The following is a 57,671-nucleotide window of genomic DNA, read 5'->3' as shown; positions in this document are numbered from 1 at the left end:
TAGGGTGTAATGCCGTCCGTGTGATGACGGCATCGGGGTCCTGCTTTTCGATCCCCTGCATCAAATGTTCTGCCGCCAGCGGGCATTCTGACGCGATATATCGCGCCTTGGAATTGAGCGCCGCCTTGGCAGCGGGCTTACCAACTTTAAGCGCTGTCTCATAGTTCCCCTTCATAATCCCCCAAGAGCCACCATGGCCCGAGCAGCGTTCGACCACCTTGATGTCGGCTTCAGGCAGCAGGCGAAGCATCTCGGCGGCTTTCGCTCCCATATTCTGGGCACGGGCATGACAGGCAAGATGGACGGCGACACTGTCGCCAAGCGGGGTCATCCCCTCGGCCATGCCTTCCTTCTTGGCAAATTCCATTACATATTCCGACACATCGAAGGTTGCCCGCGACAGCTTGTGGACTGCCTCATTATCGGGCGCCAGCAGGGGCCACTCGAATTTCAGCATCAGTGCGCAGGAGGAGACGAGGGCGATCACGTCATAGCCCTTGTCAACCCAGATACCAAGCTCGGCCGAGACGCTCGCAGCATTCTCGACTACGCCCTTCAGGTCGCCCTGCTCCATGAGGGGCATGCCGCAGCATCCGGGATAAACAACCTCGGTCTCGATTCCGTTCCGGGCCAGAACCCTGCGGGTTGCCTCGCCGGTTGCCGGGTTGTTAAAATTGCCGAAACAGGTGGCATAGATCACTGCCTTGCGGCCATAGGCGGGCGCGTCCTTGTTGAGTTCCAGCGGATCCTCGGCCGCGCGTTTTACCAGCGTTTTCGCTTGGTACTTCGGCAGAGCGGCGTTCCTGTCAATATCGAGGGTCTTCTCCATGATCCCGCGGGTCAGGCCATTGGATGTTTTCGACGCCCAATTGGCAATCGGGGCGACCGGCGCCATCAGTTTGCCGTTTCGATCGGTTTTCGCAAGTTCGCGCGGAACCAGCTTGTCCTTACCCTTATGTTTTTCGGTGGCACGATAACGCAGCATCAAATGGGGGAAATCGAGGTTAAACTCATGGGGCGGAACGTAAGGGCATTTGGTCATGAAACACATGTCACAGAGCGTACAGGCATCCACAACCGGCTTGAAATCTTCTGACGCGACGCTGTCGAGCTCCTCGGTTTCCGAGCCGTCAATCAGATCAAATAGCCTTGGAAATGAATCGCACAGGTTAAAACAGCGCCGACAGCCGTGACATATGTCGAAAACGCGGCGCAACTCGTCGTCCAGTTTTTCCTCATCGTAGAAATCAGGGTTGGTCCAGTCAATAATATGCCGGGTTGGAGCGTCGAGACTACCGTCGTGCATTACATGTTCCTGATAATCTGAAATATGTAGAAAAGGGAATGGCGGGCGAAATCCTGCCGCCACCCCGGAATTGTGACTGCTTAAACGTCCGGCGGATTAGTCGCCGAGTGAGTCAAATGCCTTCTGGAAACGACCCGCGTGGCTTTTTTCAGCTTTGGCGAGGGTTTCGAACCAATCAGCAATTTCGTCATGACCTTCGTCACGCGCCGTTTTTGCCATGCCAGGATACATGTCTGTATATTCGTGGGTTTCCCCGGCAATCGCGGCCTTCAGGTTATTGTCGGTGGCGCCGATGGGCAGGCCCGTTGCCGGATCACCAACTTCTTCGAGGAATTCCAGATGGCCGTGTGCATGACCGGTTTCGCCTTCCGCGGTTGAGCGGAAAACAGAAGCAACGTCGTTAAATCCTTCAACATCGGCTTTCTGCGCGAAATAAAGGTAACGGCGGTTGGCCTGGGATTCGCCGGCAAAGGCATCTTTCAGATTTTGTTCGGTTTTGCTTCCCGATAGAGACATAAAGTCCTCCTAGAATGAGTGAAATGTCTGTTCGTCATCAAACAGGCTTGCTTTATGAATATATGATTGTTGGGGGAGGCTGTCAATAGATTAGAATTCTTCTAAACAACTAATCCATGCCGTCGGCCGGGCTAGCGGGTCGTGTTCACCCGGACGATGACATCGACACTGCAAATCTCTGTTCCGGCAGGCAGCGCTGGTATATTTTCGACGGTAAGGGAGCTTTTCGGAATATCTTCCAGTGCACCGGTCTGCTCATGGAAAAAATGATGATGCGGTGTCATGTTCGTATCGAAATAGGACCTGCTGGAATCAACCACGACCTCCCGCAACAGCCCCGCCGTTGTGAACTGATGCAGGTTGTTATAGATTGTCGCCAGCGAGACCGCGACCCCAGACTCCATGGCTTCGCCGTGCAGCCGTTCGGCTGTCACATGCCGGTCGCCTTTGGTATAGAGCAGCTGTGCCAGCGCCAGACGTTGTTTGGTCGGCCGCAGCTTCGCATCTCTGATTTTCTTTTCCAGATCAATCGGGTGTAATTGCATAATTCAACAACACTTCTTCTAATTGGCCCACCATTATGGCCAGCCATACCCTTTATATATAGTATTTATTATAATAATTCAAATCCGCAATAAACTTGCGCGATTTATTGCCGTCTTATTTGCCGGTCATGATCTGGTCGACGAGCTGTTTTACCGTCGGGATGAAGCCGTTGTCGTAGAACGGATCACTCGCAAAACGGTAGGCCCCGTGGCCCGCGAACATCAGGTTATTATCAATATTGGAATCGGAATGGATCACGTCCTGCAGGGTTTTCTGGATGCAGAAGCTGCGCGGGTCTGCCTTGCGGCCCGTATTGCCCTTTTCGCCTTCTGCCCAGTTGGAGAACTTGCACTGTGACAGACAGCCCATGCAATCAATCTGGTCCTTGCGGATTTCCTGCATTTTCAACGGACTGACGAATATCAGGGTTGAATCCGGGGTTTTGAGGCCCTCGGTAAAACCGTCATTGATCCATCCCTCGGCACGATCCTTGTCCTCCGCCGTCAGGTAAACCTCACGCTTGCGGGCGCCGATGCCAAAGGCGGTATCGTGGGCGCCGATAGGCTCGTGCGAAAAGGCAACCTGGCGCTCGGACCGGGCTTTCAGTTCATCGAGAAAATCGTTGCGGACGGCCGACGACCAGAATCCAGTCGGGCTGAACTTGTTCAGGAAAACGTCGCCCTTTTTCAACGACCCCAGCCGTTTTTTCCAGGCGTCAGAGATCGGGCTTTCCTGGGTCAGCAATGGGCGGGTGCCGAACTGGAAGGAAATCGGGCCGATTTCCGGGTTGTCCAGCCAATGTTCCCATTCATCCACATGCCAGACACCGCCGGCCATGACGATGGGGACGTTGTTGAGGCCAATTTCATTCATCAATTTGCGCAAATCCGCGACCCGGGGGTAGGGGTCCTCCGGCTTTAACGGGTCCTCGACATTGCTGAGGCCATTATGCCCGCCAGCCAGCCACGGGTCTTCGTAAACCACGCCGCCGAGCCAGTCTGAAAATTTATGATAGGCCCGTTTCCACAGGGCGCGAAACGCGCGCGCGGAAGAAATGATCGGATAGTAGTGGATTTTGTAATCTGAGGCGATCTGGGCAATGCGGTAGGGCATGCCAGCGCCACAGGTAATACCGTGGATGAGGCCCTTGGTGCTTTCCAGAACCCCGTGAAGGATCCGTTCAGCGCCGCCCATTTCCCACAGCACGTTCATGTGTATACGACCTTCGCCGCCGGAAAGCTCATGGGCAAGCCTTGCCTGCGCGATCCCACCCTGAATGCCATAGGCCACGAGTTCCTCATGGCGGTCCCGGCGGGTACGGCCATAATAAACTTGCGGAATAATATTCCCGTCTGCATCGAAGCTATCGGCATTTACGCCGGAAAAAGTCGCAACACCTCCCGCCGCCGCCCAGGCGCCCGAGCTCTGCCCTGACGACACAGCAATGCCTTTTCCGCCCTCAACTAGGGGCAACACTTCCTTGCCGGACAACATGATCGGATTTAGCGGTTTCACGGGCACCCCAACTGTTCATTAACCAACGTCACCTAACACTTAATGTACTCAGGCTAAAGCATCAAGTGACAACTACGAACGAGGGCGGACAGATCATTCAAATCTTCCCCGCCCCCGGTCTCATTTAACCAATGACAATTGGCAGTTTAGCTTGATTCAGCCGTCTTGGCTTCTTCTTTTTCGACAGCTTTCATGGACAGCCGTACTTTACCGCGGCCATCGATCTCGAGCACTTTCACTTTAACCTCGTCGCCTTCATTGACGACATCGGTTACCTTGCCGACCCGCTGGGCGGCCAGTTCGGAAATATGAACGAGACCGTCGCGGTTGCCGAAGAAATTAACGAAGGCACCAAAATCAACGACTTTCACGACTTTACCGGTATAGATCACCCCGACTTCAGGATCATCAACGATTGACTTGATCCAGTTAATCGCAGCATCGGCGCTTTCCGTGGTGGTTGCCGCTACCTTGACGGTACCGTCATCCTCGATATCGATCTTGGCGCCAGTGACTTCGCAGATTTCGCGAATGACCTTGCCGCCGGTTCCGATAATGTCGCGGATCTTGTCTTTCTGGATCTGCAACTGAGTGATGCGCGGTGCGCCATCACGAACACCGTCCCGCGCGCCGTCGATTGCCTTGCCCATTTCATCGAGAATATGCAGGCGGCCTTCGGTGGCCTGGGCCAGCGCGATGCGCATGATTTCCTCGGTGATGCCGGATATCTTGATATCCATCTGCAACGAGGTGATGCCATCACTTGTTCCGGCGACCTTGAAGTCCATGTCCCCGAGATGATCTTCATCCCCGAGGATGTCAGACAGGACCGCAAATTTGCCGTCTTCTTCCAAGATCAGGCCCATGGCGATACCGGCCACCGGCCGCTTCAGCGGGACGCCCGCGTCCATCAGGGCGAGGGAGGCACCACAAACCGTTGCCATGGAGGACGACCCGTTTGATTCGGTAACCTCCGAGACGATCCGCAATGTGTAGGGAAACTGGTCCTTGGAGGGGAGCAGCGGATGAACCGCGCGCCAGGCAAGCTTGCCATGGCCGACTTCGCGGCGTCCGGTGAAGCCCATGCGACCGACTTCACCGACCGAATAGGGCGGGAAGTTGTAATGAAGCATGAAATTCTCGCGATATTCACCACCGAGCGCATCAACGATCTGCTCGTCCTGACCCGTGCCGAGCGTGGCAACGACGAGAGCCTGGGTTTCACCGCGGGTAAACAGGGCGGAGCCATGACTGCGGGGAAGAGCCCCGACTTCCGCGACGATCGGGCGGACGGTCTTGGTGTCACGGCCATCGATGCGGGTACCGGTTTCAATGATGTTGCCGCGAACGATCTGTTTCTCGATTTTCTTGAGAATGTTGCCAGCGGCTTCCATCTCATCATCGGCCAGACCTTCAACGGCGGCCTTCTTGGCGGCGGAAACCTTTTCCGTGCGGGTTTGCTTCACCTGCTCTTTATAGGCATCCCGCAAGGCCGCTTCGGCACTTCCTTTCAGTTTCGCGGAGAGGTCCTTGTCGAGTTCCTGGGGCGCAAAGTCCCAGGGTTCTTTCGCACATTCCTCAGCCAGGCTGATGATGGCATCAAGCACGGTCTGCATTTCGCGGTGACCAAACATCACGGCGCCGAGCATTTGTTCTTCGCTCAGCTCATGTGCTTCGGACTCAATCATCAGGACCGCTTCCGATGTCCCGGCGATGACAAGGTCAAGTGCCGTTTCCGGCATCTGCGACGCTGTCGGGTTGAGAACATAATTTCCGTCGATATAGGCGACGCGGGCGGCGCCTACCGGGCCCAGGAACGGGATGCCGGAAATCGTCAAGGCTGCCGAGGCGCCGATAAGGGCGACCACATCGGGGTCATTCTCCATATCATGGGCGAGAACAGTACAGACAACCTGGGTTTCATTTTTGAACCCGGAGACAAAGGACGGGCGCAATGGCCGGTCGATCAGGCGCGAGGTCAGCGTTTCCTTCTCGGACGGGCGACCTTCGCGTTTAAAGAAGCCACCCGGGATCTTGCCGGCGGCAAACGCTTTTTCCTGGTAATTGACGGTCAGCGGGAAGAAATCCATTCCCGGCTTCAGTGATCTGGCCGCAACCGCCGTGCAGAGAACCTGTGTTCCCCCGTAGGTGATCATGACTGCGCCGTCAGCCTGACGGGCGATTTTTCCAGTTTCCAATATGAGCGGACGTCCGCCCCACATCACTTCCTTGCGATGTACTTCAAACATTTTATTTCCTTCCAACGCAGGAACAGCCCCATGCCGTCCTGCCAATATCCGGGACCCTATGCCCCGGTCTTATATAACGTAATGTCTTCTTCTTTTGCATCGTCGACGGCAAATGGCCAACTAGATGCGGCAAACGCCGATGTGCAGTGGGCCAAGCCCAAGGCAGTCACCGGCGTTTGAAGGGATCGAGATCTTGTACAGATCCATAAATCTCATTATTATTTACGTATTCCAAGACGCTTGATTGTCGTCTGGTAACGTGCTTCTTCGACCTTTTTAAGGTAGTCGAGCAAACGGCGGCGACGGCTAACCATTTTCAAGAGACCACGGCGCGAATGAACGTCGCCTTTATGTTCCTTGAAATGATCTGTCAGATTGACAATCCGTTCCGTTAAAATAGCAATCTGCACTTCCGGTGACCCTGTGTCCCCTTCGGTGGTTGCATATTCCTTGATCAAATCTGCTTTTCTTTCTGCAGTGATCGACATCGGTATCTCCTAAAGTTTAAATATTAAAAATCCGAACGGGAAACAGCCTTTCGTCTTTGATTTTAGCTATTCCGATAGGGGTTTTCCCGGCCATTGCGCAGACTATTCCGTCTGCTTGATCTGGGGCTGCCACGTCATTGCCGTGCCGAAGGCGATTTGCCTCAGGTTCCGTCATGGCCAGTGCCGGGATGTCGTCCAGCGCGGTCGTTATCGGAAGCAGGTCCTCAAATTCTGCGGGACACTGCCACAGCTTCTCCAACTTATCCAGCGAAATCGCATACTTTTGCAAAAAAGGGCCAACACGCGTGCGCCGGAGGGCGGTTAAATGGGCCACTGTCCCGAGTTTGATCGCCATATCACGGGCGAGCGACCGGATATAGGTCCCCTTTCCGCAGGTAACGTCAAAAACGCTATGGTCCTCATCAATATGATGAACCAACTCTAATGCTACTATATGGACATTTCGTTCCGGCATATCAAGTTCAGCCCCGGCCCGGGCCAGTTTATAGGCGCGTTCCCCCTTGATCTTGATGGCGGAAAATGCCGGGGGGCACTGGCTTATGGTACCGGTAAAGTCAGGAAGGATCGCCAGGATATCGTTATCTGTTGGCCGTTTCGGTGATGTCGCGGTAATCTCGCCCTCGATATCATCGGTGTTGCGCGCCTCACCCCAGCGGGCAGTGAACCGGTATTCCTTGGTGTCATCGACGATGTAGCCAGCGGTTTTTGTGGCCTCCCCCAGGGCGATCGGCAACACGCCCGTCGCGAACGGGTCCAGCGTTCCGGCATGACCGGCCTTCTGGGCGTTCATGATCCGCTTGACGGCACCGACGACTTGCGCGGATGTCCTGCCGACAGGTTTATCGATATTCAGCCATCCATGTATGGGATTGCCCCGCCGGGTGCGTGCCATCGGCGGTTATTCGGCTCCGTCCGGATGCTTGTTCTTGCGGATAAGATCGTCGATATGACGGGCGTAATCGAAGGAATCGTCCTTTTTAAACATCAGCTTCGGCGTGAATTTCATCGTCAGCTGACGCCCCATTTCCGCCTGTATAACACCGGCCGTCCGGTTCAGGCCCGCAATCACCGCTTCTTCATTGGCACCGCCGAGCGGGGTGACATAGACAGTCGCATTGCGCATGTCCGGGCTTGGCTTGACTTCGGTAATCGTGACCGACGCCCCGGCCACGTCCGGGTCATGAATGATGTCCTTTGTCAGCACCGCTGCAATGATATGACGAAGCTCCTCGCCGACGCGGAGCTGTCGCTTGCTGGCGGTCTTGTGACCTCGTTTTGCACTTGCCATGAGAGTTCTCCGCGATTTCCATCAACGCCCTGAAAGACGCCGTTAAAGTTGGCGGGCCACTTCCTCGACTTCAAAACATTCGATAACATCGCCGACCTGCAGGTCGTGATAATTCTCGAACGCCATACCGCATTCCATGCCGGATTTCACTTCCTTGACTTCATCCTTGAACCGTTTGAGGGTCGAGAGTGTGCCTTCATGGATAACGACATTGTCACGCAGCAACCGGACTTTGGCGCCCCGCTTCACATTGCCTTCGGTGACCATGCAACCGCCGATCTTGCCGACCTTGGTAATATTGAAAACTTCGCGGATTTCGGCGTAGCCAAGGAAATTCTCGCGCAATGTCGGCGCCAGCATGCCAGACAGCATCGCCCGCATATCGTCGATGACGTTATAGATCACCGAGTAATACTGAATGTCGATGCCTTCCTGTTCGGCGTCTTCCCGTGCCTGTTTGTTCGCGCGTGTGTTGAAGGCAATGACGATTGCCCGCGAGGCCGCAGCCAGCGAAATATCGGATTCCGTAATGCCGCCCACACCGGAGAACAGGATTTTTACCGCGACTTCGTCGGTGCCCATATTCTCGAGGGCATTGGAGATTGCCTCGGCCGAGCCCTGAACGTCCGCCTTGATGACGACGGGAAGTTCGCTCGCGGAGCCTTCCTTGATGGCGGTGAACATCTGTTCGATTGTCCCGCGCGCAGAGGCTGTGACCTTCTTGGTCTTGTCGACCCGCTGACGATAGGTTGCAATTTCCCGTGCCTGGCTCTCATTCTCGGTGACGACAAAATCATCGCCAGCTTCCGGTGCGCCCTGAATACCCAGGATTTCCACAGGGACCGACGGTCCCGCTTCCTCGACATTGCGGCCGCGATAATCAAGGAGTGCCCGGACTTTACCCATGGCGGACCCCATCACAAAGTAATCGCCAACACGCAGGGTTCCGCGGTTCACGAGAACCGTTGCGACCATGCCGCGTCCGGTTTCGATTTTTGCCTCAACCACCGTGCCATGGGCGGAGCGGTCGGGATTAGCCCGAAGCTCAAGCAGTTCCGCCTGCAACAGGATCGCTTCCTGCAGCTTGTCGAGTCCGGTGCCTTTAAGCGCGGAAACCTCAACGTCGAGAACGTCGCCCCCCATATTTTCAACAAAGATTTCATGCTGCAGGAGTTCCTGACGCACCTTGTCCGGGTCTGCCGACGGCTTGTCGATCTTGTTGATGGCAACGATAATGGGGACGTTCGCCGCCTTCGCATGCTTGATCGCCTCAATGGTTTGCGGCATGACGCTATCATCGGCGGCAACCACAAGAATGACGATGTCCGTCACCTGCGCCCCGCGCATCCGCATTGCCGTAAAGGCTTCATGGCCCGGAGTATCGAGGAAGGTAATCACATCGCCCGAGGCGAGTGAGACCTGATAAGCGCCGATATGCTGGGTGATGCCGCCGGCCTCGCCGGAGACAACATCGGTTTTGCGTAATGCATCCAGCAACGACGTTTTACCGTGGTCAACATGGCCCATGACCGCGACCACAGGCGCCCGCGGAAGCATCTGCTCGGGCAGGTCCTCGACTTCGCCGCCAAGGCCAATCTCGACATCGGATTCGGCAATACGCCGGGACGTATGTCCAAGCTCTTCAACGACAAGTTCGGCCGTATCCGCGTCAATGGTCTGTCCGGCGGTTGACATGATGCCAAGTTTCATCAGCGCCTTGATGACGTCAACAGAGCGCTCGGACATACGGTTGGCGAGTTCCTGCACGGAAATAACTTCCGGAATGGTAACCTCGCGGAAAATCTTCTGCGGCGGCTCTGATGATTGCTGCTGCTTTTTGCGGGCCCGGCGAAGGGAGGCGAGGGACCGTTGTTTCGGTCCGCGGTCATCCAATGCCTCGCCGATGGTCAGGCGACCGGCACGGCGGCGCGGCTCGTCCGTTTTACGGGTCGGCGTGGGCCGGTCGTCGCTGGGCGCGCCACGGCCCGATTTTGTCAGTTTCTTCCGCCCGGAACCGGCATCGTCATTGGTGTCGGGCTCATCGCCACCACTGCGGGGGGTCCGCGTCGCGGCTGTACGGCCTTCCTGACGGGGCTCTTCCTTGATGGCTGACTTGTTCTTTTCGCGGTGAACGGCCACTTGCGCATTCTTGGTGGCATCCGCCTCTTCCGTCAGACGGCGGGCTTCCTCCTCCTCGGCACGGCGGCGTTCTTCGGGCGAGCGGCGCTTCGTGACCTTGGGGGCTTCTTCGGCTTCCACCGCAGCTTCTTCCGCCGGTACATCTTCCGGAGCGCTTTCCGCCCGCAGTTTTTCTTCTTCGATCCGCGCCTGTTCCTCTATGGTCCGGCGTTCAGCATCCTTGATGGACTGTTCACGGGCACCGGCAAGTGCGGCGGCCCGGGCGGCCTTTTCATCGGTGGTCAGGATAAGCGACGGATTGCCGCCGCCAGATCTGCGCGCGGCCGGTGCCGGGCTCTTGCCCAGCGGCGATTTGCCAGCCTGAAGAGTTTTCTTGGGGGCATCGGAGGCAGCCGGAGGGGTTGCCGCCGGTTTCGCCGCGCCGGGGCCTAAAGTGCTGCGTTTTTTGCGCACTTCCACCTGCACGGTCTTGGAGCGACCATGAGTAAAGCTCTGCCGGACCTGACTCTTGCCGCCAGCAGATTTTTTCGCTTCCAACGGTTTGTTCAGGCTAAGCGACTTGCGCCCATCCTTGTCATTTGTCTCAGTCATTCTTACTCCGACACTTCGGTTTCTTTAGGTTCATTGAGCGGGTTTCTAAACTTCGATAGTTGAGAAACCGCCTTCAGAATTCTTGTTGCCAGCCGCCCGGACCCCATGCTTGCGTGAACAAGATTTTCCTTGCCCAGGGCCTGACTTAATTCAGCACCGCTGAAAATGTCAATCACGGGCAGGTCGCCTGCAATTCGTTTCAACTTCTGCCGCCCGTCCTCCGCGCCATCGCTGGCCGCGATCAGAAAGGCCGCCTTTCCTGACTTCAAGGCCCGCTCGACCTTGGCGAAGCCAACCGTCAATAACCCACCTTTACGACCCAGCCCCAGAAGGGCCAGGCATTGCTGCGACAGGGATCTGTCAATCAGGGCCGACAAATCCGCCGGGACCGTGACCGCCTGCTTCGCGGATTTTGCAAACAGTCGCTTTTTCAGCGCCAGTTCAACTGCCTCCCGGCGACAGCTTATCCAGATGCCGCGCCCCGGCAGGTTTTTCTGGATATCATGTACCAGATGGCCCTCCGGGGATACGGCAAAGCGAAGAAGGTCTTCCTTTTCCCGTATCTGTCCAGTGGCTATACACCGCCGCTGCGGATCACTCAAGTCTAGTTCTCCAGTTCCAGCCTAGCTTGCCGGAATTTCTTCATCAGTTGCATCGGTCGTATCGTCATTTTCGGACGTCTCAGCGGCAGCGGCTTCGTCGCCTTCGAACCAATGTGCCCGCGCGGCCATGATGACCTGATTTGCCTCTTCAAGGTTTAAATCGAAGCTCCGCAGGATACCGTCCTCGGCATTGACTAGTTCATCACCTGCGAGATCGGCAAGATCATCAAGTTCCTTGATCCCCGCTTCGCCAAGAGCAACGATCATGGCAAGGGTCAGGACCTGCAGGTTGACGATGTCATCGCTGACACCCAGAGCCTGGCGTTTCTCTTCCAGTTCTGCATTCGTCTTCTCGACAAATTCCTGGGCACGGCGGCTGAGTTCCTCGGCAATCTCTTCGTCGAACCCTTCGATTTCCGCGATCTCGGCGACGTCCACATACATGACATCCTCGATCGAGGTAAACCCTTCCGCTGCTAATAGTTGGGCAATGGTCTCGTCCACGTCAAGGGCCGCGATGAAGCTTTGCGTGCGCTCCGTAAACTCGGCCTGACGGCGGTTGCTTTCCTCTTCCTCGGTCAGGATATCAATGTCCCAGCCGGAAAGCTGCGAGGCAAGCCGCACATTCTGGCCGCGGCGGCCAATGGCCAGCGACAACTGGTCATCGGGAACGACAACCTCGATGCGGTTAGCGTCCTCATCGAGGACCACCTTGGCCACCTCGGCCGGGGCGAGGGCATTAACGATAAAGCTCGCCTGATCCGGAGACCATTGAATGATATCAATTTTTTCGCCCTGTAATTCGTTGACCACGGCCTGCACGCGTGAGCCACGCATGCCGACGCAGGCGCCGACAGGGTCAATACTCGAATCATTGGACAGGACCGCAATCTTCGCCCGGCTTCCGGGATCGCGGGCCACGGCTTTCACCTCGATGATGCCGTCATAAATCTCAGGCACTTCCTGACCAAACAGCTTGGCCATGAACTGAGGGTGGCTGCGCGACAGGAAAATCTGCGGGCCGCGCTGTTCCTGCCGGACATCGTAGATATAGGCGCGAATGCGATCACCCTGGCGGAAACTTTCGCGCGGCAGCATCTCGTCGCGCCGGACAACGGCGTCCGCCTTGCCAAGATCGACGGTGACATTGCCATACTCAACGCGCTTGACAATGCCGTTGACGACTTCGCCGACGCGGTCCTTATATTCGTGGAATTGCCGTTCGCGCTCGGCCTCGCGGACCTTCTGGACAATAACCTGCTTTGCCGTCTGCGCGGCGATACGGCCAAAATCAATCGGCGGCAAGGGGTCAACCAGCAAGTCGCCAACGACGGCGCCTTCCTTTTCGGCCTGCGCGTTGGCGGCGGTTATCTGCGTTGAGTCATTCTCGACTTCCTCCACAACCTCGCGGATGCGGGCCAGCCGGATTTCGCCCGTTCCGCGATCAATATTGGCGCGGATATCATTTTCATTGCCATATTTTGCCCGCGCCGCCTTCTGGATGGCTTCTTCCATCGCCTCAAGGACGATATCGCGGTCGATCACTTTTTCTCGGGCAACCGCATCGGCGACTTGCAACAATTCCAGGCGGTTTAAACTAGCAGCGTTTTCCATGATTAAATTTCCATCCAAAAATCTTTTTCAAGACTTAAGTACCGCGTGTACTTGCGGCGATTAATTCATCGGTCAAAATTAACTTCGCCTTTCTCACATCAGAGAAAGGCAGTTCCAGTCGGGTGCCATCGTCACTTAGAAGCTGGATCATCTCCGCTTCCAGGCCCAACAACTTCCCTCTATACCGGCGCTGGCCGTCAACGGCCTGCTCCAGCTCTACTTTTACCTCGAACCCCGACCAGCGTTCAAAGTCCTTCTGCCGGGTCAGCGGACGGTCGATCCCCGGCGACGATACCTCAAGGTCATAGGCACCCGCAATCGGGTCTTCAACATCCAGCAACGCGGATACCATCCGGCTTACTTCCGTGCACCCTTCAATCGTCATCGTTCCGTCGGGTTTTTCCGCCATGATCTGGAGGATCTTCTTCTCACTGCCTGTCAGGGTAATGCGGACGAGTTCGTACCCCATATCCGCAAGGGACGGCGTGATCATTTCGGCAATGTGTTCTATCGGGTTCAGGGTTCGACTCGCATTCCAAACAAAAAACATAAAAAAACAGCGGACCAGAGGCCCACCGTTCAAAAGCTCATCCTGACGGTGAGCGAACAGTATGTATACTCTTTATAATAGCCGAGATACCCATAAAGCCAAGTATTTTTTCGCGAAACTCGATCTGCCAGGGTGCCTAGCATCGGCGAAACCGGTAATAGACCGGATGAAGCCCCTTATCAACGGCTTTCCCCTCGTAACGTGTGGGCGGCCAGTCGGTGCTTCGGAGGCGCCAGTCGTCGGCGGTTTCCGCCTTCCATTCGAAGTCCGGCGCGCGCAGCATATGCCAAAGGATCCAGGCGCCATAATCGGTATGATCGGTTGCGATACGAAGTTCGGCGCCGGGTTTCAGGATCCTCGCGAGTGCCGCGATATTGCTGAACGAGACGAATCGCCGCTTGTTATGTCCACTTTTCGGCCAGGGATCGGGAAACAGCAGGAAGGCGCGGTCGAGGCTGGCGGAGGGCAGCTTTTCCATCAAGAGTTCGGCTGCCTCATTGTGAAGGCGGACGTTGGCACTTCCGGTTTCCTGCAATTTCCCCAGCAGGGTGGCAACCCCGTTTAGAAATGGCTCACAGCCGAGGATGCCAGTGTCTGGATGGTGATCGGCCTGCCAGGCGAGATGCTCGCCGCTGCCAAAACCGATTTCAAGCCAGTAATCAGTGATTCCCGGACCGAAAAGCCCGCTCAGGTCAATTTCACCGCCATCGAGATCGACCGTGAGCTTCGGCAGTTCCTCAGCAACCAGTATTTTCTGGCCCTTGCGAAGTGGCTTTCCGCGCCGACGGCCATAGAGAATCCGTTTTGCGCCGATGTCGTCTTCCGTCATCGCGACCGGCTTACGACAGGGCGGTTTTCAGGCTGTCCGCGAGGTCGGTTTTTTCCCAGGAAAATCCACCGTCGGCATCCGGGGCCGGGCCAAAATGACCATAGGCTGCGGTGCGCGCATAAATCGGCTTGTTAAGCTGTAGATGCTCGCGAATGCCGCGCGGGCTCAAATCCATCATTTCCATAAGGGTTTTTGCCAGCTTCTCTTCAGAGACATTCCCGGTGCCGTACAGGTCAACATAAAGCGACAACGGCTTCGAGACGCCGATGGCATAGGAAACCTGGATGCAGCAGCGATCGGCAAGCCCAGCCGCAACCACATTCTTGGCCAGATATCGCGATGCATAGGCCGCGGACCGATCAACCTTGGTCGGATCCTTGCCGGAGAAGGCGCCGCCGCCGTGGGGCGCTGCGCCGCCATAGGTATCGACAATAATCTTGCGCCCCGTCAGGCCCGCATCGCCGTCAGGTCCGCCAATCACAAATTTCCCCGTGGGATTGACGTAAAAATCCTCCTCCGGGCACATCCAGCCATCGGGTAGAACCTGCGTCACATATTTGCGGACGATTTCGCGAACGGCATCGGTATCAAGGTCCGCGTCATGCTGGGTCGAGACGACGACCGAGGTGGCCCGCACCGGCTTGCCATTTTCATAGGCGAGTGTGACCTGGCTTTTCGAATCCGGGCCGAGGCCTTTTTCGGCGCCGCTGTGGCGCACCCGGGCCAGTTCCTTCAGGATGCCGTGGGAATAATAGATCGGTGCCGGCATCAGAACGTCGGTTTCATTGACGGCGTAGCCGAACATGATGCCCTGGTCTCCGGCGCCTTCATCCTTGTTGCCGGCCGCATCGACGCCTTGCGCAATATCGGCGGACTGGGCGTGCAGGAAAACATCCACGGCCGCATTCTGCCAGTGAAATCCGTCCTGCTCATAGCCAATGTCGCGGACGGCGGCGCGCGCTGTCTCTTCAATCAGCGCCTTGGTGATCGAGGCGGGCCCGCGAACTTCCCCGGCGAGCACGATGCGATTGGTTGTCGTCAATGTCTCGCAGGCAACGCGGGCGTAGGGGTCATGCGAGAGGTAGAGATCGACGATACTGTCGGAAATCCTGTCACAGACCTTGTCCGGATGTCCTTCCGAAACGGATTCACTCGTAAACAGATAATTCTTGCTCGGCACTCAAATATCCTCTTGTTTTAATAGACGGTACCGGCATGAACACCCGTGACGACCGTGCTGTATCCAATGTCAAAAAGCTGGCCGCACTCTACCAAAATCGAACCGGGGGTCAAGAAATGTCTTCCGTGGCCCACCGGGCCGGGTCGGAAGTTTTATTTTTCGTATTCTGCGGCAATGGATTTAATGACCTCAAAAACCCGCTTTCGGACGTCGAGATTGGTAATCTTGTAGTAGGCGCGGAGCAGTTCCAGGGTTTCGCGCTTGTCCAGATGCTGATGCTCAAAACTCTCGCCGGGCTCGGCAAATCCGGCGCTGGATTTCGATACCTCGCTCGGCATGCCTTCAAAAAAGAAGGACGGCGCCACATCGAGAAATTTACTTATGTCAAAAAGACGGCTGGCCCCAATCCGGTTGGCCCCCCGTTCGTATTTTTGAACCTGCTGGAAAGTCAGTCCGAGCTTGTCTCCCAGTTTCTGCTGGCTTAACCCCAGCAACGTCCGGCGCATACGGACGCGACTCCCCACATGCACATCTACCGGATGATTTGGCATCACAACTTCCCTATATATGTCTGGCAATTGGCATACGTCTAAATCTGTCACGTATAACAAGTGACATTCTCCCCGCGCCACTCGGGCAGTATCGGTTTAAAAAAAATCCTAGTCAAGATGAGACACGCGTGAATTTGCGGTTTCGCCGTTTTGAGGCCACCCCTATTCCGATGAACAGGACGATGACCCCCATCGGAATATATTCACCGTAATGCCCATAGGGCGTCCGCCCGGCGATCGGTTTTGGAAGGGCGCCATCGATGATCCCCGTATCGTTCAGATCGAGACGCTCCAGCACCCGGCCATAGGGGTCAATGATTGCGGATATACCGGTATTGGCTGCGCGCACGACCGCAACGCCCTGCTCGACGGCGCGGCTTCGGGCCATGGCGAAATGCTGGTAGGGGCCGTTGGTATTGCCGAACCAGCCGTCATTGGTGATATTCACGATCCAGGAAAAATCCTCCCCCGGCGCCACCTCCCAGGGAAAGGCAATTTCATAGCAGATCATGGCGCGCGCCGGCGGCAGGCCATCCATGCGGATCACTTTCGGCTCGTTCTTGTCGGAGTCGGCGAAATCAGACATCTCATCAAGGGCAGGGATCACTTTGGTCAGGCCAGTAGCCGTCATCAGCCAGCGCATCGGCATATATTCGCCATAGGGCACCAGATGCTGTTTGTCGTAAACTGCGCGAATTTCCCCTTTTTCATCGAGAACCTGCAGGCTGTTCCAGTAGCGGTCATCGCCGCGGTCATGGCGCGGCGCCCCGGTAATGATCGCCCCGCCCTTGGGCACGAACTCGGCGAGTTGCGCTTTCAGGTCATCCATCGTCGTCAGATAGTAAGGCACCGCCGTTTCCGGCCAGACAAGAAAGGTGGGCGCGGTGCCGGTTTTCGTCTGGCTCAGGCGGATCAGCTTGCGCAAATGCTCAAGGCGCAAATGCGCCGCCCATTTATCTTCTTGCGGGATGTTCGGCTGGACGAGCCGTAAATTTACCTGGTCATACAGGCCGCTCGATTGCGTGGCCAGTCTTGCCGCTCCGAAGGCGGTGAGGGCTATGAGTACGCCGATAACGGAGACCAGAGAGATAACCGCGGTCTTCCGCGAGGTCTCTGCGTCGACGAACAGGGCCGGCACCGTGCTTGCGAACACGGTCAGAAGGGTCAGGCCGAAAATGCCGATATAGGCGGCCGATTGCAGCATGGGCAGGAAAAAGGCCCAGCTGTAGCCGAGAGCATTCCAGGGAAATCCGGTGAAGATCGTGCCGCGGACATATTCAAGCGCCATCCAGCAGCCGGCGAAGAAAAACAGGCGGGGAAGCGATTTCACTTTCAGCATATGGGTGGCGAGCGCGGTCAGTCCCGGAAAGATCGCCAGCACCGCGGGCAGGCCAAGAACCGGCAGGGGGATTAACAGCGCATGGGTCTGGGCATCGACAAGAAAGGCAACGCCGATCCAGTACAGCCCGACAATGAACTGGCCCCAGCCGAACCACCAGCCAATGAAAAAGGCTTGCCACCGGGTTTGCGCCCCGCTCAATAACCAGATTACGCCGGTGAAACTGACGGGAAGCAGGAAAATCAGGTACGTCGGGGCCAGCGCGCCCGCCACGGCAATCCCGAGAACAAAGGACAGAAACGCTTTTTTGGCAAACGTCAGCCCCTGGATCCAGGCGTGTATAGCGCTCATTCTCTGTCCAATGCTCAGTTTTCGTCCAAAGGTTAAGGCTGGCGTCGCCGGATGCGGACTTTTTTCACCTTGCGCGGATCGGCATCAATGATTTCAAAGTCGAGCCCGCTGGAATGAGAAATGATCTCGCCGCGGGCCGGAATCTTCCCGGCAAGCTGGAAGACCAGTCCGCCAACGCTGTCCACTTCCTCATCCTCATCTTCGGGAAGCAGGTCGATTTCCACCAACGCTTCCAACTCCTCGATTGAGGCCCGGCCATCCGCTTCCATCATGCCATTGGCGGCAACGATAATCAGGGGGCCTTCCTGTTCGTCATGCTCGTCCTCAATATCCCCGACAATTTCCTCGACCAGATCCTCGATCGTCACCAGTCCGTCAATGCCGCCATATTCATCGACCACCGCGGCCATGTGAATATGGGTCGCCCGCATTTTCAGGAGCAGATCCGGAACCGACATCGATGGCGGTACAAACAGGATCTCACGGCGGAAATTCTGCCATGTCTCGGCATCCGGCTGGCCCCAGAAATTGATGAGGTCTTTGATATGAAACATGCCGGTTACATTATCCAGTCCCTCATCATAGACCGGCAGGCGGGAATGGCTTGTCTCCTTGAACCGTTCGACCACCTGATCGAGCGTGAGGTTGCTGTCGATTGCCTCGATATCGGCGCGAGGGATCATCACGTCGCTGATGCTAAGTTCGCTGAAACTCAGGATATTGGTGAGCATCATCTTCTCAGAGGCATTTATCGATTGTTCGGGGTCGTTATGCTCTTCGATGAGTTCTTCGAGCGTTGACCGCACGCTTCCCTCTAATTGTTGCCCGACACCCAATACACGTTTCAGGACATGCCAGACGCTATTGGGAGGACGTTGTGGCTTCTGGGTTTCATCGGGGTTGGGATAATTTCCGGTTGACGCGTCTTCGGTCATTTTTTGTCGGGGATCTCCTGTTGATTATCGGATGGTTCATAGGGATTGCGTATTTTCAAGTCGTGCAGGACGGCGATCTCAAGCCGTTCCATAATCTGGGCCTCATTGTCGTCGATATGGTCATAGCCGACAAGATGTAAAACACCATGAACGAGGAGATGGGCCATATGGTCGGCAAGGCTCTTGCCCTGCGCCGCTGCCTCCCTTTGCAGGGTTTCCCGCGCCATGACGATATCGCCGAGCATTAACGGCTCCGTCATCGCGGCGGCGGCGGCAAGCTCAGCGGCGTCGAGACTTGTATCAGGAAAGGATAAAACATTCGTCGGTTTATCCGTGTCGCGATACTCGCGATTGAGGTCCTGAATGCCCGCATCATCGGTGAGCACGAGGCTGATTTCGACAACTGGCAGTTCTTTTGCCGGGGCCTCTGCCGCGCCGGGCAGGTCGGGGAGCGTCCGAAGCGCGCGCGCGATAATTTCCTCGCAGCGTGCTTCAACCGACGGTATCAGGGACTTCCAGCCGTCATCCTGAAAGGTGATGGCAACATCAAGGGTAAAGGGCAGGGGCGTCATTTGACCGTCCAGCACAACAAATTTACATCCAACATATGTCACTGTTCGGCTTGCGCAGCCTGTTCCCTAGTTCTTTCTGGCTTTCAGGGCGAGTTGTTTCTCCCGGTCATGCTCGCCATAAGCACGCACGATGCGGGTGACAAGCGGATGGCGAACCACATCGCCTTCGCCGAAATTGATAAAATCGACACCCTTTACGCCCTGAAGGATATCGACCGCCTCATGCAGTCCGGACCGCATGCCAAGGGGCAGGTCGACCTGACTGAGGTCGCCGGTGACAGCCATGCGGGAATTCTCCCCCATGCGGGTCAGCAGCATTTTCATCTGCACCGGCGTTGTATTCTGTGCCTCGTCGAGAATAATCGCGGCGTTGGACAGGGTCCGACCACGCATGAAGGCAAGGGCGGCAACCTCAATCTCACCATTTTCCAGACGTTTCACGACTTCTTCCGCGGGCAGCATGTCATAGAGCGCATCATAGAGCGGCCGGAGATAGGGGTCGATCTTGTCGCGCATATCCCCGGGCAGGAAGCCGAGCTTTTCACCGGCCTCCACCGCCGGGCGGGCCAGAATGAGCCGGTCGACCTTGTTTTCAATCAGCATGGCGACGGCATTGGCGACGGCGAGATAGGTCTTGCCGGTACCGGCCGGGCCGAGACCGAAGACCAGTTCATGGGTGCGGAGCGAATTGACATAGGCCGCCTGATTGGTCGAACGCGGCGTGATGCGGCGCCGTTTGGTCACGATCATGCTGCTGTCCTCGGAGACTGAGGCGCGACTGCCGTCCTTTGCCGGGGCGTCCCCGGCCATGCGGATGGCGCCGTCGACTTCCCCCTCGGTTACATCCATCCCTTTTTCAAGACGTTTGTAGAGGTCCTGCAGCACGCCTTTTGTTTGCGCCTGCGCCTGCTTGGTGCCGGAAATCGCCATTTTGTTCCCGCGTGAGGCGACCGAGACGTTCAGGCCTTCTTCAATGCGGGCAAGATACCGGTCATGCTCACCTACCAGCTGGGCGAGCAGATGATTATTTTCAAATTCAAGAATAGTTGTGTCGTTCGTTGGGCTGGTTTTTGGTGTTTTGGTGTTTGTTTGATTTTTAGACACGTTTGTTCCTAGGCCGCATCAGCGACGCTACCGGGTTTCAGTTCGCCACGTAGAGAGTTGGCATTCCCCTCTTGCACGATGACAGTTGCAATACGCCCGATCCGGTGTGCCGGCGACGGGACGAAGACCGATTGCATGTACGGGCTGCGACCGACGAGTTGCCCGTCGCGCTTCCCCTCGCGTTCGAGCAGGACATCAATCTCCCGGCCGACAAATTCGCGATTATAGGCAATCTGTTGCTCATTAAGAAGGGCCTGCAGGCGGGCCAGCCGTTCTGATTTTACCGGCTCCGGTACCATCTCGCTTGCCAGACCGGCGGCGGGAGTTCCGGGGCGCGGGCTGTATTTGAAGCTGTAGGCCTGAGAATATCCGACATCGCGGACAAGTTGCAGGGTTGCCTCAAAATCGGCGTCTGTTTCCCCGGGGAACCCGACGATAAAATCTCCGGACAGGGCGAGGTCCGGTCGGTACTTCCGTAATTTCTCGATGATGTGACGATAGTCGCTCGCCGTATGGCGGCGGTTCATTGCAGCAAGGATCCGGTCTGATCCGGCCTGAACGGGCAGATGCAGATAGGGCATCAGGATATCGACATCCCGATGGGCTTGGCACAACTCTTCGGTCATCTCCAGCGGATGAGACGTGGTGTAGCGCAGGCGGTCGAGCCCGTCCAGCTCCGCGAGATCCTTGATCAGGCGGGCGAGGGATACCGGCTCTCCATCCGCGTCCGCGCCGTGGTAGGCATTGACGTTCTGGCCGAGCAGGGTGATTTCGCGGGTGCCGCCCGCGATCATACGTTTTGCCTCGTCGGTAATCGCGCGGGCAGGGCGGGAGAACTCGGCACCCCGGGTATAGGGCACGACGCAGAAAGCGCAGAATTTATCGCAGCCCTCCTGAACCGTGAGGAAGGCGCTCAGATTGGTGTCGATTGCCGTATCGGGCAGATGATCGAATTTGGGCTCGACCGGGAAATCGGTCTCCAGGATACGACCAACGCCGCGATTAGCCTCGGCCACCATTTGCGGCAGCAGGTGATAGGATTGCGGGCCGAAAACCATATTCACATAGGGCGCGCGTTTCATGATCTCGTCGCCTTCGGCCTGGGCAACGCATCCGGCGACGGCAATAATCATGTCGCTGTCGTCCCGGGACTGGCGGGCGCTTCTGAATTTGCGCAAGCGTCCAAGTTCGGAGAAGGTCTTCTCCGACGCCTTCTCGCGGATATGACAGGTATTGAGAATGGCCATGTCGGCATCGGCGGGCTCCTCCGTGAGGGAATAGCCGAGCGGGGCCATGATGTCTGCCATCCGGGCGGAATCATACACGTTCATCTGGCAGCCATAGGTCGAAATGTAAAGCTTTTTAGTCAATCTTCCTCGCGAATTTCACTGGGTGTTAGCGGGTCTGTCACTGTTCCTGAACCTGATTTAGGTATCATGATTAAATTACCAGTTATATGACAAATATAGAAGGAGTTGATGGAATTGCCGGAAAAAAAGGGATAACGGCGTAAATTTCGTTATTTTTCCGTGATTTCCTCGGGCCGATCCGTCAATGCGCGGCTCAGGCTCTTCGCAATCGTCAATTGGCAGTCGCTGGCCATGGTTTTTCGAGAATCATAGTCGTCAATCGTGACCGGCGGGTGAAAGCGCAGTTCCGCCGTGATCGTGCCGCGCTTCAGATACTCCCAGATATGACCCATCAATTCCTCATCCCCGACCCAGGCGACAATCCCCATGGTGCCGCGCGTCAGGGAAATATTGTTCAACCGGCTATAGGCGATGGTAACCGGTTGGACGACCAGAGGGTGGCCGTTTATTTCCCGCTCGGCGAGGGAGAAATACGAGCTTTTGAAATCGCGGAGGACAATGCCGTTGGACGAGGTGCCCTCGGGGAATAGGAACAGGTTGTCGCCGTTTTCAAGATGACCCTGCATCTCCCCCTTGTGCCCCATGATCGAGGGGCGGGTGCGTTCGATAAAGATGGTCTGTTGCAGCTTCGAGATCGCGCCGACCAGCGGGTATTTCTCAACTTCATTTTTGGCAACGAAGCTTCCCTTGATGGTCTTGCCGACCACCGGGATATCAAGCCAGGAAATATGATTGAGGATGAAAAGCGTCGGCTGGTCGGGGTTGATGGTTCCCGACATCACGACCTTGACCCGCAACAGCCGGCAGATACCGGCGTGGAAAATCTGCGGTAGCCAGTAACGATGCCGCGGAAACGCCGCCAGAATGATCAGTTGCACCGGGACCAGAAGGCCGGCCCAGAGGAGAACCGCCAGCAAAGTAAATATGGGTCTGATATTATTCATCACTCAACTAGGTAATATTACGATGGGGTCAGTCGTTCTTTTTATTATGGCTTGTATGCTTGATGTTGACGACGGATTCCTCCGGCGGCACCTGGGCGACACTGTCCGGCTTGAGCGGTTTTCCGTAAAGTTCCAGCCGGTGATCGATCAATTCGAATCCCAGTTCCTTGGCAATTTTTGTCTGCAGTTCCTCGATCTGGTCGCTGGTAAACTCGATGACCTGCCCCGTTTGCACATTGATCAGGTGATCGTGATGCTGGTCCGATACTTCCTCATAGCGGGCGCGGCCGTCGCCGAAATCATGGCGCTCCAAGATACCGTTTTCCTCGAACATGCGGACAGTCCGGTAGACCGTTGAGATACTGATGGTGTCATCAATATCGGAGGCCCGCTTGTATACAAGTTCGACATCCGGGTGATCTTGCGAATCCGACAGCACGCGGGCGATTACGCGGCGCTGGTCGGTCATGCGCAAGCCCTTGTCAATGCAGATTTGTTCGAGACGAGTAGGCATATGAACCTCGATTAATCAAAAGGCCGCTGACAAGTGTCAGCCGCCCCGATTTTATACAAATTATGGTTTTTGGGCCAGCGAAAGTAGAAATTACTTATCTCAGGCTTTCTTGCGGCTGGTTCCGAGCCCGATTTTCTTGGCCAGTTTGCGCCGCTGTTCCGCGTAATTGGGGGCCACCATGGGGTAGTCGGCGGGCAGTCCCCAGCGCAGACGATAATCATCCGGCGTCATGTCATAGGATGTTTTCAGGTGCCGTTTCAGCATCTTGAGCTTTTTACCGTCTTCGAGACAGATAATATAGTCTGGATGGATCGACTTGCGAATGGACACGACCGGCTCAGGCTTGTCGGGGTCCGCTGCCCCCTCGCCCACTGTCGATAATGTGCTGTAGACATCCCGTATTAACGCCGAAATCTCTTCCGAGCCAACGGAATTCCGCGACAAATGCGACGTCACGATGTCCGTTGTCAGCGCCAGAAGTTCCAGTTTATCGATTTTTTCAGACACGGTCACCATCCTTCATTAAGAAACAAGCTGTCTTATAATGTATCGGCAATATATGCGCAATATTACTACTGAAAAAAACATACCCTACAAAAATACTGTGACCAAAAGAGGGAGAAATAGATAATTTGTTGTAATTCTATTCTTATTAGAATAGGCAAACAGCGGAATTTTAAAGAACTCGTTTCATGGTGATTGCATCCTCAAGCCCCGCGCCATGGGTGTAATAGTCTTTCCGGCGGCCGATTTCGATAAACCCCCGCGACCGGTAAAGCTGTTGTGCCCAGAGATTTTCGACACCGACATCGAGAAACAGCAGGTGAACCGCACTGGCGACGAGGCGTTCGATGCCGTGATCCAGCAGTATTCCGGCATATCCACGATGCTGGTATTCCGGCAGGACGCCGAGCGACAGCAGTTCCGCCTCCCCGGACAGGCAGCGGTAGAGCGCGAACGCCACGGGTTCATCGCCAAGACTCATCAGCTGGAATACAGTCCCCGGAATTGTCATCGCCGACGCGCAGGAAGCCTCGTCCCAGGCAGGGGAAAAGCATTCCGCATGCATTTTGGCAGCAAGTGCGGCGCAGGCGATACCCTCCATAAAGTCTATATCAATGTCATTCAGTGCCATATGCACCCCCGATTACAGGAATTTGGCGTCTTTGCCGCCGGGGAGTTTGGCGTCGGGCGCCCGCAAGTAAAGCGGGGCGGGCGGTGCGGCATCGGCGTCGGGAACCGGGCGGTTTGCGGCAAGGCGGGCGACGATGACGGCATCCGGATCCTCGTCAAGATCCAGCAGACTGTATTTTGCGCCGTTAAAATAATCCTGCTGTGCGAGGAGCGGGCCGCCCGACCCGATGATGACGGCGCCCTCATCGGGCAGGCAGGTATGTGCCTCCTCCAGCGGGATGGCTAGCGGCGCGCTCAGAGGTTCTGGTAGGCCATTTGGGCGCCCTGGTGAAAACACCTGCAGGTAAATTTCGTTGCGCCGGGCGTCGGCGGTGGCGATCACCGGCCGGCCGGCCGCAAGCTGTTCCGGCACCGCGGCCGCGAGCGCCTCCAGCGTGGTGACACCGACAATCGGTTTATGTGCCGCAAGGGCGATGCCGCGGGCAGTGGCAAGGCCGATCCTGAGGCCGGTGAATGTGCCGGGGCCGATGGTGACCGCGATCAGGTCGAGATCGGCAAAGCGCAGACCAGTCTCCTTCATCAGGCTCTGGATCATCGGCATCAGGGTTTCCGCATGGCCACGGCGGCGCTTCTCATGAATATGGGCAATCGCCGCCTCTCCCTCCGTCACCGCGACCGAGCAGGCATTCAACGCCGTATCCAGGGCAAGTATCTTCATTTTATTGCGTTCCACATTCCAGCCATGTAGGGTCACCAACGATCGGCAGATTTATGTGTTACGCGTTACCCTCTGCAAATTCAAGTAAACAGGTTCGAGATGGCCCTTGCGGAAAGTTTAACAGAAATTACCCCGGCAACCTATGATGTCGAGCTGGAGCTTCGCTATGCAACGGCCGATAATTTCACTGGCGCGCCGGTATATCGGCGCAGCGCCTGCTTTCTCAACCTTGAGGCGGCGGAAAAGATGCAAAAGGCGATTGACCTTGCCGCCCCGCTTGGGCTCAGGTTCCGACTGTATGACGGCTTCCGTCCGAGCGAGGCGGTGCAAGCCCTGTGGGACCATACGCCAAACCCTGACTTCCTGTCGCCGCCATCCAGCGGCTCGCCGCATTCGCGCGGCGCGGCCATCGACCTCACCCTGATCGACGGCGCCGGGCAGAGGCTTGAGATGGGAACGGAGTTTGACGCCATGACCGCGTTGTCGCATCATGGCACGACGGATATTCCTGCCGAGGCCCAGAAGAACCGGGCGATCCTTCTCGGGCTGATGACTGCCGCCGGATGGGATTGTTACATGAATGAATGGTGGCATTACCAGTTATTTAAACCTCGCCGGTATCCTACCCTGTCTGACCGGGCGGCAGGCACCCGGTTGATGGAATGAAAACCCGGATAAGTGAGCAACGAACAAGCATGAAAAAGCGACAGACATCAGGGAAAGCAACTGCGGCGGTAATGGCGGCGGTGCTGTTATTGACGATGAGCCTCGGGGCCCCACTGGCGGCGGCCGCCGACTGGGCGAGTGTGATCATGTATCATCGCTTTGACGAGGATAACTATCCCCATACCAATATCAAGATAGAGCAGTTCAAGGAGCATATCGCCGAGCTTACCAACGGCGAGTATACGGTCCTGCCGCTCAATGAAATCGTCGATCGCCTGGAAAAAGGCGAGGTCCTGCCGGATAAAACCGTGGCGATCACCATTGATGATGCCTATCGGTCGGTGTTCGAGATTGCCTGGCCTCTCCTACGAGCGGCGAAGCTGCCGTTTACGGTGTTTGTGGCGCCGGAGGGGGTGGACAAGGCGTTTCCAGATTATATGACCTGGGATCAGCTGAGGATACTCCGCGACGGCGGGGTTCATATCGGCCATCATTCCTATTCCCACGGCCATCTGCCGTTGATGAACGCCGAGCAAATTCAGGCGGATATCGCCAAGGCAAACGGCCGGTTTGAGGCAGAACTCGGCTTTGTTCCCGCTATTTTTGCCTATCCTTACGGAGAGTATGGCAACGATGTGAAGGCCGTCATCCGCGCTGCGGGCTTCAAGGCCGCCTTTGGTCAGCAGTCCGGCGTTGCCTATTCCGGGCATGACCGGTTTGAGTTGCCGCGCTTTGCCATGAGTGAGAATTACGGCGGCATCGGCCGGTTCCGGCTTGCCGCCAATGCCCTGCCGCTGCGGGTGGCGGAGGTGACACCTTCCGACAATGTGCTGCGGCGTAATCCGCCCAATTTTGGCTTTACGGTGACCGAGGATTACGGCGGCCTCAACGGCCTGTCCTGTTTCTCGTCCAATCAGACCGGCGGTGCGGTTCCGATCGAGAAAATCGGCTCCTCGCGGGTGGAGGTCCGTCTGGCCTCCGCCTTCAAGCCGGGACAGGGGCGCATCAACTGCACCCTGCTCGGCCCGGATCGGCGCTGGCGCTGGTTCGGCTCGCTCTTCTATATTCCGTCGGACGGCAGCAATTAACAACTTTCAGGGATAGTTTAACGAGAGGGAAAAACCGATGTATTGCGAGAACAAGTTAAAAAAGAAACTGCAAGCTGGCGAAAAAACGACTGGCTGCTGGTTGTTTTCCAACTCCACGGATATGGCCGAGATTATCGCGGGCAGCGGGTTTGATGCTGTGATGATCGACCACGAGCATGGTGCGGGCGACCTCCGAAGTGCGATTGAACTACATCGGGCCGCGGCTTCGGTCAGTGACATCACCGTTTTGATGCGGGTGCCATGGAATGATAATGTGATGATCAAGCGGGCGCTTGATACCGGGGTGGAGGGGCTGATGGTTCCGTCGGTCAATACGGCGGAGGAGGCGAAAGCCGTGGTTCAGGCCTGCCGCTATCCCCCGGGCGGTATCCGCGGTTCCGGCCTCGGCGTGGCACGCGCCGGTGGCTATGGGCGTCATGCCGCCGATTATAAAAAGAACATTGATAAAGAGATGTTGATTATCTGTCAGATCGAGACAAAAGAGGCCGTCGGCAATATCGAGAGCATTGCTGCCGTTGAGGGTGTCGATATGCTGTTTATCGGGCCTAACGATCTTTCCGGCAGTATCAACAAGCTTGGCGAATTTGACGATCCCGAGGTCAAGGCGTTGTTTGCCGAAGCCCGGGACAAGATCAAGGCCAGCCCGGCCTTTCTCGGCTGTATCTCCAAGGGGGCCGAGGCGACGAACGCGCTATTCGCCGATGGCTTCGATTTTCTTATCTGCGCGGGCGATACGGGGTTGATGTTAACCGCCGCCAATGACCTGCTCGGCCGAGTGAAGAAATAGTGTGAGAGAGTGTGGGCGGAGTTAAATGCTCCGCCTTCGTTTCCCGCTGATTAAATCCACTCACGACAGGCGTCCCGCAGGCCCGCAGGCTTCACCGGCCTGTTGTATCGGCTTACTCAATCCCTTTCGCCCGCTCGTTCCCCCACTCAATCCGCGCTGGCGGCCATTTAAACAATTATAACGCTTATATATAACAATATTAGGTCGTACAGGTTATTCAAACTTGACGTCAAAGGCCGCAGCGGCCTCGATAATCTGCCGCCAGGTTTCGTCGTCGATCTCGATGCCACTGGATTTGCGGGCCACCCGTTGCGCGCGCTCGGGGTCCCCGGGAAGGATAACATTTTCCTCGCCTTTGCGTGGCGGGGAGGCGCGGACATAGTCGCACATCGCCTTCATCTCGCTGGCGATGAAATTCTGCTCGGTGAGCCGGGTGGGGTCAATGACGATGGAGAGCATGTTGTTGATGATGCGGGTATCGCGCACGTTCCCCGGCTGGAGGGTGCCGCCGCCGCCGATCGCGCCGCTCAACAGCTCGCACATCAGGGCAAGGCCGTAGCCCTTGTGCTCGCCGATGGTCAGCAGCGCGCCGACCTTCTCCTCCCACATGACGCCCGGGTCCGTCGTCGGGTCGCCGTTCTTGTCGATGAGGAGACCCTCCGCCATTTTCTTGCCGCTGTTATGGGCGACCCGGACCTTGCCCAGGGCGACCTTGCTGGTGGCAAAATCGAGAATGATGCGCGGCTCCAGTTCCGTATCCGGTAGCGCGATGCAAATCGGGTTCGTGCCGAAACGGGCATCCGACCCCCGGTGCGGTGCGACATAGGGAAGGTGGCCGGTGACATTAACGAAATGCAGCGACACCAGACCGGCGTCGGCGCATTGCTCCCCATAGGTGCCGACACGGCCGATATGATGGGCATTGCGAAGGGCGACGAGGGCGAGGCCTGTTTCACGTGAAACATTTATGGCCTCCGCCATAGCCTCGCGGGCGATGACCTGGCCGTATCCGGCGCGGCCATCGAACACCATGATGGAACCGTCGCGGCGGACCTCCTCGATATGCTGGTTCGGATGCAGCAGCCCAGCCTGGAGGTTGCGCGCGTAATGGGGAAGCATGCCGACGCCGTGGCTGTCATGGCCGGACAGATTGGCCAGCACCAGATGATCGGCGACAATGGCGGCCTCGCGTGCATCGCTGCCGGCGGCGATGAGCATGTCTTCGACGAACTTCTGTAATCGGGTGTGATTGATCAGCATGACAGAGCTCCGGGAATAGGGATGTTGAAAGGGGCGGGGTCAGATGGCGGTCATGCCGCCGTCGACGACCAGTTCGGCGCCGGTGATATGGCGCGCCTCATCGGAGGCAAGGAACAGGATACTGTTGGCGATATCGACGGGTTCGCTCACCTGTTTGAGGGGGACGCGATCGGGCACACGCTCCCATCCCTTTTTGACGTCGCCGCCATACATCGCCATAAGCTCGTCGCCCATATCGGTGCGCACCGGATCGGGATGGACGGAATTACAGCGAATGCCATAGCCTTTGCTGGCGCAATGAATGGCAACCGATTTCGTCAGTTGCCGCACGGCTGCCTTCGAGGCGCCATAGGCGATGAGATACGCGGTGCCGATCAACGCGGCCACGGAGGACAGATTGACGATCGCGCCGCCATGCCCCTGTCCCTTCATCATCCGGACCGCGGCCTGACAGCCGAGAAATACTCCCTCGACATTGACCGCCTGGATCGCGCGCCAATGGCCGAGGTCCGTATCCTCTATTGTCTGGCGGTCGCCAATCGACAGGATGCCCGCATTGTTGACAAGAATATCAAGGCGGCCGAAGCGAGACTCGATCTCCGTCATCACCGTCCGCCAGTCGGCTTCATGACGGACATCCTGCACTGTGAAATGTGCTGCCGCGCCGAGGCTGGAGGCTGCTGCCTCGCCGCCCTTGATATTTATGTCCGTGAGCAAGACCGTCGCCCCCTCGTCGATGAAGCGCTGGGCGGTGGCGCGGCCGATCCCTGTGGCGGCGCCGGTGATAAGCGCAATTTTATTGTCGAGCCGGCCCATGTTTCCCCCGAATTATTATCATTGGCGAACCCGGATGAGCCGGATCCGATGATGGTATGGCAATTATATTTTCACACCTTGGGGCAGATTGCGAGCGGGAATTCGTGGTCGCGACGGACACGGGTGGGGGCGACTGCGGTCATGAAACCGGCGAGCCGGTCAGAACCGGCTATCGGCGAATTGTTCGGGGGCGAGAATGGCGCTTTCAAAGTCGTCGAGCCTGTTGGCCTCGATCAGCGTGCGCAGATTCTCAATATAGTTACTCCCGCCTTCGGAATAGGGGGTCAGGGTTTCGGCGAGCCGCAGGCCATCAAGCCGCGCCCCCGGCTCCGCCCGCAATTCGGCGCGCTCTTTTCGAAAATCCGCATAGGCATCATGGACATTGAGATTATGGATGTAATCCTTGACCGAGTCGGCGAGGGTATTGAAGGCCTTGACTTCGTGGGTCTCCCCGTTGTCGCGTTCCTCGGGGATAATCCCTTCGCCGCTGTTGGCGTCACCGCTGGACCAGACCCGCTGCCCGAACAGGGCGTTGCCCTCAAGCGCAAAACGCGATGTGCCCCAGCCGGATTCCTCGACCGCCTGCGCCAGCGCCATGGAAACCGGAATGGCATCCACTTTCGCTAAAAGGGCGGGCAGATCCGTGGGGCTTTCCCGGTAATATTCGGCAACCCCGGCGAGCCATTTCTGATCAGCGGCGGACGGCGCCTTCCCGGATTTTTGCGCTGTGTTGAGGGCGACCAGATGATCGCGGCGCGCCTGTATTTTTTCGTTGCTGTTCAGAATCAGCGGCAGGACCAGTTTCAGAAAGGTCCGCTTGCGGTCGCCGACATCGGTGATATCGACAATACCGATCGGCATCTTCTCAACAAAAAAGCGGGGCACGGGCTGGCCGTCACGGATATTCTGGAGGCTGTAGTCGAGCTCGGACAGCGCCTGATGGAGGCTGCTGATATCGAGCCTGCCGGATTGGTCGATGGACGACTGGCGGACTGCCTTGCGGTCGGTGCCCAAATTGGCCTTGGCAAGGATCGCCTTGCCGATGCTGCCGGTAACCTTCTCGATCTTGGCGCCATGTTCCATAAAGGCGGGAAAGACATAGACGAAGGCAAGCAACACAGCCAGCAGCGTGACTAATCTATTGGATTTCGCCCAGGATTTCAGTATTTGCATCATATAAATTGTGCTTTATTTCGTGCCTGATACTGTGGCGTTGCAAGTAGTGGCCACAACATATGGTTAACGATTTTTAACCTCAATACAATATATAGTGCCGAGCCGAAATCTACGCTGGATCGGAGCCGGACTATGTGGCAACTAGGGAGCAAGATCAAGCGAAGTTTTGCCCGCGCAGATTTTCCCTGTGTTTTCAGATATTTACACCTGAAAAGCAGAGAAAATATATTGCAACGCAGTCATACATGGGGATAAAAGACGAATCGTCAACCATGAAGCGGATACTTTATTATTCTGTCCGCTCTCAGGTTACGGCATCCAACTGGCGCGTGGTCAGGTCTCCGGGCACGACGGTAATCGGGATGGCGAAGGTTCCCGACATTTCCCCGACCAGGCTTTTGACCAGCGGACCCGGCCCGCCGGACTCCGGTGAGGCCGCTAGTACCAGAATACGGATATCGGGGTCTTCCTCGATCAGGGCGAGGACCTCTTCCTTCTTGTAGCCATCGCGAATGACGAACTCGGGGACGATGGTTGTCTCTTTCTGGATTTCCTCGGCGAGATTCTGCAGCAGTTCTTCTGCCGCCTGACGGGCTTCCTCCCGCATCGCCTGCTCCACCCCCATCCAGTGCTGGAACTCCGGTGGTTCTATCACATACAGCAGGATGACTCCGCCGCCGACATGCCAGGCACGGCGGCTGGCAAAGCGGATTGCCGATTTACACTCGGGGGTCTCGTCGACGACGACAAGAAACTTGTTGCGCACGCCACCACTATTGATGTCACTCGACATAAATTCTCCGCTGATTATTCACTACAGAAATTTATCCTGACACTATCTCTCCGATTATTTCAAGAGAATGTTGCTGATTTCCTGAAGCTGGGTGCGGGCGCGGAGAACATAAAACCCCTGCGCGGCAAGATGGTTGGGTAGAATTTGCGAATCCGGCCCGCCGTTGACGACGATGAGGGGGTCAAGCTCGACCACGGATTTAAGGCTGGACAGCATCTGCGCCCAGGCATTGGTCAATTCCTTTTCCTTGATCAGGGATTCATAGTCCTGCCCCAGCGCCGTCATCAGCATATAATAGCCATAGGCCTGCCCCTTGATCCCGTAAAACAGGTCATCGCTCTCGAAATCGAGGAAACTGCTGATATTCTGCTCGATATGCCGGTCAATGGCTGCGGTGGAGGAGCCGAGATCGAGGGAAATGCGGTCCAATGTCGCAATGAGATTGTCCGCTCGCCTCTCAAACACGGCCTTGCCGTCGGCGAGCCGCCGGTTATAGTTGATAAGGGACTTGCGGGCTTTTTCATACTGCTGTTCCGAGGTGGCCGTCGGCATCAGCGAAATGGTCGGATCCCAGCTCCATTTGGTACCGGAATACTGGAGCAGCCCGGCGGCCTCCTGCAAATCGGGGTCGGTCTGGCTCGATCCTCTCGTCCGGCCGATCTGGTCCGTCAACTCGAAGCCGAAGCGCGCCAGTGCCGAGATAATGCCCTGTTGATAGTTCGGCATGTTATCAAGCGCGGCGGAGGGCATGAAAAACGGATCATTGGCGGTCCAGCGGTTTTGATTGATTTCCCGGTCGATCAGTCCGGCCATCATGTCAACGGCATGGCTGCCGCCGGGAACGCTATTCTCCTCGGTTGGCATGAAATTGACATCGTCCTCGATATTATTGACCATGAACATGCCGATCGGGTAATAGAGGACCAAAAACAGGATCAGCAGAAGCAGGAGAACTTTCCAGCTTTTCTTTGCCCTGTCCTTTATGGCCTGCCCTCGCGTTCCGATACGTTTGTTTTCCGAACCGCTACCGCCAATTTCACTCATGTTTTCCGCCTTGTAAAAACCCGCCTGCAGCGACTACTGCCGCTATCAAATGTAAGTATTTTCGCATCGACTTACAAGTTATGTGACGAAGCGACGTCTTTGGGCCGGCATCATCAGGGTGACAAAAACCCGACAACATCCTTCACCTCGGCAAGGATCGGCTGTGCCAACTCACGGGCCCGTTCAGCGCCTTTCTTTAGAATGGCATCGACATGGGCCGGATCTGCCATCAACCGTTTCATTTCCTCGCCAATGGGCCCAAACTTCTCAACCGCGAGGTCGGTGAGGACAGGCTTGAAGGTCGAGAACTGCGATCCGGCAAACTCGACCAGAACTTCCTTCTTGGTCATGTCCGCAAGCGCGGCATAGATCCCAACCAGGTTCGCGGCTTCCGGGCGGTCCTTCAGACCGGCCTCGGTTTCCGGCAGTGGTTCGGCGTCGGTGCGTGCCTTTCGCAGCTTTTTGGCAATGCTGTCACGATCATCGGTGAAGGTGATACGGGAATAATCGCTGGGATCGGATTTCGACATTTTCTTCGAGCCATCCCGGAGCGACATCACGCGGGTTGCCTCGCCGAAGATCAGCGGCTCGACGATCGGGAATGTCTCCGTGCCGTAGTCGTTGTTGAACTTCTGGGCGATATCGCGGGTTAGTTCCAGATGTTGCTTCTGGTCTTCGCCGACCGGTACATGGGTCGCCTTGTAGGCGAGAATATCCGCCGCCATCAGTGAGGGGTAGGCATAAAGGCCGAGCGAGGCATTCTCGCGGTTCTTGCCTGCCTTCTCCTTGAACTGGGTCATCCGGTTCAACCAGCCGAGGCGGGCGACACAATTGAATATCCAGGCAAGCTCGGCATGGGCGGGAACGGTGCTCTGGGCGAAGATGATGGAGCGTTCCGGATCGACCCCCGCGGCAAGGTAGGCGGCGGCAACCTCGCGGGTGTTACTGCGGAGGGCGGCCGGGTCCTGCCAGACCGTGATGGCATGCATGTCCACGGCGCAATAGATGCATTCGTAATCGGCCTGAAGACCGACGAAATTGCGGATCGCACCGAGATAATTGCCAAGATGGAGATTGCCGGATGGCTGAACGCCGGAAAAGATACGAGACATAAACGCTCCTCACGCTTTGGACACGAGCCCCGAATTTGCAAGCTGACCATCAGGGTGCCGGGGCTGGAAGTCGGGCATCGCCCTGTAGTTGATCTTGGGGTTATTGCAGCCGATCACAGCGCCGTCAATATATTAACGATCCGGCCGCCGTCTTAGCATGGATTTTATCTCGGCAAGGCTTGCGGCGCCGGTGAGGAACGCGGCGATCACGTACAGAACGCCGCCGCCGCCGATCAAGGCTACCAGCGCGGCGATCCGTGTGCCGAGATCCGCAGCGAACTCGGCATTGAGCGCGGTCTTCGCGTACCACAGGCCGATGGACATCAGGGCCGCGGCAGCGAGAATACCGGCGAGCCGCTTTACCAGTCGCCTGTCGGCGCGGTAATGGCCACGGCGGATGAGCAGGCCGAGCAGCAGCAGGATATTGAACCAGGAGGAGAGCGCGGTTGCCAGCGCGATACCGACATGGGCGAGCGGTCCGATCAGGGCGAGACTGAGGCCCACATTCAGGATCATCGACAGCACCCCGACGACAACCGGCGTCGTCGTATCCTCGCGCGCAAAAAAGCCGGGCGCGAGGATCTTGACCAACACGAAGGCGGGCAGGCCGCTGGCGAAGGCCAGCAGCGCCGCCGCGGTGGCCAGGCTCGCGGTCTCTGTGAATTCGCCATGCTGGAACAACACCGACGTAATTTCCCGGGGAATGATCATCAGGGCGGCGGCGGCGGGCAGGGTCAGCAGCATCGACAGCTCGATCGCCCGGTTCAGGCTGTAGAGGGCCGCAGTTTCCTCGCCGCCGCGGATTTGCCGCGACAGCAGCGGCAGCAAGGCGGTGCCGACGGCGATGCCGATAACCCCGAGTGGCAACTGATAGACCCGGTCGGCGTAATAGAGATAGGAGATCGATCCCGTCGCCAGGAAGGACGCAATGATGGTGCCAACGAGGATATTGATCTGCATGACGCCCGCGCCGAGGGCACCCGGTAGCATCAGCCGGAATAGACGGCGGACGTCAGGGGTGAGGACGGGCCGGGAAATCCTGATCCGGATATCCGCCCGCCGGCAGGCAATCACAAGATAGACAACCTGCGCAACCCCCGCCGCGGCGACGCCAACGCTCAGCAGGATACCGACAGTGCGGCCCGCTTCGTTGCCGATCAGCAGGAGGCAGGAAATCAGGATGATATTAAGCAGGATCGGCGCCGCCGCCATCGCCGCAAATTTATAAAACGCATTCAGGACCCCGCCCAGCAGTGCGACAATTGCCATGGCGGTGAGGTAGGGAAAGGTGATCCGGGTAAAGATGACGGCAAGGTCAAAGCGCGGGCCGGATGGCTCGAACCCGGGGGCGAGAAGTTGCATCATCACCGGCATGAAAATCATGAACAGGGCGGAGAAGACAAGCAGGAAACCGACCAGGATACTGAGGCTGTGGCCCGCGAATTCCAGCGCCGCTGGCTTGCCGTCCGCCTCCAGCTTGCGGGCAAACAACGGGATGAAGGCGGCAGAAAAGGCCCCTTCCGCGACCAGCCGGCGGAACATGTTGGGAATGCGGAAGGCGACGAAAAACGCGTCCGCGGCAGGTCCGGCGCCCAACACCGTTGCCATCAGGATATCCCGCAGAAAGCCCAGAACGCGGCTGACCATGGTAAAGCCGCCCACTGTGGCGACGGATTTAAACAAACTCATGCCTTAACTACCCCATGTCGCCCGGCGAACCGGACCGCCCCTCATGACCCGGCTACCACTTTCTTCACTGCGCAGCCACCTTCTTGACCACGCTGGTCTTCTTCTGCGTCGGCGCTCCTTCGGATAGCGCGGCGATCAGTCTCTTCTCGATATTCGCCAGCTTTATCTTGCTGGTGATCTTGAGGCCGAAACTGTCCTTCACGTAGAAAACGTCCACCGCACGCTCGCCGTAGGTCGCAATATGCGCCGACGAGATCGACAACGACAGCGTGAACAGCGCCCGGGTCAGGTCGGCGAGCAAGCCGGTGCGGTCGCGCCCGCTCACCTCAAGCACCGTATGGGTGTTGGAGGCCTTGTTATCGAGCAGGACCGAGGGCGGGACCTTGAACACCTGGGTCCGGCTGGGCAGGCTCGATTTCCGCCGGTCGACGATCTCGAGATGCGGCTTGCGCGAGCCCTGCAATGTGTCTTCAATCGCCGAGCGCAGCTTTTTCATGCGCCCGCCCTTGTCATACACGCCGCCCTGGGCATCCTGAATGTAAAAGGTATCCAGCGCCATGCCGTCGACGGTCGTATGGATCTTGGCATCGACGATGTTGGCGCCGCTGATCGACATGGCGCCGGTGACGCGGGCGAATAATCCGGGATGATCGGCGGTATAGACAATAACCTCGGTGATCGAGCGGAATGGGTCGCTCCGGGTTTCAAGGGTGAACAGGCTCCCCTCAACATCGGCGCGGCGCATCAGTTCCGCATGGATCTTGCGATCATTGCTTGCTGTCGCAATCCAGTAGGATTCGTAAAATCGATGAATATGACGGTCGATTTCCGCCTCCGGCCAGTCGTCCAGCAGACTGCGCAGGTCATCCTGATAATGCAGCGCCCGATCCGCCCGCCCTTCGGACAGATGGCCACCGGTCAGCGCGGTTTCGCTGACGTAGTAAAGCTCGCGCAGCAACTGCCCCTTCCAGCCGTTCCAGACATTCGGCCCGACCGCGCGGATATCGGCCACGGTCAGCACCAGCAACAGCCGCAGACGCTCCGGGCTCTGGACAATCTGCACGAAATCCTCAACGGTTTTCGGATCCGAAATATCCCGTTTGAAGGCAAAGGCGCTGAACAGCAGGTGATAGCGGACCAGCCAGGCGACCGTCTCCGTCTCCGACGGCGTGAGACCGAGCCGGGGGCAGAGCTTCATCGCCACTTCGGCCCCGAGGACGGAATGATCGCCGCCGCGGCCCTTGGCGATGTCATGAATCAGCACGGCGCAGTACAGGACATTGCGCGACAGGACCTTGGGCATGATCTTGTGGGACAGGGGATGTTCTTCGGCAAGTTCCCCGGCCTCGATCCGCGACAGGATACCGATGGCGCGGATGGTATGCTCATCGACGGTGTAGACATGATACATGTCATGCTGCATCTGGGCGACGACGCGCCCGAAATCGGGCACGAAACGGCCGAACACTCCGGCCTCATTCAGGCGGCGCAACGTCGTTTCCGGATCCTTGTGACTTGTCATCATGTCCAGAAACAGTTTGTTCGCGGTTGGATCATGGCGAACGCTGCGATTGATCCGTTTCAGATCCTGCCGGATCAGCCTGAGCGCATTTGGATGCACGTCCAGCTCCTTATCCTGTGCCAGATGGAACAATTCCAGCATCTTGATCGGCTCGTTCCTGAACATATCATCCCGCGGCGCGTTTATCCGTCCGCTTTCGACAATAAAACCATTCAGTTTGCGCCGCCCGAGCCCAAAGCGCGGGATCGGCAGGCGGTTCATTTTCTGCTCCTCGGCCTCCAGATTGGCGCAGAAAATACGCGTCAGGTCCCCGACATCCTTGGCGACCAGAAAATAATGCTTCATGAACCGCTCGACACCGAGGGTTCCGGCATGATCAGTGTAGCCGAGCCGACGCGCAAGTTCGGTTTGCACATCAAACGTGATCCGTTCTTCCGGCCGGTTTGTCAGATAGTGAAGATGACAGCGGATCGCCCGCAGGAAGTTGGAGGCCTTGGTGAAGCGCCGCCGTTCTTTTTCGGTGAACACGCCGAGCTTGACGAGTTTCGAGATCTCCGTCGTACCATGGAGAAATTTCGCAATCCAGAACAGGGTCTGTAAATCGCGGAGGCCGCCCTTGCCCTCCTTGATGTTCGGTTCCACTACATAGCGGGAATTGCCGAAGCGTTCATGCCGTTCTTTGCGCTCCTGCAGTTTGGCCTCGATAAATTCACGGCTATGTCCGGCAACGACTTCCTTCATGTATTTGCCATGCATCTCCAGAAACATGTCCTGGTCGCCCCACAGAAACCGCGCTTCCAGAAGGGCGGTCTGGATGGTGGCGTCCTTTTTGGCGAGGCGGATGCATTCATCGACATTGCGGGTCGAATGCCCGACCTTCAGCCCGAGGTCCCAGAGCATGTACAGCACGAACTCGATCACCTGATCGCACCAGGAGGTTTGCTTGTAGGGAAACAGGAACAACAGGTCGACGTCGGAATAGGGGGCGAGTTCGCCGCGTCCATACCCGCCGACGGCGATCAAGGACAATCTCTCCTCAGATGTCGGGTTGCTGAGCGAATAGACATGCTGGGTCGCCACGTCGTAAATCGTGCGGATAATCTGGTCGATGAGGAAACATTGGGCATACATCGTCGCCCGCCCCTTGTTGGTTTCCATGAACCGCTGCTCAACGCAGCTATTCCCGGCTTCCAATGCGGCCTTGAGTTCATCAAGAAGGGCCCGGCGAAATTCAAATCCGCCGGGGTTATTTTCCTTGGCAAGATCGGCGATGGTGGACACCAGCCGCTTGCGATCGATAATCTCTTTTCGGTTTGGAATTTTTTCCATTTATAAAACCAGCTTTCGGGCCAGACTTGTTAAAGGTCAGGCCCCCTTGTAAACTTGACGTTGCCCTTGTTTAGCAAAATTCGGGGCTAATTGCTCGAAAATACATATTTCGCGTCCTTTATAAAGAACGTGCCCGGTCAGGAGACAGCATAACATGGCACAGCATGAATTCGAGGATCTGGCCGTCGCGGCGGTGTTCAAATCTTATCCGGCGGATATGCGCGCCCGCCTGCTGGCGCTTCGGCAGCTTGTTTTTGACACAGCTGCCACAGTTATCGGCCCCGATTCCCTTGTGGAAACATTGAAATGGGGCACGCCAAGCTATCATACAAGGGCCAAAAGCGGGACCCCGATCCACCTCGGCCCGGCGCGGGAGGCAGGCGAGTACGGCCTGTTCGTGCATTGCCAGACCAGCCTGATCGATGAGTTCAGGGAAGAACGCCCGGCGGCATTCCGCTATTCCGGTACGCGCGCGCTTCTCTTTGGGCCCGATGACGTGCCCAAAAAGAAGCATATTAAAGACTTTATCACTGCCGCCCTAACCTATCATCAACGCAAAAACCGCGTCAGGTAATCGTCTGGCCACCGTCAATGACCAATGTCTGACCGGTGAGGAAAGTGCCCGCCGACGATGCCATGAAGACCGCCGCGCCAGCAATCTCATCCGGTTGGCCAATCCGTTGCAGTGGCGCGCGCGAGGTCGCCCGTTTCAGGATCTCGGGATCCTCCCACAGGGCGCGGGCGAAATTGGTCTGGATCAGGCCGGGGGCAATGGCGTTCACCCGGATATTGTCGGCGCCATGCTCCACCGCGAGATTGCGGACGAGCTGCATATCCGCCGCCTTCGAAATCGAATAGGCCCCGAGAACGGCGGAGCCGCGAATGCCGCCGATGGAGGAGACGATAATAATGGCCCCGTCTTTGCGGGCCTTCATTTCCGGCAGGACCATATTGCAAAGCCAGTGGTTGGATTTGATATTACTCGACATCACCTTGTCGAAGGCGTCATCAGGGCAGTCCGCAGAGGGCCCGAAATACGGGTTGAGCGCGGCGTTGCAGACGAGGATATGGATATCGCCAAACTTTTTGTGGGTTTCATCGACAAGATTCTGCAGCGATTCCTTGGAGTTTATATTGCACGGGATGGAGACCGCCTCGCCGCTGCTGCCCTTGGGCAGGCTGGCGTTGATGCTGGCGGCCACTTCCTCGCAGATATCGGCCTTCCGGCTGGAAATGGTAACCTTCGCACCGGCTTTCGCCATCTGTTCGGCAATCGACTTGCCGATGCCTTTACTCGATCCTGTGATAACGGCGGTTTTTCCAGTTAAATCAAACATGTCGCGTTCCTTTTTTTTGTTCATTTATGGCAGAGAACTGGCGGGCAACGTAATGATCAATGGCACGCTAGTCACCCGCTGGCTCAGGGTTTCGGTAATAATTCCTTTAACTCATACAGAAGGTTAAGCGCTTCCCGCGGGGACAGATCGTCAAGATTGGCCGAGGTCAGTCTTTCTTCGGTTAGGGAAGAAGTGCTTTCGTGGGCGCGTGCGGTCTCGCGGATAACCGCCGAAAACAGCGGCAGGTCATCCGTCAACCGTGTGGACGCCGAAGTCTGGTTCTTCTCTTCCAGTGCGTCAAGCACGGCCTCCGCCCGGGCGATGACGGCTTTTGGCAAGCCTGCGAGCTTCGCGACCTGAATGCCGTAGGAACGGTCGGCGGCGCCGTCGGTAACCTCATGCAGGAAGATCACGTCGCCTTTCCATTCGCGGACCCGCATACTGTGGTTGCGAAGCGCGGCCAACTTCGATCCCAGCGCGGTCAGTTCGTGATAATGGGTGGCGAAAAGGGCGCGGCATTTATTCACCTCATGCAGGTTTTCCACTGTCGCCCAGGCAATGGAAAGACCGTCGAACGTTGCGGTGCCGCGGCCGATCTCATCCAGTATGACAAGGGAGCGCGGACCCGCCTGATTGAGGATGGCGGCGGTCTCCACCATCTCGACCATGAAGGTCGAGCGACCGCGCGCAAGGTCATCGGCGGCGCCGACGCGGCTGAACAGGCGATCGACGACGCCGATATGGGCGGCGGTTGCCGGGACATAGGCACCGATCTGGGCAAGAATGGTAATCAGGGCATTCTGCCGCAAGAAGGTGCTTTTTCCGGCCATGTTCGGCCCGGTCAGCAGCCACAGCCGCTCGTCCTCGTTCAAACTGCAGTCATTGGTGATGAAATCCTGCTCGGCATTTGCCTTCAGCGCCGTCTCGACCACTGGATGACGCCCTCCCGTAATCTCGAAGCGACGACTGTCATCGACGACGGGGCGGGTATAGTCCTGTTCCTTTGCCAGTTCGGCGTGGCTGGCGGCGACATCGATACGGGCGATGGCGTCGGCGGCGGACAGGATGGCGGGGCCGAGGGCGGTCACTCTGGCAACCAACTCATCATAGAGCGACAACTCCAGCGCCAGCGCGCGGTCGGCGGCGCGGGAAATCTTGCCTTCCAGTTCGCCAAGGGCAACGGTGGTATAGCGGACCGCATTGGCCATGGTCTGGCGATGGATGAAATCCGCGGTCATCTTGTCGGCAAAGCGCGGCGTGATCTCGATAAAATAGCCGAGGACATTGTTATGCTTGATCTTCAGCGACGGGATAGTCACCTGCTCGGCATAACTCGCCTGCAGGTTAGCGATATGGCGGCGGCTTTCATCCCGCAAGATCTTAAGCTCGTCAAGGTCAGCGCGGTAGCCGCGGGCGATAAAACCGCCGTCGCGGGCAAGCAGCGGAACATCGGGCGCGAGCGCGAGGGTGAGAAGCTCGACAATCTCGGCATGAAACCCGAGGTCGTTGGCGGCCGTCTCCAGCCCCTCCGCCAGCGGGTCAAACTCGCTTTGTGTCAGCGTCGCGCGCAAGTATGCGGTCTCGGCAAGTCCGTCGCGGATAACTGCGAGGTCGCGCGGGCCGCCGCGACCGAGCGACAACCGCGACAGAGCCCGTTCGGTATCGGGGCAGCGCCTGAGGATGTCGCGCATGGCCTCGCGTCGCCCGTCGTTACGTTCAAAATAGTCGACCATGTCAAGGCGCCGGTGGATCGCTTTGGGCCGGGTCAGCGGGCTTGAAATATCCGCGGCAAGCTTGCGTCCGCCGGTGCCGGTGACCGTCCGGTCGATCACCGCAAGGAGGCTGCCGCCGCGCTCACCGGCCATGGTCCGGGTGAGTTCGAGATTGCGGCGGGTGGCGGCGTCAATGGACATGACATCGGTGGCGGCAACCGGCTGCGGCGGCTTGATCGACGGGAATTTGCCCTTCTGGGTCAGTTCCACATAATCGACCAGTGCCCCGGCGGCAGCAAGCTCGGCGCGCCCAAAGGCGCCGAAGGCATCGAGGGCGGATACCTTAAACAGGTCTTTCAGCCGCCGCTCCCCATTCTGGCTGTCGAACCGGACCGGTGGCAACGGGGTGAGGGCTTTTTGCCAGTCAGCAAACAGGTCGCGGAAGACCTCTTCTGCCAGCCAGCTATCCGCGACAAGAATCTCGCCTGGGTTAAGCCGCGATATCTGCGCCGCGATGTCCTCAATGCGCGTTGCCAAGGTATGAAACCCGCCGGTGGAGATATCAATCCAGGCTAATGCATAGTCTTTCCCCGCCCGCGCCAGCGCCAGCAGGTAATTATGGCTGCGGGTATCCAGCAACGCCTCCTCGGTTATCGTGCCGGGGGTGACCAGCCGGACGACCTCGCGGGCGACAACGGACTTATAGCCGCGCTTCTTCGCCTCCGCCGGGCTTTCCATCTGCTCGGCGACAGCGACACGGTGGCCCTTGCGGATCAGTTTCTGCAGATAGCCGTCGGCGGCATGCACCGGCACCCCGCACATGGGAATATCCTCGCCCTCATGTTTTCCGCGCTTGGTAAGCGCGATGTCGAGCGAGGCGGAGGCCAGTTCCGCGTCATGGAAAAACAGCTCGTAGAAATCCCCCATCCGGTAGAACAGCAGGCTGTCCGGATGCTCCCGCTTGATCGCCAGATACTGTTCCATCATCGGGGTTGCTGATTTATTCAGTTGCGACTTGGTTTTGACTAGGGTAGGCATGAGGGAAAACTACCATAGCAGGGCGTTTTGCCAACTGCTTTGTCAGATATTTTTTAACAGGCCGTAGAAGTACATAAATCAGGACGAGGACGCGGGGCAATGAGCGATAAACGGGATTTCAGTCAGTATGAAGAAGCTCTGCGATATCATGCGCAAGGCAAGCCCGGCAAGCTGGAGATCGTCGCCACGAAGGCCGTCGCCACCCAATGGGATTTGTCGCTGGCCTACTCCCCCGGTGTCGCTGGTCCCTGCCTTGCCATCGCCGATGACCCCGAGACAGTCTATGACTACACCACCAAGGGCAACCGGGTGGCGGTTATCTCCAATGGCACCGCCGTGCTCGGCCTCGGCAATCTTGGCGCGCTCGCCTCCAAGCCGGTGATGGAGGGCAAGGCTGTCCTGTTCAAGCGCTTCGCCGATATCGACTGCTTCGATCTTGAACTTGATACCGAGGATGTCGACGAGTTCGTCAATTGTGTTCGCCTGCTCGGGCCGAGTTTCGGCGGCATCAATCTTGAGGATATCAAGGCACCGGAATGTTTCATCATTGAGCAGCGCCTGCGCGAGGCCATGGACATACCGGTTTTTCATGATGACCAGCATGGTACGGCGATTATCTGCGCGGCGGGTATTATCAACGCGCTCGATCTCACCGGACGGACGCTAAAGGATGTGAAGGTTGTCGTCAATGGCGCCGGCGCCGCGGCAATCGCCTGCCTTGAACTGATCAAGGCCATGGGCCTGCCCCATAACAGCGCCATCCTTTGCGATACCAAGGGAGTTATCTACCAGGGCCGCGAAGACGGGATGAACCAGTGGAAATCCGCCCATGCGGTTGATACCGAACTGCGCACGCTGGAGGAGGCTATGGTTGGTGCCGACATCTTCCTCGGCCTCTCGGTCAAGGGCGCGGTCGACAAGGCAATGGTGAAATCCATGGCCGCCAAGCCGATCATTTTTGCCATGGCAAATCCGGACCCGGAAATTCGTCCCGAAGATATCGCCGAGGTGCGGAGCGATGCGATTGTTGCGACGGGCCGATCCGACTATCCGAACCAGGTTAATAATGTCCTCGGCTTCCCCTATATTTTCCGGGGCGCCCTCGATGTGCGGGCAACAACCATCAACGAGGAAATGAAGATCGCCGCGGCGGAGGCCCTTGCCGAACTTGCCCGCGAGGATGTCCCCGACGAAGTTGCGGCCGCCTATAAGGGCAACCGGCCAAAATATGGCCCAGAATATATCATTCCGGTGCCGTTCGATCCGCGCCTCATCAGCCACGTGCCGTCGGCAGTTGCCAGGGCGGCCATGGACAGTGGCGTCGCCCGCAGTCCGATCGTTGATGAAAATGCCTACCGGAACGAGCTCCGTGCCCGTCTTGACCCGACGGCCGGATCGCTGCAACTGATCCTCGATGAAGTGCGGGCGGCCCCGCGCCGCGTCGTCTTCGCAGAGGGCGAGGAAGAAAAGGTCATCCGCGCTGCCATGGAGTTTCACAAGGCTGGATACGGGGTTCCGATCCTGCTGGGCCGGGAAGATGAAGTCCGCAAGATCATGGCGGAAATCGGGGTTGATGGCATTGAAAGCCTTGAGATATATAACGCCAGCGAGATGGACGACCGCGAGAAATATTACCACTTTCTCTATGAACGGCTGCAGCGTCACGGCTATCTTTTTCGGGACTGCGCCCGCCTTGTCAATCGTGACCGCAATATCTTTGCCGCCTGCATGGTTGCCATGGGGGACGCCGATGCAGTGGTCACTGGTGTGACCCGTCGCTTCTCGGTCGCGTTCAAGGAAATCCAGAAAGTCATCGATCCCAAACCTGACCATCTTGTCATCGGCGTTTCGGTGGTTGTCGGGCGGGACCGCACGGTCTTCATGGCGGATACGACGGTGACCACCCTGCCGACGGCGGAAGAGCTGGTCTTGATCGCCAAGGAAACGGCGGAAGTGGCGCGCAGGCTCGGTCATGAACCCCGCGTTGCCCTGCTATCCTATTCAAATTTCGGCAATCCGAAGCATTTTACCTCCGACAGTATCCGTGAGGCAGTGACCCTTCTCGATCAGGAGGAACTGGATTTCGAATATGACGGCGACATGTCGGCGGATGTGGCGCTTAATCCGGAACTGATGGCGCTCTATCCGTTCTGCCGTCTGTCCGGGCCCGCCAATGTGCTGGTCATGCCGGGTCTGCATTCGGCAAATATCGCTTCCAAGCTGATGCCGGTGCTGGGCGAAAGCAAGGTGATCGGCCCGCTGCTGGTTGGCCTGTCCAAGCCGGTGCAGATCGTGCCGATCGGGGCGACTGTCTCCGATCTCGTGAATATGGCGGCCCTTGCGGCGCATGAGGCCATTCATTAAGACTTTGGATCAGTCGTAAAGCCTTTGCCGCAGCTTGCGATGGGCGGCGGCGAAGGAGAGGATGCTGAACAGGACAATATAGCCCGTATGTAGAAGGATTGCTGCTGGGTCCAGCGCGATGCCGGAGGATAGCGGACGGATGGCGGCGACCAGATGGGTCATTGGAAATAGCCAGGCGAGATACTGGATTGCATCAGGAAACCGGCTGATATCGAAGAAGACGCCGCAGAAAATAAACATCGGCGTCACCCAGAAGGTGAAGAAATAGCTGAAAAACTCATATCCCTTGGCGTAGGCCGTTGCCACAAGTCCGGCGCAGGCGAAACAGACCGCGCCAAGAAAGACAATCGGCAGAGCGATCAGCGCGCCGGAAAGGGAGGGGACCCCGCCCCAGATCAAGCCGACGAGGAGGACGCAGATGCCTGAAAACAGGGATTTCACCGCCGCCCACAGCACCTCGCCCATTAGCAACTCGGCAAGGGTGACGGGGGTGGACAGGATGGCATTCCAGTTCCCTTGCAGGAAGTAGCGCGTGAAGGCGCCGATGGACATCTCGAAACTGGCGGCGAACGCGGCGGAATAGGCAATCATACCGGCAACAACAAAGGTCAGGTAACTCATACCGCCCATGGTGTCGATGAACTGTCCCATGCCGAATCCGAAGGCAAACAGGAACAGGATCGGGTTGGCAACGTTGGACACGAGCGAGGAGCCGATCAGTTTTCGCCAGACATGATACTGACGGGAATAGACCGCGAACACATAGGCAGGTTCAGGTAATTGCATGGTGATCAATTCTCCCGAAGTCGGCGCCCGGTCAGGCGCAGGAAGACATCTTCAAGGTTGGCCTGACGGTGCATATAGGCGGCCTCGTCCGGAAGGTCCGCAATAAACTCCGGTGCCTCATGGACGAAATAGAGAACCGAATCGCCGATATCCTCATGATCCCAGCGATCCGGAGGGGAGGCGGCAAGATGCGGCTTCTGGACCTCGAACACATGGCCTTTGACATGGCGGTCAATCAGTTCCTGCGGGGTGCCCTGATCGAGGATTCTCCCGTCATCGATGACGACGATCTGGTCGCAGAGCCGCTGCGCCTCATCCATGTAATGGGTCGTCAGCAATAAGGTCCGCCCCTGCTTCTTGAGGTCGAGAAGCTGCTTCCAGATGAGGACGCGGGCCTGCGGGTCAAGACCGGTGGTTGGCTCGTCGAGGATAACCATCTCCGGATCGGCAATCAGTGCGCGGGCGACAATCAGGCGCCGTTTCATGCCGCCCGACAGGGCGTTGACCGGTGATTTCTGCTTATCGGTGAGTTGCATGAAATCGAGAAGTTTCGGCACCCGCTCGGCGATGACCGCTTTGGGCAGGGCGAAATAGCGGCCGAAGGCTTCAAGATTCTCAAGCACAGTGATATCCGGGTCGAGATTTGTTTCCTGGGGCACGAGCCCGATCCGCGCCTTGGTGGCCCGGGACATGGTCTTCACCGGCTCGCCAAAGACATTCAGCGTACCGCCGCTGGCGTCGGAAAGCCCCATGATCATGCGCATGGTCGTTGATTTCCCGGCCCCGTTCGGCCCGAGCAGGCCAAAACACTGGCCCGACGTGACGGTAAAATCAATCCCCTTGACGACCTCCAGCGAACCATATCTTTTGGTCAGGCCAGACGCCGTTATTACGGCAGGCATTTCCATATTCAACTTCCAACGAATGGGTGGCTCTCACAAGACGGTCAGATCGTTCTATAACAAACGCAAGGGCGCTGGCAATCCCCGTCGCGATCAGCCCGCTAATTTTTCGCGGAGGTCTGTCTTCAGGACCTTGCCGTAATTATTCTTGGGCAATTCATCGATAAAGAAATATTCTTTTGGCCGCTTGAACCTTGCAATATGCTCAAGGCAATGACGATCAAGCTCCTCGGGGGTTGGCAGGGTGCCGCTCTTCGCGACGACAAAGGCGACCACTTCCTCGCCCCAGTCGGCATGGGGACGGCCGACGACGGAGATTTCCTCCACCAGTGGATGGGTGAGTAGGGCCTCCTCAATCTCGCGCGGATAAATATTGGTGCCGCCGGAGATGATCATATCCTTGGACCGGTCCTTCAGGGTGAGGAAGCCGTCCGCGTCGAGGCAACCCATATCGCCGGTATGAAGCCAGCCGCCGCGCAAGGTTTCCTGCGTTGCTTCGGGGTTTTTCCAGTATCCCTGCATGACAACATCGCCGCGAGCGACGATCTCGCCGATTTCGCCGATGGGCAGGGGCCTGTCATTTTCATCGAAAATCCGCACCTCGACATCCGTGCGCTCCGTGCCGACGGAGGCGAGAATCTCACTGCGGCGGGGATGGCCCTCATCGCGGATCAGGGCCGCAGACAAACCGGTGATCGTCATTGGTGCTTCGCCCTGCCCATAAATCTGCACGAATTTCGGGCCGATCGCCGCAATGGCGCGGCGGATATCCGCTTCATACATCGGGCCGCCGCCATAGACGATGACCTTGAGGTTGCTGATATCAGCGCCCGCGAAGGCCGGGCTGCCGATTAGCCGGTGGACCATGGTCGGGGCGAAGAAGAAGCAGGAATTGGGGTAGTTGGCGATTAGCTCCAGGGTTTCAGCGGGATCAAACCCGCCGCTTTCCGGCGTAACCTGAATGCCGGCCTTGGCGATCAAGGGCAGGCCATATATGCCGGAGCCATGAGTTTGCGGCGCCGCGTGGATCACCGCATCCCCCGGCTCAATCGCCGTTACATCGGCGAAATAACTCAGCACCGCGGTCAGCAGGTTACGGTGGCTAAGCATGGCGCCCTTGGGCTTGCCGGTTGTGCCGGAGGTATAGAACAGCCAGGCAAGATCATCAGGGTCGGCATCCTGAAGCGCAAGCGGGCCTTCAGTTTTGAGTGCCTGATAGCTGTCATCCTGAACGGAGATAATCGCGTCCAATGCGGGCAACTCGTTCACCAGCGGCGTGAGCTGGTCGGCCAGCTCGGCGGTGGCAAAGGCGAGACGGCTATCAGAATTTTCGAGGATATAGCGAAACTCACTGATATGAAGCTTGGCATTAACCGGCACAGCAACAAGGCCCGCCCGCCAGACTGCCAGCAGGGCAATCCAGTATTCAGGATGGTTCTTCATGATCAGGGCAACCCGGTCTCCGGCGTCAAGGCCGTATTTCCCGCGTAGCGCGCCGGCCAGCCCCGCAACCTGATCGGCAAACTCCCGGTATGTCGCGACAATCTCCTTGCCATAGGCGAGCGAGGGCAGGGCCGGATAGGTTGTTGCGGTTCTTTCAAGCAGGTTTGCGATATTCATTTTCTTCCCCCCGGGCTCTTATGTGGCCCCATTTTTCTGTTCCATCGGTTGCGTGCGGGATAACCACCATAACAGCGCGAGGCCCGGAAGAGCCGCGGCGGTTGTCAGAATAAAAAACTCAAACCAGCCAACATGCGCGACCAGCCATCCGGCGGGCGAGACGAGCACCGTCCGCGCTACCGCCATCAGCGAGGTTAGCAGAGCGTATTGGGTCGCCGTGTAGGAAATATTGCAAAGGCTGGACAGATAGGCAACAAAAACAGCTGTTCCCATGCCACTGGCGACATTTTCAACGCCGATTGCGAGTGCGAGAAAGCGCAAGTCGGGGCCGATATTGGCGAGCGCCGCAAACATCAGGTTCGAGACCATCTGGAACAGCCCGCAAACCCAGAGCGCCCGGTACATCGTGCTTGCCGCCAACAGCCAGCCGCCCAGAAACAGCCCGCCGAAAATGGCGAAGGTCCCAAGGGTCTTCACGATCTCCGCGATCTCGATAAGCGTGAAGCCGGTCTGGATATAAAAGGCGTTGGTCATGGCGCCCGCCAGACTATCGCCGAATTTATACAGCACCGTGAAAAGCAGGATGACGAGCCAGCCCCGGCGGCTCATGAAATCCACGAACGGATCGCTGATAGAGCTTTTAAGCCAGGCACCATAACCGCGGCCCGCGGCGTGACCGATGTCGCCCTGCAGGCGGGATTCGGGGACAGGTTCGCGTGTGAACAGGACAGTGACCGTGCCGATCAGGATAAACCCGGCCATCACCATATAGGCGGCCAGCCAGCCGAAAAAATCAGCGACGATGAAACTGGAAAAACCGGTCAGCCACATGGCGACCCGGTATCCGTAGACATAGGTTGCGGCCCCGGCGGCCATGTTCTTTTCATCACAGATCTCGATGCGAAAGGCATCTACGATGATGTCATAGGAGGCCGAGGCGAAAGCGACGACAAGGGCGGCAACCGCGACGCTGAGAAGATGGTTTTTTGGGTCGCTGAAGCCAAGGACGAACGTTGCGGCAATCAGCAAGAACTGTAACAGGATCAGCCAGCTTCTCCGCCGCCCGAGATAGCGCGATAGAACGGGTATCTGGATATTGTCGATCAGCGGCGCCCATAGGAATTTGAGCGTATAGGGAAGGCCGACCAGCGAGAATAGCCCGATCGACGTCAGGTCCACATTCTCCTGTGTGAGCCAGGCCTGCAGGATGCTGCCGGTCAGCAACAACGGCACGCCGGAGGAAAACCCGAGCAGGGTGATGGCGAGAATGCGCGGGTCCCGATAGACGGATAGGGCCGCGATCCAGCCGGTCACAGGGTTGGATTTTTCCGTCATTTATTCGGACAGATAGTCGGCGGCGGCGGTAAATTTGCGGCCCTGAACCGTTGCTGCCTCCTTATGGGTCAGCACGCCGCGCGCGCAGGTCAGCCCCCGCGCGAGCCATGGGTCGCGGCGGCAGGCCTCCAATGGGCCATGCAGCGCAATGGACGTGATATGCGGCAGCAGCGCCGCCGCATAACCCGCAGAGGAGGTGACGGGAACCGCCCCCGGAATATTATCAACACAGAAATGCCGGATGCCGTCCTCGACATAGACCGGCTCCTGCCAGGTTGTCGGGCGGCTTGTTTCAATGGCCCCGCCCTCATCGCAGGAGATATCGACGATGACGGCGGTCCGTTTTAGTTTTGCAAGATCGGTGCGGCTGACAAGATGATCATCGCGATGCTTCGGCCACATGACACAGTTGAAAATCATATCAGCATCGGCGAGATGATCGGCGAGGTCGGTAATCGGCGCAGCCCGGAAGCTGGTATTATGCCAATCAAGTTCCGCCTGCTTGCGGGCGCCGGGACTGATATCGAGACCAACCACCTCAACGCCGAGCGATATCAGGGTGCGTAGTGCCCCGCGCCCGACATGGCCGAGGCCGAGGACTATGGCCTTTGCCGCTGGCGCGCCGAAATGTGCCATGAAATGTCGGCCCGTGCCGCCATGGGTGGCCAGCGAAAGCCGCACGCCTTCGAACGCACCGACTTCCCCGGCAAGCGGGCAGTTGGGCGAGCCAAACTGGTGCGTATCCTCGGCGGAAATGGCAATCAGGCCAACTTTCATAAGCTGATCAAGCTGTCGCCGGTCATTGGCGGAATGGATATTGGTCAGGAGAATATGATGCTCTTTCAGCAGATCGAATTCCGGCGGGAGTATTTCCTTCACCTTGACGATAAGCTCTGCCGTCTCATAAACCTCGGAGGCGGTCGATAAAATTGTGGCACCGGCGGCGGCGTAATCGGTATCCGATGCACCGGCAAGCAATCCGGCACCGGATTGCACAAACAGCTCGTTGCCGCCCGTTACCAGCGCGCGGACCTGCACGGGAAGCAGGGCAACCCGCCCCTCCTGGGCCTTGATTTCCGTTGGAATTCCTATTTTCATATCAAGCAGCTACTTTGCGGCATTTTCTTTGGCCTTCTGTAAATCATCGGTTGTCCGGACCAGGCGTTCGGCCAACACGCGCATCATTTCAATGGCCATTTCGGGGAATTCATTGAGCATCCGGAAAAAAACATCCTTTGTGATTTTAAGGGCCGTGAGTTCCGTTTCCGCCTTGATGGTCGCTGTCCTTGGAACATCTATCAAAATCGCGATTTCGCCAACCACGTCATTTTTTCCAAGCGAGGCGACCATAAGGGGTCCTGACGGAGTTTCGACAATCACATTTGCCGTGCCGGCCATGATGAAATAGGCGGCATCGCCGTTTTCTCCCTGCTTGCAAATGATATCATCGGGCTGAAACGTCAGACGTTCCGACGTAAATGCCAGCAACTTGATTTTTGACGGCTCTATTTTGGCAAATAAAGGTATCTGCCGGAGGATTTCAACTTCTTCTTTCAGACTCACCGAATTTCTCCCTCTGATCCTTAAGAAATCGCCAGCATTTCTTTATATGGCGCGCTTTCCTTGCGCAGTTTGTCGGGCGCCCCGGATTCGACGATCCTGCCGCCCCGCAAAATCATGACATGATCGAATTTCGCGGTTTTTTCGGCATGATCCAGCGACCATATCAGGCATCGACCCTCGAATTCTTTCAGGATATTTTTCATAAGACGGTTCTGGGTGGATTTATCGAAACCCGATGTCGCCTGATTAAGGATTAATATATCCGGATGCTTGATGATCGCCCGCGCGATACAAAGTTTTTGCCGCTGGGTCGCACTGAGCCGTCCCCCTGAGTTTCCGACGCGGAAATTCAGACCCACCGCGATAACGGCACTCTTCAGATCCATTTCCTCGATAACATCAACGAGAACGGCACCGACTTTTTCCGGTGCCTGGGCAAAGCCGAAGGCAATTTTGCCAAACAGGATATTATCCTGAACATTCGTTGCTGCATTATAGGCGTCAGAGTCAAAAAAAGCGACCTTGTCTTTCAGATGCTCCGGCAGTTCTTCGGCAAATTTATGCCGGGCCTGGACAATTTTGTCCTCGATTTCGTCAGTCAGAACCCCAAGACGATGACGGGACGGGATCGCCTTGAAGGGAAGCGACATGAACCGCAACCTGTCTTCCTCGCGCAGTTGATCGAGGTGGTCCCAGTCAATGCGGCTGATCATTGCCTGATACTCGGGAAGGTCTTCGGAGGAAATAAAGCCGTAAAGCTGGAAGAACTCGTGATCCGGCGGCAGCCCTGCAAAAAGTTCGATCATTAGCGAGGCGACCTGGTAGCCCATCCGCAGGAACGGCTCAGTCAGGCCCGCTTCCTCGATTATTTTCTGGACATAGCGGTTCTCGGCCATGCGATCAAAGTCGAAATCATCCCCAACCGGGGTTCCGAACAGGAGGTTTTCGGCAACCGTGGCATTGGTGTTGTACTTATCATGCTCGAAGGCCTCGATCATGTTTTTAAGGCTCGGGTCGGCCTCGATTTTCTCGAAGAACCGGCGCCGGGCCGAGAGTATCAACTCTGCCGTCTCTGGTGCTTTTTCAGGATCTATGGTACTGCGAAGACCGAGCTGGTAGACATCCTCACTTAAATCAACCATCGACATGACCTCAAGGGCGCGAATGTCGAGGGTGTCGGCGTCGGTCACCTTGGCCGAGTCATAGTCAAGCCAGTCCGCATCAATGTCATCGGCGGAATTTCCCGTTAGCTCCGCTTCACTGATATAGGTATCGCGAAGCGGCTGTTCTTCCTTGGAATAGGTTTTTTCGTGCAAGGGGCAATGCTTCAGCCCGAAAAACAGATTTTCCCCCAAGGTCGCATTAAAAACATATCCGTGCTGCCCGACATAGGCGATCTTGCGCCCGACTATGGCCTCTGGCGCGCTAACAAGATTGACCTCGCCGGCGAACAGCCGCCCCCTGTCCGGATCAATAAGCCGTGCCAGTACATGCGTCAGCGCTTCCCGGCCGGACCCCGCCGGGCCAATGATGGCAATGCGTTGATCAAGCTTGAAACGGGTACTCAATCCTTCCAGCAGGTGGGTGCCGGTGTCATCGATCAGGTCGATATTGCTGGCAACCATTTCCCCCGTAAGGCTCGGGATTTCTTCCGGTTCGTCAAGCTGGTTGCTCTCGTCGCGCATTCCGGCGGGATCGAATTGCTCAACCACCTGTTCATACTTGATGCGGGCATCTTCACGGCGCTGGTAATAGGCCAGTAATTCCTTCCAGGGCGCTGCCATCTCCTTATGGGCGCCAATGGCGGCGACCAGCGTACCGATCTCCAATGTGCCGTTAATGACCATCGTGCCGCCAATTGCGTAAAAGAAGAACGGTCCGAGTTGCTGGACGAAGTTATTCAGGAACTTGATGACGAATTTCAACAGGTAAATGCTGTATCGAACCGTATAAATCTCGTTCAACTGGCTGGAAAACCGGGCGCGCATGTATTTGGAGCCGTCGTGGGCATGCACCTCCTCGACGCCGCTGACGGTCTCGCCGAGCAGGTCCGAGAGGATCCTGACCAGTTGCACGCGCCGCTTGCCAAGAAGATTTACACGTTTTTGCAGCTTTGGGATAAAAAAGGTCTGTGCCGGATACAGGGCTACCGCCGCGAGCGCCATTGCCCAGTTCTGAACGACGAGAAACCCGACAATAACCAGCAGATACCCACCCTGGAATATCGGGAGGGCGAAAGCCTCGCCGATAAACCCGCCAAGCGGTTCAACCTCGCCGATGATCATCGGGATGATTTCGCCGGGACTCTTCTTTCTGAAGACTGGCATGGGAAACCGCATGATCCGCCCGTAAAGCTCGTAGCGGAGACGGCGCAGCATGCGTTCGCCGGAAATCCCCTGATAAACGTTTATGACATATTTGAAGGCCTGGTTGATAATAACCAACAACAGGAAAATGCCGACCATCAGGTACAGATAATTCTTCTGGTCGAACTCTACACCAAAATAGTCCACCGGAAACGAGGTATTATTTGCCTGAATGGCCTCGTTTATTATCAGCTTCGGCAGTTCAAGATAGTAATACAGGAATGGAAAAGACACGATTGACAAAACGGTCAGGATAATCTGCTGCTTCTTGCTGTAGCGCAGAACATACTTATAAATACTGTGTTCCATTGAACGCGGCCTGCCCAGCTTGCATAAACATGCCCCGTAGAAATCAGGGGTCACGGAGGGCGTAGTTTTTCACATATATGTCCCTTGCCGCAAGGAGGAAATTATTTGCCGCGTTTGCCCCGAAAATCAAATCCGGCTTTGTTTGTTGATATTTGCCCGGTCACAGCTTAACAAAGGTGCTGAACAAAATATTGTGACGTAACCGGAGCCTTATGCCTGTCCAGCCCGAAACGAAGCCTGTTGTTGCTATTGTCCTGAAGGGTTACCCCCGGCTCTCGGAGACATTTATCGCCCAGGAAATCCTGTCGCTGCAACGGCGGGGACTTAATCTGGTGCTTGTCTCCCTCCGTCACCCGACTGACAAGGCGGTGCATCCGATCCATCAGGAAATCACCGCGCCGGTCAATTATCTGCCGGAATATCTGTATCAGGAACCGCTGCGGGTTTTCAGGGCCTGGCGGAAAATCAGCCAAAGAAATGGATATGGCCGGGCGAAAACCGTATGGCTTAAAGACCTGAAACGGGACTTCACGCCCAATCGCGTGCGGCGGTTTGGTCAGGCACTGGTTCTGGCCTCGGAAATGCCGGAGGGAGCGGCTCATCTATATGCGCATTTTCTGCATACGCCGGCCTCTGTCACCCGTTATGCCAGCCTGATGAGCGGATTACCCTGGAGTTGTTCTGCCCATGCCAAGGATATCTGGACCTCGCCGGAATGGGAACTAAAGGAAAAGCTCGATGAGCTTGACTGGCTTGTAACCTGTACCTCCGTCAACGCGGACTATCTGCGGGGACTGGCCGCCGACGGGAATAAGGTCGAGTTGATGTATCATGGTCTTGATCTTTCCCGCTTTCCCGAATATTCGGCCCGGTCGCATAGCCGCGATGGGACGAACCCGGCCAATCCAGTGCAGTTTCTGTCGGTCGGCCGCGCGGTCAGGAAAAAGGGATACGATGACCTGCTGGCGGCCCTTGCCGCGTTGCCTGAAGACCTGAACTGGTCCTTTACCCATATCGGCGGCGGGCCATTGCTTGAAAACCTGCAGGCACAGGCGGTTGAGCTTGGCATTGCCGCCCGCATAGACTGGCGCCGCGCCCAGTCGCAACGGCAGGTTCTGGAGGCATTGCGCGCGGCGGATATTTTTATTCTGGCCAGTCGGATCGCGGAGGATGGCGATCGCGACGGTCTGCCGAACGTCCTGATGGAAGCACAAAGCCAGTCGCTTGCGGTGGTGGCGACGAATGTATCAGCCATCCCGGAACTGATCATCACAGAGGAGACCGGGTTACTGGTGCCCGCGCAGGACCCCGCGGCACTGGCGGCAGCGGTCCAGAGGCTCGCCCGCGCGCCGGAGTTGCGCGCCAAGCTTGCCGAAAACGGCCTTCAGCGACTTCGGCAGCATTTTGATGCGGAAAAATGGAATGGCCTGCTGGCCGCGAAATTTGTAAGGGTGACGACAAGCCCCGCGAAGGATCCGGCGCCATGAAGCTTGCCTTCTATGCCCCCATGAAATCACCGGACCATCCTGTTCCGTCCGGGGATCGGCGCATGGGCCGGCTCCTCTGGCAGGCGCTTGAATTGGCCGGCTATGATCTTGAGCTTGCCTCCGAAATGCGCAGTTTTGATCGGAGCGGCGATCCCGATGTGCAACATGCCAATGACGCCGCCGGAGCGGCGGAGGCCGACCGGCTTATCGCCAAATGGCGGGCGGAGCCTGCCCGCGCGCCGCAAGGCTGGTTCACCTATCATCTTTATCACAAGGCCCCCGACTGGATCGGGCCGCAGGTCTGCAAGGCATTGAAAATTCCTTATTTTGTCGCCGAAGCGAGTCACGCGCCGAAGCGCACGACGGGGGCATGGCAGCAGGGTTATGAGGCGGCGGCGGCGGCAATCGGGTCTGCCCGCGCCGTTTTTCATATGACAATGCTCGACCGGGCCTGTCTTGAGCCCCTGATCGCGTCTAACAACCGGCTTGTCTTCTTGCCGCCGTTTCTGGATATCGAGGCGTTTCAGCAGGCGGCGGTACCGGTTGATATTGCCGCCGAAATTGAGCGGAATGGCGGTCGCGGGGATAGGAAAAACCTTCTTGCTGTCGCCATGATGCGCGTTGGCGACAAGCAGGTCTCCTACGAGCAACTTGCCCAAAGCCTGGCCCTGTCGCAGCGGGAGGATTGGCAGTTGTTGATCATCGGTGACGGTGAGCAACGCAATACGGTAAGGCGGGTAATGGCCCCGCTAGGGCACAAGGTGGTCTATCTTGGCACCCGGGACGCGGAACAGTTGCCTGCTTTTTATGATGCCGCCAGCCTCTATGTCTGGCCCGCCCATGGCGAGGCTTACGGCATGGCCTTTCTTGAGGCGCAGGGCTGCGGCCTGCCGGTGGTTGCCGGAAACATCCGCGGGGTGCCGGATGTCGTAAAAGATGGTGTCACCGGGGTTCTGACGCCCGCCGGTGATTTAACCGCCTTCGCTAACGCCATTGACGAGCTGCTGGGGGATCCGGCGCGGTGCCATCAAATGGCGGAGGCCACCCGCGACTTTGTGGCAATGGAACGCAGTATGGCGAAGGCCGCGACGATCCTGTCGCGAACCATCGGGGGATTGATCTGATGGTCCGGCTCCTCCTCCTCCGTCACGGTAAAACAAGCTGGAATGCCGAGAAAAGGCTGCAGGGCCGCCGGGACATTGGTCTCAGTCCCGAGGGCAGGGCAGAACTTAGCGCCCTCAAGGTTCCGGCGGAGTTTGCCGGGTATCGCTGGGTGACGAGCCCGTTGCAACGGGCCCGCGACACCGCAGAGTTGTTGGGCGCCCGCGAGGCGACCATTGCCCCGGCGCTGGTTGAAATGGACTGGGGCGAATGGGAGGGGGAGACGCTGGAAAACCTCCGATCCCGTTACGGCGCGGAGTTTGAACGCAACGAGGCGCGCGGCCTGCTGATGTCCCCGCCCGGGGGTGAAAGCCCGCGCGCGGTGATCGACCGCCTGACGCCGTGGCTTAAAAACCTGCGTGAGGATACCATCGCGGTCACTCACAAGGGAGTTATCCGTGCCCTTAAATCCCTCGCCTATAACTGGGATATGACGGACAAGGCCCCCGTCCGTTTCGACTGGCGGGACGGCCATTTATTTGAGGTTGACCATGCGGGGAGACTGCGTCCGCTCCGCGTTAATATAAAGCTGGAAACGATATGACTGACCCATCACCCGCGATAAAAATCCTCTTCTACGTGCAGCATCTGCTTGGCATCGGTCATCTGCGGCGAACCGCAACATTGGCGCGCCACCTGATGCATAGCGGATTTGATGTCACGGTCGTCTCGGGAGGACACGAAATTGATGTCGATCTCGGCGGGGCGCGGCTTGTCCAACTCCCCGCCACCCGCGCGACCGATCTGTATTTCAAGGTTCTGGTTGATGAGGACGGGGAACAAATTGATGAGAGTTGGCGGGAGAAACGGGCGGCGCTGCTTTTGCAGCTGTATCACGAGACTGCGCCGGACATCCTGATCACCGAACTATTCCCGTTCGGGCGCCGTCAAATGCGGTTCGAACTTCTGCCCTTGCTTGAGGCGGCGAAGGCGGCCGCCCGTCCCCCGCTGATCATCTCCTCGGTCCGGGATATTCTGGTTGCCCAGACGAAACCCGGCCGCAATGACGAGATGCTTGGCCTTGTCGAGACATATTTTGACTATGTCATGGTCCATGGCGATCCCGAACTGATTTCGCTCGACCGGACCTTCCCGCATACGGCGCGGATCGAGGACAGGATATTCTACACCGGCTATGTTGTTGATCGTACGGGGATCAAGGGTGGGGACGATGCGCCCGGAGCGGGGGAGGTTATTGTTTCCAGTGGCGGTGGCGCGGTGGGGGAGAACCTGCTCAAAATCGCCATGAAGGCGCGGGCGTTGTCATCTGCCCGTCACCTGACATGGCGCATGATGGTTGGAACAACGGTCGAGCCCGAGGCGTTTGATGCGCTTGTCGCGCTCGCACCGGACGGGGTTATTGTCGAGCGGGCGCGGGCGGATTTCACCAGCCTGCTGATGAATTGCGCCTTCTCCATCAGT

51 protein-coding genes (1 of these 51 running past the window's edge) are annotated in these 57,671 nt (G+C 57.4%); 9 read left to right on the top strand and 42 right to left on the bottom strand.

Annotated elements, in window-relative coordinates; translation table 11 throughout:
• The 25 genes from ACESNI_RS14325 to tsaB form a co-directional block, all read right to left on the bottom strand.
• Positions 1-1,306: the 5' portion of a heterodisulfide reductase-related iron-sulfur binding cluster gene (locus ACESNI_RS14325; RefSeq protein WP_373088059.1), read on the bottom strand. It extends 44 nt beyond the left edge of the window; the window shows 1,306 of its 1,350 coding nt (coding positions 1-1,306); the start codon lies at positions 1,304-1,306; its stop codon lies off the left edge, out of view.
• Between the two features lie 96 nt (positions 1,307-1,402).
• Entirely contained in the window at positions 1,403-1,822 is a 420-nt protein-coding gene (locus ACESNI_RS14320; RefSeq protein WP_373088057.1) for a rubrerythrin family protein, read from the bottom strand.
• A 131-nt stretch (positions 1,823-1,953) separates the two neighbouring features.
• A complete protein-coding gene (gene irrA, locus ACESNI_RS14315; protein WP_373088055.1) occupies positions 1,954-2,367 on the bottom strand; it encodes an iron response transcriptional regulator IrrA in 414 nt (137 codons plus the stop codon).
• 115 nt (positions 2,368-2,482) lie between these two features.
• Positions 2,483-3,883, bottom strand: a complete 1,401-nt coding sequence (locus tag ACESNI_RS14310) for an NAD(P)H-dependent flavin oxidoreductase (protein WP_373088053.1) — start codon at positions 3,881-3,883, stop codon at positions 2,483-2,485.
• Between the two features lie 146 nt (positions 3,884-4,029).
• A complete protein-coding gene (gene pnp, locus ACESNI_RS14305; RefSeq protein WP_373088051.1) occupies positions 4,030-6,132 on the bottom strand; it encodes a polyribonucleotide nucleotidyltransferase in 2,103 nt (700 codons plus the stop codon).
• Between the two features lie 218 nt (positions 6,133-6,350).
• Entirely contained in the window at positions 6,351-6,620 is a 270-nt protein-coding gene (gene rpsO / locus ACESNI_RS14300; RefSeq protein WP_373088049.1) for a 30S ribosomal protein S15, read from the bottom strand.
• A 16-nt stretch (positions 6,621-6,636) separates the two neighbouring features.
• Positions 6,637-7,533, bottom strand: a complete 897-nt coding sequence (truB, locus tag ACESNI_RS14295) for a tRNA pseudouridine(55) synthase TruB (protein WP_373088047.1) — start codon at positions 7,531-7,533, stop codon at positions 6,637-6,639.
• A gap of 6 nt (positions 7,534-7,539) precedes the next feature.
• Complete coding sequence (gene rbfA, locus ACESNI_RS14290) at positions 7,540-7,929, bottom strand: 30S ribosome-binding factor RbfA (protein ID WP_373088045.1); 390 nt, start codon at positions 7,927-7,929, stop codon at positions 7,540-7,542.
• 42 nt (positions 7,930-7,971) lie between these two features.
• Positions 7,972-10,659: a translation initiation factor IF-2 gene (infB, locus tag ACESNI_RS14285; RefSeq protein WP_373088043.1), complete on the bottom strand. Its 2,688-nt coding sequence runs from the start codon at positions 10,657-10,659 to the stop codon at positions 7,972-7,974.
• A gap of 2 nt (positions 10,660-10,661) precedes the next feature.
• The gene (locus tag ACESNI_RS14280; protein ID WP_373088041.1) at positions 10,662-11,261 is read right to left on the bottom strand and encodes an RNA-binding protein; all 600 of its coding nucleotides are present in this window, start codon (positions 11,259-11,261) and stop codon (positions 10,662-10,664) included.
• A 21-nt stretch (positions 11,262-11,282) separates the two neighbouring features.
• The gene (gene nusA, locus ACESNI_RS14275; protein WP_373088038.1) at positions 11,283-12,875 is read right to left on the bottom strand and encodes a transcription termination factor NusA; all 1,593 of its coding nucleotides are present in this window, start codon (positions 12,873-12,875) and stop codon (positions 11,283-11,285) included.
• A 34-nt stretch (positions 12,876-12,909) separates the two neighbouring features.
• On the bottom strand, positions 12,910-13,368 hold the full coding sequence (rimP, locus tag ACESNI_RS14270; protein WP_373088036.1) for a ribosome maturation factor RimP: 459 nt from the start codon (positions 13,366-13,368) through the stop codon (positions 12,910-12,912).
• Between the two features lie 193 nt (positions 13,369-13,561).
• Positions 13,562-14,254, bottom strand: a complete 693-nt coding sequence (locus tag ACESNI_RS14265; RefSeq protein ID WP_373088034.1) for a tRNA (guanosine(46)-N(7))-methyltransferase TrmB — start codon at positions 14,252-14,254, stop codon at positions 13,562-13,564.
• Between the two features lie 10 nt (positions 14,255-14,264).
• Positions 14,265-15,434 carry a methionine adenosyltransferase gene (gene metK, locus ACESNI_RS14260; protein WP_373088032.1) on the bottom strand — a complete coding sequence of 390 codons (1,170 nt, stop codon included), beginning with the start codon at positions 15,432-15,434 and terminating at the stop codon, positions 14,265-14,267.
• A 152-nt stretch (positions 15,435-15,586) separates the two neighbouring features.
• Positions 15,587-15,985 (bottom strand): helix-turn-helix domain-containing protein, encoded by a 399-nt coding sequence (locus tag ACESNI_RS14255; protein WP_373088030.1) that lies wholly within the window; start codon positions 15,983-15,985, stop codon positions 15,587-15,589.
• Between the two features lie 112 nt (positions 15,986-16,097).
• Positions 16,098-17,675: an apolipoprotein N-acyltransferase gene (lnt, locus tag ACESNI_RS14250; protein WP_373088028.1), complete on the bottom strand. Its 1,578-nt coding sequence runs from the start codon at positions 17,673-17,675 to the stop codon at positions 16,098-16,100.
• Positions 17,676-17,707: 32 nt separating this feature from the next.
• Complete coding sequence (locus ACESNI_RS14245) at positions 17,708-18,610, bottom strand: hemolysin family protein (RefSeq protein ID WP_373088025.1); 903 nt, start codon at positions 18,608-18,610, stop codon at positions 17,708-17,710.
• The gene (gene ybeY / locus ACESNI_RS14240) at positions 18,607-19,182 is read right to left on the bottom strand and encodes an rRNA maturation RNase YbeY (protein WP_373088023.1); all 576 of its coding nucleotides are present in this window, start codon (positions 19,180-19,182) and stop codon (positions 18,607-18,609) included. The genes ACESNI_RS14245 and ybeY overlap by 4 nt, the downstream gene beginning before the upstream one ends.
• A 66-nt stretch (positions 19,183-19,248) precedes the next feature.
• Positions 19,249-20,286, bottom strand: a complete 1,038-nt coding sequence (locus ACESNI_RS14235; RefSeq protein WP_373088021.1) for a PhoH family protein — start codon at positions 20,284-20,286, stop codon at positions 19,249-19,251.
• Between the two features lie 8 nt (positions 20,287-20,294).
• Entirely contained in the window at positions 20,295-21,656 is a 1,362-nt protein-coding gene (gene miaB / locus ACESNI_RS14230; protein WP_373088019.1) for a tRNA (N6-isopentenyl adenosine(37)-C2)-methylthiotransferase MiaB, read from the bottom strand.
• A gap of 149 nt (positions 21,657-21,805) precedes the next feature.
• Entirely contained in the window at positions 21,806-22,600 is a 795-nt protein-coding gene (locus tag ACESNI_RS14225; RefSeq protein ID WP_373088017.1) for a lysophospholipid acyltransferase family protein, read from the bottom strand.
• Positions 22,601-22,628: 28 nt separating this feature from the next.
• Positions 22,629-23,114 (bottom strand): Fur family transcriptional regulator, encoded by a 486-nt coding sequence (locus ACESNI_RS14220; RefSeq protein ID WP_373088015.1) that lies wholly within the window; start codon positions 23,112-23,114, stop codon positions 22,629-22,631.
• 99 nt (positions 23,115-23,213) lie between these two features.
• On the bottom strand, positions 23,214-23,621 hold the full coding sequence (locus ACESNI_RS14215) for a MucR family transcriptional regulator (protein WP_373088013.1): 408 nt from the start codon (positions 23,619-23,621) through the stop codon (positions 23,214-23,216).
• Positions 23,622-23,790: 169 nt separating this feature from the next.
• Positions 23,791-24,249 carry a ribosomal protein S18-alanine N-acetyltransferase gene (rimI, locus tag ACESNI_RS14210; RefSeq protein ID WP_373088011.1) on the bottom strand — a complete coding sequence of 153 codons (459 nt, stop codon included), beginning with the start codon at positions 24,247-24,249 and terminating at the stop codon, positions 23,791-23,793.
• Between the two features lie 12 nt (positions 24,250-24,261).
• On the bottom strand, positions 24,262-24,966 hold the full coding sequence (gene tsaB / locus ACESNI_RS14205; protein ID WP_373088009.1) for a tRNA (adenosine(37)-N6)-threonylcarbamoyltransferase complex dimerization subunit type 1 TsaB: 705 nt from the start codon (positions 24,964-24,966) through the stop codon (positions 24,262-24,264).
• Between the two features lie 99 nt (positions 24,967-25,065).
• On the opposite strand from tsaB, the gene ddpX reads away from it, so the two are divergent.
• From ddpX to ACESNI_RS14190, 3 genes are read left to right on the top strand one after another with little or no spacing between them, the layout of a single operon-like run.
• Positions 25,066-25,632 carry a D-alanyl-D-alanine dipeptidase gene (ddpX, locus tag ACESNI_RS14200; protein WP_373088007.1) on the top strand — a complete coding sequence of 189 codons (567 nt, stop codon included), beginning with the start codon at positions 25,066-25,068 and terminating at the stop codon, positions 25,630-25,632.
• Positions 25,633-25,661: 29 nt separating this feature from the next.
• Entirely contained in the window at positions 25,662-26,720 is a 1,059-nt protein-coding gene (locus tag ACESNI_RS14195; protein WP_373088004.1) for a polysaccharide deacetylase family protein, read from the top strand.
• Positions 26,721-26,757: 37 nt separating this feature from the next.
• Positions 26,758-27,528 carry an HpcH/HpaI aldolase/citrate lyase family protein gene (locus tag ACESNI_RS14190; protein WP_373088002.1) on the top strand — a complete coding sequence of 257 codons (771 nt, stop codon included), beginning with the start codon at positions 26,758-26,760 and terminating at the stop codon, positions 27,526-27,528.
• A gap of 213 nt (positions 27,529-27,741) precedes the next feature.
• Here the strand turns inward: ACESNI_RS14190 and ACESNI_RS14185 are convergent, their stop codons facing one another.
• The 8 genes from ACESNI_RS14185 to ACESNI_RS14150 form a co-directional block, all read right to left on the bottom strand.
• Positions 27,742-28,746: a malate/lactate/ureidoglycolate dehydrogenase gene (locus tag ACESNI_RS14185; protein WP_373088102.1), complete on the bottom strand. Its 1,005-nt coding sequence runs from the start codon at positions 28,744-28,746 to the stop codon at positions 27,742-27,744.
• An 81-nt stretch (positions 28,747-28,827) separates the two neighbouring features.
• Positions 28,828-29,604, bottom strand: coding sequence for a glucose 1-dehydrogenase (locus tag ACESNI_RS14180; RefSeq protein ID WP_373088000.1), 777 nt, complete (start codon positions 29,602-29,604; stop codon positions 28,828-28,830).
• A gap of 159 nt (positions 29,605-29,763) precedes the next feature.
• Positions 29,764-30,780 carry a glucosaminidase domain-containing protein gene (locus ACESNI_RS14175; RefSeq protein WP_373087998.1) on the bottom strand — a complete coding sequence of 339 codons (1,017 nt, stop codon included), beginning with the start codon at positions 30,778-30,780 and terminating at the stop codon, positions 29,764-29,766.
• A gap of 304 nt (positions 30,781-31,084) precedes the next feature.
• Positions 31,085-31,573, bottom strand: coding sequence for a universal stress protein (locus tag ACESNI_RS14170; protein ID WP_373087996.1), 489 nt, complete (start codon positions 31,571-31,573; stop codon positions 31,085-31,087).
• Positions 31,574-31,627: 54 nt separating this feature from the next.
• Entirely contained in the window at positions 31,628-32,617 is a 990-nt protein-coding gene (locus ACESNI_RS14165; protein WP_373087993.1) for a DUF2333 family protein, read from the bottom strand.
• Positions 32,618-32,730: 113 nt separating this feature from the next.
• Positions 32,731-33,729 carry a tryptophan--tRNA ligase gene (trpS, locus tag ACESNI_RS14160; protein WP_373087990.1) on the bottom strand — a complete coding sequence of 333 codons (999 nt, stop codon included), beginning with the start codon at positions 33,727-33,729 and terminating at the stop codon, positions 32,731-32,733.
• A gap of 132 nt (positions 33,730-33,861) precedes the next feature.
• Positions 33,862-35,418: a murein biosynthesis integral membrane protein MurJ gene (gene murJ, locus ACESNI_RS14155; protein WP_373087988.1), complete on the bottom strand. Its 1,557-nt coding sequence runs from the start codon at positions 35,416-35,418 to the stop codon at positions 33,862-33,864.
• A gap of 64 nt (positions 35,419-35,482) precedes the next feature.
• Entirely contained in the window at positions 35,483-38,269 is a 2,787-nt protein-coding gene (locus ACESNI_RS14150; RefSeq protein WP_373087986.1) for a [protein-PII] uridylyltransferase, read from the bottom strand.
• A gap of 154 nt (positions 38,270-38,423) precedes the next feature.
• Between ACESNI_RS14150 and ACESNI_RS14145 the strand changes: the two genes are divergently transcribed.
• The gene (locus ACESNI_RS14145; RefSeq protein ID WP_373087984.1) at positions 38,424-38,843 is read left to right on the top strand and encodes a DUF1801 domain-containing protein; all 420 of its coding nucleotides are present in this window, start codon (positions 38,424-38,426) and stop codon (positions 38,841-38,843) included.
• Here ACESNI_RS14145 and ACESNI_RS14140 read toward each other — a convergent pair.
• Positions 38,836-39,606: an SDR family NAD(P)-dependent oxidoreductase gene (locus tag ACESNI_RS14140; RefSeq protein WP_373087982.1), complete on the bottom strand. Its 771-nt coding sequence runs from the start codon at positions 39,604-39,606 to the stop codon at positions 38,836-38,838. The two genes, ACESNI_RS14145 and ACESNI_RS14140, sit on opposite strands and share 8 nt — an antisense overlap.
• 83 nt (positions 39,607-39,689) lie before the next feature.
• Positions 39,690-42,356, bottom strand: coding sequence for a DNA mismatch repair protein MutS (gene mutS / locus ACESNI_RS14135; protein WP_373087980.1), 2,667 nt, complete (start codon positions 42,354-42,356; stop codon positions 39,690-39,692).
• A gap of 99 nt (positions 42,357-42,455) precedes the next feature.
• Between mutS and ACESNI_RS14130 the strand changes: the two genes are divergently transcribed.
• Positions 42,456-44,720 carry an NADP-dependent malic enzyme gene (locus tag ACESNI_RS14130; protein ID WP_373087977.1) on the top strand — a complete coding sequence of 755 codons (2,265 nt, stop codon included), beginning with the start codon at positions 42,456-42,458 and terminating at the stop codon, positions 44,718-44,720.
• A 9-nt stretch (positions 44,721-44,729) separates the two neighbouring features.
• Here the strand turns inward: ACESNI_RS14130 and ACESNI_RS14125 are convergent, their stop codons facing one another.
• The 7 genes from ACESNI_RS14125 to ACESNI_RS14095 form a co-directional block, all read right to left on the bottom strand.
• Entirely contained in the window at positions 44,730-45,506 is a 777-nt protein-coding gene (locus tag ACESNI_RS14125; protein WP_373087974.1) for an ABC transporter permease, read from the bottom strand.
• Between the two features lie 5 nt (positions 45,507-45,511).
• A complete protein-coding gene (locus ACESNI_RS14120) occupies positions 45,512-46,414 on the bottom strand; it encodes an ATP-binding cassette domain-containing protein (RefSeq protein WP_373087972.1) in 903 nt (300 codons plus the stop codon).
• Between the two features lie 87 nt (positions 46,415-46,501).
• Positions 46,502-48,028: a long-chain fatty acid--CoA ligase gene (locus ACESNI_RS14115; protein WP_373087970.1), complete on the bottom strand. Its 1,527-nt coding sequence runs from the start codon at positions 48,026-48,028 to the stop codon at positions 46,502-46,504.
• An 18-nt stretch (positions 48,029-48,046) separates the two neighbouring features.
• Complete coding sequence (locus tag ACESNI_RS14110; protein WP_373087968.1) at positions 48,047-49,363, bottom strand: MFS transporter; 1,317 nt, start codon at positions 49,361-49,363, stop codon at positions 48,047-48,049.
• Entirely contained in the window at positions 49,364-50,461 is a 1,098-nt protein-coding gene (locus tag ACESNI_RS14105) for an alanine dehydrogenase (RefSeq protein ID WP_373087965.1), read from the bottom strand.
• 9 nt (positions 50,462-50,470) lie between these two features.
• On the bottom strand, positions 50,471-50,926 hold the full coding sequence (locus ACESNI_RS14100; RefSeq protein ID WP_373087962.1) for a cyclic nucleotide-binding domain-containing protein: 456 nt from the start codon (positions 50,924-50,926) through the stop codon (positions 50,471-50,473).
• Positions 50,927-50,946: 20 nt separating this feature from the next.
• A complete protein-coding gene (locus ACESNI_RS14095; RefSeq protein WP_373087960.1) occupies positions 50,947-53,601 on the bottom strand; it encodes an ABC transporter transmembrane domain-containing protein in 2,655 nt (884 codons plus the stop codon).
• Between the two features lie 212 nt (positions 53,602-53,813).
• Here ACESNI_RS14095 and ACESNI_RS14090 point away from each other — a divergent pair, with 212 nt between their 5' ends.
• From ACESNI_RS14090 to ACESNI_RS14075, 4 genes are all read left to right on the top strand, one after another.
• Entirely contained in the window at positions 53,814-55,088 is a 1,275-nt protein-coding gene (locus tag ACESNI_RS14090; RefSeq protein ID WP_373087958.1) for a glycosyltransferase family 4 protein, read from the top strand.
• Positions 55,019-56,212, top strand: a complete 1,194-nt coding sequence (locus tag ACESNI_RS14085; RefSeq protein WP_373087955.1) for a glycosyltransferase family 4 protein — start codon at positions 55,019-55,021, stop codon at positions 56,210-56,212. Before ACESNI_RS14090 ends, ACESNI_RS14085 begins: the two co-directional genes overlap by 70 nt.
• Positions 56,212-56,793, top strand: a complete 582-nt coding sequence (locus ACESNI_RS14080) for a histidine phosphatase family protein (RefSeq protein ID WP_373087952.1) — start codon at positions 56,212-56,214, stop codon at positions 56,791-56,793. Before ACESNI_RS14085 ends, ACESNI_RS14080 begins: the two co-directional genes overlap by 1 nt.
• A partial coding sequence (locus ACESNI_RS14075) for a glycosyltransferase family protein (protein ID WP_373087950.1) occupies positions 56,790-57,671 on the top strand: 882 nt, incomplete at its 3' end. The genes ACESNI_RS14080 and ACESNI_RS14075, both read left to right, overlap by 4 nt.

The sequence above is a fragment of the Sneathiella sp. genome (assembly GCF_041689005.1).
In the GTDB taxonomy this organism is placed as follows: Bacteria; Pseudomonadota; Alphaproteobacteria; order Sneathiellales; family Sneathiellaceae; genus Sneathiella.
Note: the sequence above shows the minus strand (reverse complement) of the source record. Positions and strands in the feature narration are given on the sequence as shown.

Excerpts from the sequence above, each read along its gene's own strand:
- ACESNI_RS14320 (WP_373088057.1), bottom strand. The coding sequence starts at position 1,822 with ATGTCTCTATCGGGAAGCAAAACCGAACAAAATCTGAAAGATGCCTTT.
- irrA (WP_373088055.1), bottom strand. The coding sequence starts at position 2,367 with ATGCAATTACACCCGATTGATCTGGAAAAGAAAATCAGAGATGCGAAG.
- pnp (WP_373088051.1), bottom strand. The coding sequence starts at position 6,132 with ATGTTTGAAGTACATCGCAAGGAAGTGATGTGGGGCGGACGTCCGCTC.
- rpsO (WP_373088049.1), bottom strand. The coding sequence starts at position 6,620 with ATGTCGATCACTGCAGAAAGAAAAGCAGATTTGATCAAGGAATATGCA.
- truB (WP_373088047.1), bottom strand. The coding sequence starts at position 7,533 with ATGGCACGCACCCGGCGGGGCAATCCCATACATGGATGGCTGAATATC.
- rbfA (WP_373088045.1), bottom strand. The coding sequence starts at position 7,929 with ATGGCAAGTGCAAAACGAGGTCACAAGACCGCCAGCAAGCGACAGCTC.
- infB (WP_373088043.1), bottom strand. The coding sequence starts at position 10,659 with ATGACTGAGACAAATGACAAGGATGGGCGCAAGTCGCTTAGCCTGAAC.
- nusA (WP_373088038.1), bottom strand. The coding sequence starts at position 12,875 with ATGGAAAACGCTGCTAGTTTAAACCGCCTGGAATTGTTGCAAGTCGCC.
- rimP (WP_373088036.1), bottom strand. The coding sequence starts at position 13,368 with ATGATCACGCCGTCCCTTGCGGATATGGGGTACGAACTCGTCCGCATT.
- ACESNI_RS14265 (WP_373088034.1), bottom strand. The coding sequence starts at position 14,254 with ATGACGGAAGACGACATCGGCGCAAAACGGATTCTCTATGGCCGTCGG.
- ACESNI_RS14255 (WP_373088030.1), bottom strand. The coding sequence starts at position 15,985 with ATGCCAAATCATCCGGTAGATGTGCATGTGGGGAGTCGCGTCCGTATG.
- lnt (WP_373088028.1), bottom strand. The coding sequence starts at position 17,675 with ATGAGCGCTATACACGCCTGGATCCAGGGGCTGACGTTTGCCAAAAAA.
- ACESNI_RS14245 (WP_373088025.1), bottom strand. The coding sequence starts at position 18,610 with ATGACCGAAGACGCGTCAACCGGAAATTATCCCAACCCCGATGAAACC.
- ybeY (WP_373088023.1), bottom strand. The coding sequence starts at position 19,182 with ATGACGCCCCTGCCCTTTACCCTTGATGTTGCCATCACCTTTCAGGAT.
- ACESNI_RS14225 (WP_373088017.1), bottom strand. The coding sequence starts at position 22,600 with ATGAATAATATCAGACCCATATTTACTTTGCTGGCGGTTCTCCTCTGG.
- ACESNI_RS14220 (WP_373088015.1), bottom strand. The coding sequence starts at position 23,114 with ATGCCTACTCGTCTCGAACAAATCTGCATTGACAAGGGCTTGCGCATG.
- rimI (WP_373088011.1), bottom strand. The coding sequence starts at position 24,249 with ATGGCACTGAATGACATTGATATAGACTTTATGGAGGGTATCGCCTGC.
- tsaB (WP_373088009.1), bottom strand. The coding sequence starts at position 24,966 with ATGAAGATACTTGCCCTGGATACGGCGTTGAATGCCTGCTCGGTCGCG.
- ddpX (WP_373088007.1), top strand. The coding sequence starts at position 25,066 with ATGGCCCTTGCGGAAAGTTTAACAGAAATTACCCCGGCAACCTATGAT.
- ACESNI_RS14195 (WP_373088004.1), top strand. The coding sequence starts at position 25,662 with ATGAAAAAGCGACAGACATCAGGGAAAGCAACTGCGGCGGTAATGGCG.
- ACESNI_RS14190 (WP_373088002.1), top strand. The coding sequence starts at position 26,758 with ATGTATTGCGAGAACAAGTTAAAAAAGAAACTGCAAGCTGGCGAAAAA.
- ACESNI_RS14185 (WP_373088102.1), bottom strand. The coding sequence starts at position 28,746 with ATGCTCATCGCCGCCGGCAGCGATGCACGCGAGGCCGCCATTGTCGCC.
- ACESNI_RS14180 (WP_373088000.1), bottom strand. The coding sequence starts at position 29,604 with ATGGGCCGGCTCGACAATAAAATTGCGCTTATCACCGGCGCCGCCACA.
- ACESNI_RS14175 (WP_373087998.1), bottom strand. The coding sequence starts at position 30,780 with ATGATGCAAATACTGAAATCCTGGGCGAAATCCAATAGATTAGTCACG.
- ACESNI_RS14170 (WP_373087996.1), bottom strand. The coding sequence starts at position 31,573 with ATGTCGAGTGACATCAATAGTGGTGGCGTGCGCAACAAGTTTCTTGTC.
- ACESNI_RS14165 (WP_373087993.1), bottom strand. The coding sequence starts at position 32,617 with ATGAGTGAAATTGGCGGTAGCGGTTCGGAAAACAAACGTATCGGAACG.
- trpS (WP_373087990.1), bottom strand. The coding sequence starts at position 33,729 with ATGTCTCGTATCTTTTCCGGCGTTCAGCCATCCGGCAATCTCCATCTT.
- murJ (WP_373087988.1), bottom strand. The coding sequence starts at position 35,418 with ATGAGTTTGTTTAAATCCGTCGCCACAGTGGGCGGCTTTACCATGGTC.
- ACESNI_RS14150 (WP_373087986.1), bottom strand. The coding sequence starts at position 38,269 with ATGGAAAAAATTCCAAACCGAAAAGAGATTATCGATCGCAAGCGGCTG.
- ACESNI_RS14145 (WP_373087984.1), top strand. The coding sequence starts at position 38,424 with ATGGCACAGCATGAATTCGAGGATCTGGCCGTCGCGGCGGTGTTCAAA.
- ACESNI_RS14140 (WP_373087982.1), bottom strand. The coding sequence starts at position 39,606 with ATGTTTGATTTAACTGGAAAAACCGCCGTTATCACAGGATCGAGTAAA.
- mutS (WP_373087980.1), bottom strand. The coding sequence starts at position 42,356 with ATGCCTACCCTAGTCAAAACCAAGTCGCAACTGAATAAATCAGCAACC.
- ACESNI_RS14130 (WP_373087977.1), top strand. The coding sequence starts at position 42,456 with ATGAGCGATAAACGGGATTTCAGTCAGTATGAAGAAGCTCTGCGATAT.
- ACESNI_RS14125 (WP_373087974.1), bottom strand. The coding sequence starts at position 45,506 with ATGCAATTACCTGAACCTGCCTATGTGTTCGCGGTCTATTCCCGTCAG.
- ACESNI_RS14120 (WP_373087972.1), bottom strand. The coding sequence starts at position 46,414 with ATGGAAATGCCTGCCGTAATAACGGCGTCTGGCCTGACCAAAAGATAT.
- ACESNI_RS14115 (WP_373087970.1), bottom strand. The coding sequence starts at position 48,028 with ATGAATATCGCAAACCTGCTTGAAAGAACCGCAACAACCTATCCGGCC.
- ACESNI_RS14110 (WP_373087968.1), bottom strand. The coding sequence starts at position 49,363 with ATGACGGAAAAATCCAACCCTGTGACCGGCTGGATCGCGGCCCTATCC.
- ACESNI_RS14105 (WP_373087965.1), bottom strand. The coding sequence starts at position 50,461 with ATGAAAATAGGAATTCCAACGGAAATCAAGGCCCAGGAGGGGCGGGTT.
- ACESNI_RS14095 (WP_373087960.1), bottom strand. The coding sequence starts at position 53,601 with ATGGAACACAGTATTTATAAGTATGTTCTGCGCTACAGCAAGAAGCAG.
- ACESNI_RS14090 (WP_373087958.1), top strand. The coding sequence starts at position 53,814 with ATGCCTGTCCAGCCCGAAACGAAGCCTGTTGTTGCTATTGTCCTGAAG.
- ACESNI_RS14085 (WP_373087955.1), top strand. The coding sequence starts at position 55,019 with ATGGAATGGCCTGCTGGCCGCGAAATTTGTAAGGGTGACGACAAGCCC.
- ACESNI_RS14080 (WP_373087952.1), top strand. The coding sequence starts at position 56,212 with ATGGTCCGGCTCCTCCTCCTCCGTCACGGTAAAACAAGCTGGAATGCC.